Raw genomic sequence first — 44,915 nt, forward strand, 5'->3', positions numbered from 1 at the left:
GCTCGAGCACTTTCTTCGCCCGGGGCGTGAAGGGGATGTGGCCGCTCGGAGACTGCTGGCCGTGGCCGATGATCTCTTCGACCTTCTGCCGGACCGCCTCGAGGGAAATGCCGAGGGACTCCAAAGCCTTGGCGGCGACACCCTCGCCCTCGTGGATCAGACCCAGCAGGATGTGTTCGGTGCCGATGTAGTTGTGGTTGAGCATACGAGCTTCTTCTTGTGCCAGCACCACGACACGACGGGCTCGGTCGGTGAAACGCTCGAACATGGTGATCGCTCCTCGCCTGCGACGCGGTCCTCCGCCCTTGTGCGGGGGCCGACGCCGTCGCTGCTCACTGTAGTAGGCCGTCTTGCGCTCAACCCGAGATCGAGTCAAGCACGTCTGCCTTGCCGACACACAACATCGGCCGACGGGGTGGACAACGTGGGTCGACAGCGGGAGATTCCGCCTGAGCGGGTCACGTTCGAGCCCTGCGGAGCGCGGAGCGCGAGTTTTCGTTCGCCCAGAGCGCAACCCAGGAAGCGCCTCTGCGGTCAGCCGTGGGCTTGCTCGAACGCCTCCCGCACGTCGGCGGAGACCCGGCCGCGGCTGCTCACCTCGTGGCCGTTGGCCAGCGCCCAGGCCCGGATCTCGCTGGTGCTGGACGTGCCGGCCGGCTTGGCCGGGACGCCCCGCTTGCGTCGGCCGCCGGTCTTGCGGGCGTGCCCGATCCAGGGAGCCAGCTCGTCGCGGAGCTTGGCGGCATTGTCGCCGGAGAGGTCGATCTCGTACTCGGCGCCATCCAGAGCGAAAGTGACCGTTTCGTCGGCACTTCCACCGTCGTAGTCGTCTTCGAGAATGATCTGCACCCGCTGAGCCATTTGTCCTCCACCTCGTTGCCGTATCTAAGCGTCCGAAATCACGCTACTCCACGTCGGCCGATTTGCCGAGGAACTCGCAGGCGATATCCAGAATTGGTGCCGAGTGGGTGATCGCCCCGACCGCGACGTAATCGACGCCGGTCGCGGCAACGCTAACGGCGTCGGCGAGCGTCAGGCCGCCACTCGCCTCGAAAGTCGCGCGCCCTTTCAGCTCGGTCACCACCGCGGTCATCTGTGCCGGGTCCATGTTGTCCAACAACACGTCTCGCGCGCCGGCGTCGACCACCGCGCGCGCCTGTTCGGCTGAGGTGACCTCGACCTGCACCCATACCTCGGGAAACGCCGCCCGAACCGCTTCGAACGCCGCCACCACCCCGCCCGCGGCGACGACGTGGTTGTCCTTGATCAACGCGGCGTCGACCAGCGACATCCGGTGGTTGACGCCTCCGGCCACCCGGACCGCGTACTTCTGCAGCACCCTCAGCCCGGGCACGGTCTTGCGCGAGTCCCGGACCCGGGTGCCGCTGCCGGCGAGGGCGTCGACCCAGGTCCGGGTGGCGGTCGCCACCCCTGACATCAAGGTGAGCAGGTTGAGGGCCACCCGTTCGGCTCTCAGCAGCGCCCGCGCGTTGGCCCGGACGGTCAGCACGACATCGCCGGCCTCGACCCGGTCGCCGTCGCGGCGGGTCAGCTCGACGTCCACCGGCCCCGCGGGCTCGCAGACCTTGACCAGGGCGTACGCCGCGACCGACAGCCCGGCAGGAGTCCCGGGCCGGCGGACCACGAAGTCTGCCCGCGCCTCGGCAGCCGCCTCGACGGTGGCGACGGAGGTCACGTCCACCCCTGCGCCAGTCCCGGGCGGCAGCACGCCCCGGCCACCGAGGTCCTCGCCGAGGGCTTCCTCGACGATCAGGTCGACGGCCGCCAGGTCCAGGCCGTCCGCGACGACCAGGGCCTGTGCGTCGGCCAGGGTCGTCATGTCGCCACCGGCTCGGGCTCGGCCGCGGCGGCGAGCGAGACGAACGTGTGGGCCAGACCGGCGGCCGGGTCGGCCTGCACCAGCAGGTGACCGTGCCAGCGAACCTGGCGACCTTCGACGTCGTCGCGCCAGTGCGCGCCGCGCGACTCCTCGCGCAGCAAGGCCGAGCTGGCCACGGCGGTGGCCACGGTCAGCAGGTTCGTGGCCTCCCACGCCCCGAGGGCCGCCTGGTCGCTGTCGACCTCGGCCAGCCGGCTGAGCTCGGTCAGGCAGGCCACCAGCCCGGTGGCGTCCCGCAGTCCGCCGGCGTACCGGCTCATCGTGGCCTGCAGCGCTGGCACGACCGCGGCGTCGACCAGGCCCGGGGCGCGGTCGTCGGTGGCCGGCCGGCGCCGTGGTGGCGGGTCGGTCCGCAGCCGCTCCGCGATCCGACGGGCGAACACCAGACCCTCCAGCAGCGAGTTGGAGGCCAGCCGGTTGGCGCCGTGCACGCCTGAGGAGGCCACCTCGCCGCAGGCGTACAGCCCGTCGAGGGTGGTGGCGCCGTCGAGATCGGTCTGGACGCCGCCGCAGAAGTAGTGGCAGGCGGGCGCGACCGGGATCAGGTCGCGGGCCGGGTCGATGCCGAGCTGCGCGCAGCTGTGCAGGATGGTCGGGAAGCGGACCCGCCAGGTCTCCTCGCCGAGCGCGCGACCGTCGACGTAGACGTGGTCGCTGCCCTCACGCGCCATCTCTTTCATGATCGCCTTGGCCACCACGTCGCGGGGGGCTAGCTCGGCGAGCTCGTGCTGGCCGCGCATGAAGCGCTCGCCGGAACCGTTCACCAGCAGACCACCCTCACCGCGGACTGCTTCACTGACCAGAGGCAGCTGCCCACGCGCGCCCTGGCCCATCCACAGCACGGTCGGGTGGAACTGGATGAACTCGATGTCCCGCGCCACCGCGCCGGCTCGGAGGGCGGCCGCGAGCCCGTCCCCGGTGGAGACCGGCGGGTTGGTGGTGACGGCGTAGATCTGGCCGATGCCGCCCGTGGCCAGCACGACCGCGCGGGCGTGCACCGCGCCGACACCGCCGCGGGTGCCCTCCCCCATCACGTGCAGGGTGACCCCGGCGACCGCCGGCGCCTCACCGGGAGCGACCTCGGCCGGGATCAGGTCGAGCACCAGGGCGTGCTCGACGATCTCGATCGCGGGGTCGGCCACGACGCGGGAGACGAGCGCACGCTCGATCTCGGCCCCGGTCGCGTCCCCGCCCGCGTGGGCGATCCGGTTGCGGTGGTGGCCGCCCTCGCGGGTCAGCTCGAGGGCGCCGGCGGCGTCCCGGTCGAACTCGGCGCCGCGGGCCATCAGCGTGGCAACCTCCTCCGGTCCCTCGCTGACCAGCACCCGGACGGCCTCCTCGACGCAGAGTCCCGCCCCGGCGACCAGGGTGTCCTGGACGTGCTGGTCGACGGTGTCGCCCTCGGCCTGGACCGAGGCGATCCCGCCCTGGGCCCACCGGGTCGAGCCGGCCGCCACCACGTCCTTGGTGACCACCAGCACCCGGCCGAGGTCGCGGCACTCCAACGCCGCGGTGAGACCGGCGATGCCCGAACCGATCACGACCACGTCCACCTCCTGCACCCAGCCCGGGGGTTCGCAGGCGAGCCGGGCCGGCAGGTGGGGCAGTGGCGGGAGACTCGGCAGGGTCGCGAGCAGGGGCGAGGGCGGGGACACGACGTCGGGCACCATGACCCCCATGGTCCCTCATCCCGCGCTGTGGTTCGACGCCTGGATCGAGGCGGCCACCGGAGCCGACGGCTTCTGGGCGGGGTCGCGTCCGGCTGAGCACTTCGCCACCGCCGTGGCGGTCGGGCCCGAGCTCGCCGAGGCGGTGCGGGTGCTGCTGCGTTCCTTCCCCGACATCGTCGCGGTGGTCGACGTCGGCGCCGGCGACGGCGCGCTGCTGAGCGCGCTGGCGGCGACGCGCCCGCCGTACGAGCTGGTGGGGGTCGACGTACGGCCGCGGCCTGCCGGGCTGCCCGACGAGGTGGGCTGGCTGACCGACTGTTGGGACGTACGGGCGGACCGCTGGATCAACGGGGCCGTACCGGAGCTGCTCGGCGGCCTGTGCGGCCCCGCCCTGCTGGTGGCCACCGAGTGGCTGGACGACCTGCCGTGCCGGGTCGCGGTCGGCAGACCCGGCGGCCTTCGTGAGCTCACGGCAGACGGGACCGCCGGTCCACCGCTCGCGGCCGAGGACCAGGCGTGGGTGGACGAGTGGTGGCCCGAGGGGGACTCGGTCGAGACAGGCTTGGTGGAAGTCGGAGCCACCCGGGACCGTGCCTGGGCCACGCTGCTCGCCGCGCTCGCGCCCGTCGGCGGACTGGGGCTCGCCGTCGACTACGGCCACGTCAAGACGGCCCGGCCCGGCCTCGGGTCACTGGCCGGCTTCCGTGCGGGCCGACCGGCCGCGGCGTTCCCCGACCGGCGGGCGAACCTGACCGCGGCCGTCGCCGTCGACGCCCTGATGGCGGCGGGCGAGCGAGCGGGCACGTCCACCCAGTGGTGCCGACGGCAGGCTGACGTCGTCGGCGAGCTGGCAGACCTACCGCACGACGAAGATCCGCTGCAGGAGCTGGCGGCGCGCAGCCGACGCGCGGCCCTGGGCCGGACCGGCGACTGGGGGTCGCACTGGTGGTTGCTGCAGCGGGTCGACCCGCCAACCCTGTGACAACCTGAGGCGGTGCACACGCCGCTCCGGGTCCTGGTGGGCTCGCTCGGCCGCGGGGTGCTGCCCGACGCGGCCGTGGAGCCGCCGGCCGGCACCGTCCTGCTCGACCTGGGTCCGGACCACCCGAGCACGGCGGGCCTGCTCGAGCTGGCGCTGTGGACCGAGGAGGGAGTGGTCAGCGCGGCCAGCATCACCGTGGGCGCGATGCACCGCGGCGCGGAAAAGCTGTTCGAGGTCCGCGACTACCGCCAGATCGGCATGCTCGCCGACCGCCACGACTGGCAGGCGCCCTTTTCCGGCGAGCTCGGGGTAGCGCTGGTCGGCGAACAGCTGCTGGGGCTGGAGGTGCCCGTCCGGGCCCGCTGGCTGCGGACCTTGCTGGCCGAGCACACCCGCATCCTCAGCCACCTCGGCTTCCTCAGCCACCTCGCCACCGGGCCCGCCCGGCTCGCCGAGGTCCGTACGGCGCGGGAGCGGCTGCGCGACCAGACGCTCCGGCTCACCGGGAACCGCATCCACCCGATGGTGGCCCGGATCGGCGGTCTGGCCACCGACGCCGACGACGGCTGGCTCCGGCAGGAGCACGAGGAGATGGGCGCCGTGGCCGCGCTCGGCCGCCGGCTGGCCGCGACGGTCGACGAGACGGCGGGTCTGGCAGGTGTCGCCGTGCTCGGCCGCGAGGTCGCGGCCGGGTACGGGGTGAGCGGAACGGCCGCCCGGGCCAGCGGCCTCGCCCTCGACCTGCGGTCCAGCACCCCCGGCCTGGCGTACGGGGAGCTGGTCGGCCTGATCGCGCCCGCGCCGACCGAGGCCGGGGACGCGGCGGCCCGCTTCGCGACCTTCGCGCACGAGGTCGTGGAGAGCAGCAGCCTCGTGCGGGCTTGCGTCGAACGGCTGACCGGGCTGCCCGGTCCGGTGGCGGTCCCGCTGGGCAAGGTCGTGAGGCTGCCCGAGGGCGAGGGGTACCTGGCGCTGGAGGCTCCGCTGGGCCTGGCTGGCTTCTACGTGGTCTCGCGCGGGGAGAAGACACCGTGGCGGTTCAAGCTGCGGACCCCGTCCTTCAGCAACGTCGCGGCCCTGGAGTCGGTCCTGGTCGGCGTCCCCGTCGCTTCCCTGGAGGTCGCCCTCGCCTCCATCGGCTACGTGGTCGGCGACATCGACCGCTGACTCAGACTCCAGCGAGCGATCCTGCCGCGTAGTCGCGTCAGGATCGATCAGCAGGCCGCCCAGAGGTCGCTTTCGGTGGCTCCGAGGCAGCGGGCGCACCGACTGGGCAGCCCGGACCAACCGTGCCGGATCAGGATGGCCGCCACCTGCGCGGCAACTTCGCACGGACGGTCCAGCACGTCGATCCACCCGTAGCGCAGGGTGATCAGCGCGGCCAGCACGAAGCGGTTGTCGCGGTTCATGTCGCGGAACCGTCCTTCGCCTTCATGACCGAGTCGCCCGTCGAGCTCCACCAGCAGCGCCCAGTCGTCGTACCCGACGTCACTGAGGTAGGGCAGTCCCCTGCGCGAAGCCTGGCGGTGTCCCTCGGGCAGGTGATGAGCGCGCTCGACGTCGCGCAGGTAGGTGAGCTCCAGGGCGGAGTCGATGCCGGTGCCGACGTCGCCGAACAAGTCCTCCAGGAGCTGTCGGTGCGGGTGCCTCGGTCGGTCAGCCAGAGCCGCGGCCAGCCGCGGAGCACGGGTACGTCGATGCTGTACCGCGCGCGTCACCAGGTGCACGATCTCGCGCGTCGTAGCGATCGCGGTGAGGTCAAGCACCGTGTCCTCGACATTGAGGCGAGGAGGCGAGCCCGCCGAGCGGGGCGAACGTACGCCGGGGTTCTCGCGAGTGAACGCCCACGGACCGGCGGTGCGATAGCGACCGCCGGCCGGGACCAGCACGTCGACGACCGGCGGCGGCTCCGGCAGGATGGTGTGCAGGAACCCGGACGACTGGGGGCCGAGCCGGGCCTCTGACCCGCCGAGCAGCACCCCTCCCCAGGCGAGCGCGTCCCACGTCGGCGGGCTGGGCAGCACGTAGTAGAGGCCAGGAGCCAGCGCCTGCCAGAAGCCGCTTGCCTTCAGCCGGGCCAGCACGTGATCAGTGACGCCGTGGCCTCGCACCTGCTCGCGGCTGAGGACTCCCGCCTGCAGCTGAGCGAGTCGGAGGAGCGGCTCGGGGATCTCCTGACGCGGGTGCACCGGCTCAGTCTTGGCAGCCAGACACCGGTTGGACAGGGCCTGGACGTAGCTGGGGACAACCCGGCGCCAGTCTCAAGACCTGTGGACAACTCTTCGCTGATCGATCCTGACGCGACTACGCGTCAGGATCGAGCGCTGGGACGGGCAGACCTCAGGCGAGGCGGCGGTCGACCTCGTAGTTGGGGAGGACGGCGGCGAAGGTGGGCAGGTCGGTCACGTCGGACTGCTCGACCGCGGCGAACTCGGACCGGCTGCGGCGCGGCAGGTGGTGCACGTCGGCACGGGCGTCCGCCGCGGCCTGCAGCTGGGTCCGGAGAGTGTCGATCTCGGCGTCCTGGGAGCGGACGGTGCTGCGCAGCCAGGAGATCACCTTGTCCCGCTGCTGCAGCTGGCCGCGGAGGGTGGTCCGGTCGCCCTCGAGGGCGAAGATCTCGTGCCGGAGTCCGGCGATCCTCACCCGCTGGCCCTCGACCACGCCGGTCACCTCGCGGACGCGGCCGCTGAGGGTGGTCACCACGGAGGCGTTGTGCTCGCGCTCGGTCCGCAGCTGGTCGCCGTGCCGCTGGGTGGCCTGCAGCAGGGTCTGGGCGTGCGACCGCTCGGCGGCGAACAGCTCGCGCCAGGCGAGGACGCAGGCCGTGACCGCAGCCACCACAGCAATGCCGACGCCGATCCGGGTCGCCCAGGTCGGCCCGAAGGCCGCTGCCACGGCGAGCACGGTACCGACGACGAGCACGACCTCGGCCGCTCGGCGCAGCCGTGAGGGCCGGGCCGAACGAGCCGGCGTACGGCGGGACGCACCACGAGCGACTGAAGCAGCGGAGGCGGACACGCGGTCACAGTAGTGCTCGCGGACGGCCGCGCCCGGGAGCGGCGCGCGGGGCGCCCATCCAGAACCCGGGATCGGCGACCCGTCGTGGAGGTCGAGTGGGCGCCTTCAGCGCCGCGGCGGCGTCCGAGGGTCGTCGTCCTCGTCGTCGCTGCCGGGCACCTTGCACGCCCGCTCGAGCCGGAGCCCCACGAGGCACAGGGCGACGCCGGCGACGATGGCCACAGCCGAGTGGACCACCCGCTCGCGCGGGGCCGCCGCGTCGAACCGACCGAGGAAGAGCAGGGCGAAACCGAAGTAGCCGCCGGCGACCAAGGCTCCGGCGAGCGCGGAGGCCTTGCCCAGCACCAGGAAGGCCACCGCCCGAGAAGCCTCCATCCGCTCCCGCCGGACCTGGATCCGCTGGTGGGTGCTGTACGCGAGCACACCGACGAGCGCCGCGAAGACGGCGAGCCCGATCGGCGCCGACCAGGGGATCCGCGGCGGTACCGCGCCGAGGGCGTTGGCCACCACCACGATCAGCCAGCCCGCCAGCCCACCGAAGATCGCCGCAACGACGAGGGCGCGCAGCGGGGTCAGCGTGATCGACCCGCCGGGTTGCTGAGCCAAGTATCAGTCGCTCTCGATGGTGAGGTCCTCGCGCAGCTTGACCCCTGAGGTGTCCACCTCGGCGACCAGGTCGGCCACGGTACCGACGCCCGGCAGCACGCCGCGGCCGTCGATCTCGGCCCAGGGCACCAGGACGAATCCGCGCTCGGCGGCCAGCGGGTGCGGCAGCTTGAGGTCCGGCTGGTCGAGCTGAGCGGTGCCGACGAGGATCAGGTCGACGTCCAGCGTCCGGGGGGCCCAGTGGCCCGCGCTGCGGTCACGGCCGTACGCGTCCTCGATCGCCAGCGCCCGCTCGAGCAGCGTCCGGGGTTCGAGGGTCGTCTCGGCCACGAGCACGATGTTGAGATACTCCGGGCTGTCCTCGCTCCCGCCGACCGGCTCGGTCTCGTACACCGAGGAGACGTCGACCACGATCACGTCCGGGGTGTCCCCCAGCGCGTCCACCGCGCCCTGCAGGTGGCCGAGCCGGTCGCCGAGGTTGGACCCGATCGAGTACACGACCTTGCGCAGCGGCTTCATCCCGCTGAGCGTGTCGGTGTCGATCGCGTGCGGGTTAGGACTGGTCATGCTTGCTCCTTGTCAGGCTGACGGCGACGTCGGCGAAACCGACCGGCATGGGGGCGCCGGGCTTGTGCACGGTGACGTCGACGGTCTCCACGGCGGCGCGGCTGAGGCACGTCCGCGCCACGCGGTCGGCGAGCGCCTCGATCAGCTGCAGCGGGTCACGTTCGATGTCGGCGACGACGTCGGCGGCGAGTGCGCCGTAGTCGACGGTGAGGCTGAGGTCGTCGGCGGAGGCAGCCGGCGCGAGGTCGAGGCCGCAGACGACGTCGACGACGAACTGCTGGCCCTGCTCGCGCTCGATGTCGAAGACCCCGTGGCGGCCGAAGCCGACGAGTCCCCGTAACGCGATTCGATCCCGAGCCATGCCCACCTCCTTGGCGCGCACCTTATCTGACCTGGACGACCATTCCGCACCCGCGAACTCCTCAGCCCGAGGGACGGTCCTGCAGCTGCTGCACCACCGCGACGGCGTCCCGGCTGGCCCGTACCGAGTGCACCCGGACGCCCCACACCCCGCGCCAGGCCAGTAGCGTCGTCAAGGCGGTGGTGGCGTCGTCGCGCTCGTCCGGCGCTCGCGGCCGACCGTCCGGCCCGGCGAGCAGCGAGCCGAGGAACCGCTTGCGCGATACCCCGACCAGCTGCGGCACCCCGAGGACCTCGAGCTCCTCCAGCCGGCGGAGCAGCTCCCAGTTGTGCTCGCCGGTCTTGGCGAAGCCGAAGCCGGCGTCGACCACCAGCTGGTCAGGCTGGACCCCCGCCGAGCGGGCCCGCTCGATCCGGTCCTGCAGCTCCCGCAGCACGTCGGTGACGACGTCGGCGTAGACCGTCCGGTCCTGCATCACGTCGGCGTGCCCCCGCCAGTGCATGCAGACGTACGCAACCCCGAGGTCGGCCACCGTGGCGAGCATCTCGACCTCGGCGAGGCCGCCGGACACGTCGTTGACCAGCCGGGCCCCCGCCGCCACCGCCTCGGCCGCCACCTCGGCCCGCATGGTGTCAACGCTGACCACCGCCCCGGTCGCCGCCAGTGCGCGGACCACCGGCAGCACCCGACGCAGCTCCTCAGCGGTGTCGGGACGCTCCGCACCGGGACGGGTCGACTCGCCGCCCACGTCGATGACGTCCGCACCCTCGGCCAGCAGCGCGAGGCCGTGGCCGATCGCCGCGTCGGGGTCGAACCAGCGACCGCCGTCGGAGAAGGAGTCCGGCGTCACGTTGACCACCCCCATCACCTGGGTGCGGTCGAGCCGGGGCAGTCCCCGCACCGCCCCGAACGGGCCCATCACTCAACCCTTCATCAAGGTCATGGCCTCGGCACGGGTGGCCGCGTTGCGGAGCTGGCCGCGGACCGCACTGGTCACGGTCTTGGAGCCGGGCTTGCGGACGCCCCGCATGGTCATGCAGAGGTGCTCACACTCGAAGACGACGATCACCCCGCGCGGCTGCAGGTAGCGCTCCATCGCGTCAGCCACCTGCTGGGTCAGCCGCTCCTGCACCTGCGGCCGCTTGGCGTAGACGTCGACCAGCCGGGCCAGCTTGCTCAGGCCGGTGATCCGACCGTCGAGGGCCGGGATGTAGCCGAGGTGCGCGACGCCGGTGAACGGCACCAGGTGGTGCTCGCAGCAGCTCCAGACCTCGATGTCCTTGACCAGCACCAGCTCGTCGTGGCCCAGGTCGAAGCGGGTGGCCAGCACGGTCTCCGCGTCCTGGTGCAGTCCCGCGAACATCTCCGCGTACGCCCGGGCAACGCGCTGCGGAGTGTCCTGCAGACCGTCTCGGTCCGGGTCCTCACCGATCCCGACCAGGATCTCGCGGACCGCCGCGGCCACCCGGTCGTGGTCGTAGGGCGGCCGTCCGGCGGCGGGTTCCCCGATCTCGACGTTGAGATCAGGGGTACCGCGGTTCACCGGAAGTCGGGGCCGCGCGGCGGTTGGCCGTCTCCGCTCGGTCCGGGGAGCTGCGGCGGGATACCGGTGTGGCCGGGCGGCAGCGGGGCGCCGCCGGGGGGCAGCTCGTTGCCCGGGCCACTACCGGCGACCGGTACAGGTGCGCCGTGACCGTTCGCTCCAGGAGCCAGCCGGCCGTTCGGGCTGTGCCCGTTGCCGTTGACCGAGGCCGGCGGCATCACCGGCGGCACGTCGGAGGGCACCCGCAGGTCCGAGCCGGTCCAGGCCGGTCGCTTCGGCCAGAGCCGCAGCGGCTGGAAGACCTCGGCCACCTCGGCCCGGTCGAGCGTCTCGCGCTCGAACAAGGCCCGGACCAGGTCGTCGAGGACGTCCCGGTTGGCGGTCAGGATGTCGAACGCCTCCTGGTGGGCGGTGCTGATCAGCTTGGAGACCTCCTCGTCGACCACCGCCGCCACCTCCTCGGAGTACTCGCGGCCGTGGCCCATGTCGCGACCCATGAAGGGCTCAGACTCTCCCGAGCCCAGCTTGATCGCGCCGATCCGGTCGGTCATGCCGTACTGGGTGACCATCGCGCGGGCCACGTTGGTGGCCTTCTCGATGTCGTTGCTGGCGCCGGTAGTAGGGTCGTGGAAGACCAGCTCCTCGGCCGCCCGGCCGCCCATCATGTACGCCAGCTGGTCGAGCAGCTCGGCGCGGGTGTTGGAGTACTTGTCGTTCTCGGGCAGCACCATCGTGTAGCCCAGCGCCCGACCGCGCGGCAGGATCGTCACCTTCTGGACCGGGTCCGTACCCGGCAGGGCCGCCGCGACCAGGGCGTGGCCACCCTCGTGGTAGGCGGTGACGAGCTTTTCCTTCTCGTTCATCAGCCGGCTGCGCTTCTGCGGCCCGGCGATGACGCGGTCGATCGCCTCGTCCATGTACTCGTTGGTGATCACCCGCGCGTTCTGGCGGGCGGTCAGCAGGGCGGCCTCGTTCAAGACGTTCGCCAGGTCGGCACCGGTGAAGCCGGGAGTCCGGCGGGCGACGGCACCGAGGTCGACGTCCGGGGCGACCGGCTTGCCCTGGGAGTGCACCGTGAGGATCGCGAGCCGGCCCTTCATGTCGGGCGCCTCGACCGCGATCTGGCGGTCGAACCGGCCTGGCCGCAGCAGGGCGGGGTCGAGGACGTCGGGCCGGTTGGTCGCGGCGATCAAGATCACGCCGCCGCGGACGTCGAATCCGTCCATCTCGACGAGCAGCTGGTTCAGCGTCTGCTCGCGCTCGTCGTGACCGCCACCCATACCGGCGCCACGGTGCCGGCCGACGGCGTCGATCTCGTCGATGAAGACGATGGCCGGGGCGTTCTCCTTGGCCTGCTCGAACAGGTCGCGGACGCGGCTGGCGCCGACGCCGACGAACATCTCGACGAAGTCGGACCCGGAGATGGAGAAGAAGGGGACGCCGGCCTCACCGGCGACGGCCCTGGCGAGCAGCGTCTTGCCGGTACCGGGCGGGCCGTAGAGCAGGACGCCCTTGGGGATCTTGGCCCCGACCGCCTGGAACTTCGCCGGCTCGGCGAGGAACTCCTTGATCTCCTCCAGCTCCTCGATCGCCTCCTCACAACCCGCGACGTCACCGAAGGTCGTCTTCGGCGTGTCCTTGTTGGCCACCTTGGCCTTGGACTTGCCGAACTGCATCACCCGGCTGCCGCCGCCCTGCACCGAGTTGAGCAGGAAGAAGAAGAGGACACCGATGATGATGAACGGGATCAGGGTGCCGAGGAGCGAGGAGAAGAACCCGGGCGTCGGGTTGGTGCCCTGCCAGCTCTCCAGCGACTTGTCGGTCACGCGCTGGTTGAGCCGGTCGACGAGCGCGTCGCTCTGGTTGCCCACCCAGCCGGCCTTCAGCTTGGTCCCGTCGGCCCGGGTGAGGCGGATCTCCTGCTCACCGTCGATCAGCTCGACCTCCTTGAGCGGGTCGTTGCCGTTGATGACCGACACGACCTGGGAGGTGGGCACGTCTTGGTAGCCGCCGCTCAGCGATCCGCTGGCGTTGATCAGCCCACCGATCGCGATCACGGCGAGCACGATGTAGAGGAGCGGGCTACGCAGCACGCGTTTGAAGTTCATGACCTGCCTAGGAGTCGGGGGCACATGTCGGCCCTCTAGCGGTCAAGGCTAGCGGTGATCGGCAAGAATGATCTGGTCGCAACCCGCCTACGCTCTCAGCAGAAGCCGGTTCCCGCAGCGCCAGATGGGCGGACGCGAGCTCAACTCCGCGGACCCGAGTGGCGCCTCTCCGTCGAGCGTCGTTAGGCCGGCCCGATGCTGTCTGGACGACGAGAGAGGGCCGACACGCTTTTCGTCGGCCCGAGTGAGGAGGAAGGCAGCATCTTCAGGGCCGGCCGAGCGCGAGCGGAGCTCAGAAAATCAGCTGTAGACGTGAGGTGCGAGGGTGCCGACGGAGGTGAGGTTGCGGTAGTGGCCGTTGTAGTCCAGGCCGTAGCCGACGACGAACTCGTTCGGGATGTCGAAGCCCACGTAGGCGACCTCGACGGCGTTCTGCTGGGCCTCGGGCTTGCGGAAGGCGGTCATGATCTTGAGGCTGGCGGGGCTGCGGGAGAGCAGGTTGCTGACCAGGTAGGACAGGGTCAGGCCGGTGTCGATGATGTCCTCGACCACGAGCACGTGCACCCCGGTGATGTCGGTGCTGAGGTCCTTGAGGATGCGGACGACGCCGGAGGACTGGGTGCCGGAGCCGTAGGAGGAGACCGCCATCCAGTCCATCCGGCAGTGGATGCTCAGGGCGCGGGACAGGTCGGCCATCACCATCACCGCACCGTTGAGGACGCCGACGAGCAGCAGGTCCTGGCCGGCGTAGTCCTTGTCGATCTCCAGCGCCAGCTCCCGGATCCGCTCCCCCACCTCGTCCTTCGTGTAGAGCACGCGGGTGAGGTCGTCGGACAGCTGGGTGTCATCCACGGCCGACAGCCTGCCACAGCAGCCGTCCGTCGCGGCGTGTCACCGTCCCCCTCGGGACGGCCACGGCCCGCTGGCCGTGCCACTGCCGCACGAGCGACTCGACGGCCACGACGTGGTCGAGCTGCAGGTCGTCCGACCCCGCACGGGTCAGCCAGCGGCGCAGCACCCGCCGGCGCAGAGCGGTCGGAAGTGCGTCGAGGTGGACGCAGTCAAGGGCGTCGGTGCCCGGGTCAGCCGCCTCGGCGAGGGAGTCGAGCAGGTCGGCGTCGTCGCGGGCGAGCGCCGCCGTCCGAGCCAGGGCGGCGGCGACCCCCGGTCCGAGCTCGGCCTCGAGCACGGGCAGCACCCGGTGCCGGACCCGGACCCGCGCGTACGCCGGGTCGTCGTTGTGCGGGTCGGACCAGGGCTCCAGCCCCAGCTCGACGCAGGCGCGGACGGTCACCGCCCGGGTGAGGCCGAGCAGCGGCCGCCGATAGTGGCCGGTGCGTGGCGCCATCCCCGCCAACGAACGGCTGCCGGAGCCCCGCGCCAGACCCAGGAGCACCGTCTCGGCCTGGTCGTCGCGGGTGTGGCCCAGGAACACCGTGGCCGCCCGACCGGCCACCCCGACGACGGCCGCCGCGTCGAGAGCGGCGTACCGGGCCTGGCGGGCGGCCGCCTCAGGACCGGAGCCCGCGTCGGGGTCGACCACGACCGCCACCTGCCGGACGTCGATCACCCCGAGGCCGCTCGACGCCGCTGCCGCCCGGGCGGCGACGCCAGCCGAACCCGGCTGCAGCTGGTGGTCGACGACGACGGCGGCGTGCGGCAACCCGAGCCGGACGGCGGCGTACTGGACGGCGAAGGCCAGGGCCAGCGAGTCGGGGCCACCCGAGCAGGCCGTCAGCAGCGCCTGGTCGTCGGGCTCGAGCGCGGCGGCGACCGCCTGCACGACCTGCAGCGAGGCCGGGCCCAGCGCGCGACGGGCCACCGGAGCTCCTCAGGCGGGGACGCGGGCGAGCCAGCGCTCGGGCCGGGCGATCTCGTCCCTGGTGGGCAGGGTCTCCGGCGCGGTCCACACCTGGTTGAGCCCGGTCATCCCCACCTCGTCGATCACGGCCCGGCAGAAGCGGGCTCCGTCGCGGTACTGGCGCATCTTGGCGTCCAGTCCGAGCAGGACGCGGACCACCTTGTCGAGCCCTTGACCTTGGCGGCGGACGGTGAAGCGGCGCCGGATCTCGGCCACCGACGGCACGACGGACGGGCCGACGCTGTCCATCACCACGTCGGCGTGGCCCTCGAGCAGCGACATCACCGCCGTGATCTTGTCGATGGTCTCCCGCTGCTGCGGGGTCTGGACCAGGTCGACGATGGAGACTTCCTCGCCGGTCCGCAGCGCCTGCACCAGCCGTCTGGCCCCGTCGGCGAGCAGCTGCACCATCGCAGCCGAGTCCAGCTCGGCGGCGTTGACCACCGAGGCGATCTGGGTGTTCAGGTGCTCCCGCAGCCAGGGCACAGCGGTGAACTGCACGCGGTGGGTCTCCTCGTGCAGGCAGACCCAGAGCCGGAAGTCGGCCGGGTCGACCTTGAGCTCGCGCTCGGCCGCGACGATGTTCGGGGCCATCAGCAGCAGCCGACCACCGGGAGCGCCCACCTCGCCGGGATAGAAGGGGTCGAACTGGCCGAGCACCTTCGGCGCGAGATAGCTGAGCAGCACCCCGACCTCGACCCCGGTCGCCCGGGCGCCGAGCGCGCTGACGGTCGTACCGGGACGCAGCTTGTCCGCGGCCTTCTCCTCCAGCGGCGCGAGCACCGTACGGAAGGCGTCCAGGTTGGCCGAGATCCAGCCCGGCCGGTCCACCACCAGGACCGGAGCGGTGGCGCTGGGTACCGGCAGTCCCGTGACGTCGACCACGTACGCCTCGGCGCGCTCGGCGCTCGCCCGCAGGGCGGCCACCGCTTCGGCGGCACCCGCGCGGGAGATCTGCGGGCCGGGCTTGACCAGCCGGATAGCGGTGCTGCGCGCGACCTCCCAGTCCACCATCGCGGGTCCGCTGCGGCCGGAGCCGTCAGCTCGGCTGCGGACCAGATCGGCAGCTGTGCTGGGGGTCGAGTCCGACGACGTCATGCTGTGACTGTATGCCGCAGCCAGGCAGGGAGTGGGCGCGCGTTCAGCAGCCGCAGCGGCTGAGGGCCGCCCCGACCCGGTCGAGCCACACCTGGGCGGCGTAGTCGTCGTCGGCGTCGTTGACCACGAACGCGAAGGCGACCTGGCTGCCGTCGGCGGTCCGCAGGTAGCCGGCGAGCGCGTGCACCTTCGACAGGGTGCCCGTCTTCGCCCGCACGACGCCCCGGCCCACCCGGGTCTGCGTGTCGTCGTAGCGGGCTCGCAGGCTGCCCTCGACGCCGGCGACCGGCAGCCCGGTCAGCACCCCTCGCAGCTCGGGGTGCTTGGGACTGGCTGCGACCCGCAGCACGTCGACGAGCAGGTCGGCGGGCACCGTGGTCTGCCGGGCCAGGCCGCTGCCGTCGTTGATCCGCGCGTTCGCGTCCCACACTCCGAGCTTGGTCAACCGGGCGCGGACCGCGCGGACGCCGTCGGCGGAGGACCCGGAACGACCCGAGGCGAGCGCGACCTGGCGTAACAGCACTTCCGCGGCGTCGTTGTCGCTGGTGAGCAGCAGCTGCTGGACGATCTGCTCCAACGGCGCCGAGCGGACCTGCGCGACCTTCTTCACCCCCTTGGTCGCCCGGCCGGCCTTGACGGAGCTGACCGTGATGCCCTGCTTCGTGAGCGCGGCCGCGAAGGTGTCGGCGGCGTCCGCGGCCGGGTCGGTGACCCGCGGCCCCGGTGACCCGCCGGCCGTCCGACCCTCGTCCACCCAGAGGGCCGAGACCGGCGTGACCTGGTCGGCGTAGGTGTCGGGCCAACGGGGGTTCCACGCCGGACCGGAGAAGAGGGAGGCGTCGTAGCGCAGCGAGACCGTGCTGCCCCCGGTCCGCTTCAGGTTCGCGGCGGTGCTCGCGGCGAGCTCCTTGATCGACGCCCGCTCGGGGTGGTTGCGGTCGGGCTTGCTGCTCAGGTACGGATCGCCACCTCCGACGAGCACGATCTGGCGCTTGGCGGGGCGAACCACCGTGGTCGCGAACTCGTGCTCGGGTCCGAGCAGCGACAGCGCGGAGGTGCCGGTCAGCAGCTTCATCGTGGAGGCGGGGATGTACGGGGTGGACGCCTTGTGGGCGAACAGCACCTTGCCGGTGGTCAGGTCGGCGACCTCACCGGTGTAGGAGCCACCCATGTCGCCGTCGTCGACGGCTCTGATCCGCGCGGCGACCTTCGCGGCCGAGGGCACCGGTCCGGCGGCGGCCGCAGCGAGCACCGGGGAAGGGAGGTTCTTGGCCGTCGGGCTCGGGGAGGGCGACGCACGTCGGGTCGGCGAGGGCGGCTCGTCGAGCGTGCCGGGGCTGATCGTCGAGGCACCGCCGTCAGTCCACAGTCCGGAGGCGTAGAGGCCGCGCTCGGCGACCGAGCCGAAGAAACCGGTGGCCGTACCGGTCACGACACCGGCGACCACCAGCATGGCCACGAGAGCGAGGACGAACCTCCGCGGACCGGACAGACCGCTCCACTCCCCTCACGCTAGGGTGTCTCTGGCTCGCCGGGTACGGCTCGGCCGAGCCTATCTCCAGGAGGTTCCGTGACCGCACCCAGCAAAGAGCACGACGCGACGCCGTTCAGTGGGATGACGTTCGACGTGACGGTGGAGATCCCGAAGGGTCACAAGAACAAGTACGAGGTCGACCACGAGACCGGTCGGATCCGCTTGGACCGGACCCTCTTCACCTCCACCGCCTATCCGGCCGACTACGGCTTCATCGAGGGCACGCTCGGTCAGGACGGCGACCCGCTGGACGCCCTGGTGCTGGTGTCGGAGCCCACGTTCCCCGGCTGCCTCATCAAGTGCCGCGCTGTCGCGATGTTCAAGATGACCGACGAGGCCGGCGGCGACGACAAGGTGCTGTGCGTGCCAGCCTCGGACCACCGCCGCAACCACCTGCGCAGCAAGAAGGACATCCGCGACTACCTGTTGCTCGAGATCGAGCACTTCTTCACCGTCTACAAGGACCTCGAGCCCGGCAAGTCGGTCGAAGGCGCCACCTGGGCCGACGTGGACGAGGCCGAGGCCGAGGTCGTCGCCAGCTTCGAGCGGGCCAAGGCCCACGGCCACTGAGCCCCGTCGATCATCGGGTGGACATGAGCCAGGTAGTCCCGGCTCACGTCCTCCCCATGAGTGAGCGCCGCCTGATCTCGGCGCCGAGGACGGCAAACCGGTCCACCGTGGTCCACTCGCCGCGGAAGAAGTCGGCTTCCACCTCGTGCGCCTCGTGTCGCATCCCCACCCGGCGCAGCAGGGCCGCCGACGCGGTGTTGCGGGCGTCGCACGAGGCGATGACCCGGTGGGCGCCGGCGTCCACGACGAGGTGGGTCAGCACGCAGCCGACGGCTTCGCTCGCGATCCCTTGGCCCTGCGACGACCGGGCCAGGGTGCACCCGATCTCGAACGTGTCCGGCTGGTCCTCCCGCCGCTGGACGGCGACGTCGCCGAGCAGTCCCGCTCCTGACAGCGGTCGGACGGCCAGCTGCAGCCACTCCCCCGGCGGCGGCAGGGACCAGCCGGACTGGACCAGCACCAGGGCACGCGCCTGCTGCTCGCCGTAGTCGAGGCCCCAGCCCTGCCATCGGGCGACCTCCGGATCTCGGCGGTAGCTCACGAAGGCCGCCACGTCGTGCTCGGCGAGCGGTTCGATCCGGAGTCGTCGGCTGGTGAGGAACAGAGCCACCCGGGCGAGGATAGCGGTGGGGCAGTCTCCTCGGCAGCCGACCGCGGGACACGCCGGTGGACCGCCCGGACAACCACTACCATCCCGGCATGGACACGAGGGAATCCCGACCCGACGCGATCGTCATCGGCGCGCCCAAGGCCGGTACCAGCGCCCTGCACGCCGCCCTGGCCGGCCACCCTCAGGTGTTCGCCTCGCCGGTCAAGGAACCGAAGTACTACCTGTGCACGGACGCTCCGCCGCCGGCCTACCGCGGTCCGGGTGACGCGCACAGCCAGCAGGAGTGGATCTGGCGCCGGCACGACTACGAGGCGCTGTTCGCGCCGGCGCCGACCGACGCCCTGCGGCTGGAGAGCACACCCTTCTACCTGTACCAGCGCAGCGCCCGGCAGCGGATCGCCGAGGAGCTGCCGGACGTACGGCTGGTGGTCGTGGTGCGCGACCCGATCGACCGCGCCTACTCGAACTGGATGCACCTGTGGGTCGACGGGCTCGAGCCAGAGGCCGACTTCGTCAACGCCTGGCGGGCCGAGGACGAGCGGATCGACGCCGGCTGGGCACCGTTTTGGCACTACCGCCGGATGGGCCGCTACGGCGAGCAGCTGGCCGACCTGTTCACCCGGGTCGACCGGGAGCGTGTCCTGGTGCTGCGTTACTGGCAGCTGGTGTCCAAGCCGGCCGAGACCCTGGACCGGGTGTCGACCTTCCTCGGCATCGCGCCGGGCCAGGTGGGGGTCGTGCCGCCGGACAACTCCCGCCCGTTCGTGGCCCCCGGGTTGCGGACCCGGGTGCTGGCACCGGTGATCCGGGCCGGGGCCCGGGCGGGGGCCTACGCGCCGCCCCGGGTGTGGCGACAGGCGGGCCGGCCGCTGCTCGCCGCCCTGCAGTCCGGCGGGGCGGCGCAACGGCCCCGGCTGACCACCGAGCAGCGGACCGCTCTGCTGCAGGACTGCCACGACGACATCGCCCACCTCGAGGAGGTGCTCGGCGAGTCGTTCCAGGACTGGCGCTCCCCGCAGGGCCGCGGCTCGTTCGCGGAACGGAGTGCGAAGTCGGCGTGATCGGGGTTGGTGTGGGGAGACCCGCGCGTACGCAGGTCTCACCGGAGGGCTTGGTCGGCGTCAGCGCCGGCTGAGCGAGCTCATCAGGTCGTGCGACCCGTCGGCGCGGGCGGCCTCGAAGTAGAAACGCCGGCTGCCCTCAGGCAGGTCGACGACGCTGACGTAGCGCAGCGCCTGGTCGCTGTCGGGCGACCAGGCGACCGGACCGTCGCCCAGGGGCTCCAGCTGCCCGTCGCGCTCGACGGCGATCCCGGTCCGCTCGAACCAGTTCGCAGCGGCACTGTCACGGCCGTCGTAGAGGACGGTCAGCGGTGACGCGGACAGCACCGCGGTCACGCGGGCACCACGGGAGTCCCAGCTGCCGGGGGTGCCGGCCAGGACCGATCCGTGGTCGGTCCAGCGCAGCCCGTCCTGGCTGGTCAGATAGCGCGTCACCATCCGGTCCTCGGCACCGACCTCGGTGAGCGGGTGGCAGCAGAGCCACATCCGCCAGCCGTCGTCGCCCGCCACGACCACCGGGTCCTTGACCGCCCAGCGGGCGTCGCCGGGCAGCACCAGCTGCCGCTGACCGGTGGCCAGGTCCTCGGGGTGGTCCGCGTCCAGGGCCTCGATCCACCAGTGCTTCGAGCCGGGCGTGGCACAGCTGAGGTAGAGCCGCCAGCCGCCGTCGGGCCGTCGCAGCACCACCGGACGCTCGAGCGAGGCCGCCCCGAAGGTGTCGCGGTGGATCTCCGCGACGGTGGTGAAGGTCAGCCCGTCCTCGGACCGGGCCACCACGACGCTGACACCGCGACCCTCGTCCAGCGGCCGACGTACCCGGTAGGCCAACCAGACGACGCCCTCGACCAGCGTCGCGCTGGCGGCGCCGGCCCAGTTGCCCGGACCGGTCGCGGGCGCAGGCACCACCACCACCGCGTCGTCGTAGTGTGGCAGTCCGAGGTCGACCAGCGTGCTCATGCGCAGACTGTAGGCGAGGCTCGGCGAGCTCACCGGGTCATCTCAGCGGATTGGTAGGGAATGCGCCCCCTCCGCCGGGCAAGGACGTCAGCTGGCGTGCGCGTACAGGTGGTCGACGACCAGCTCGGCGAGCTCCACCGGCCGCTCCTCGGGCACCCAGTGCGAGACGCCCTCGAGCACGACGAACCGGTACGGGGCGCGGACGAAGCGCTCGGTGGCTTCGGCTCCCTGCCGGCCGAGGGCGGTGTCGCCGTCGCTCCAGACGTACAGCGTCGGCACCCGGGTGAGCCCGGCCGCGACCGACGAGGGCAGCCGCAGCGCGCGGTACCAGTTGAGGGCGGCCGTCGCCGCACGCGGGTCGGCGAAGAGCCGTACCGCCGGTTCGGGGTCAGGCGCCCCGCTGCCGGTCAGGAACCGGCGCAGCGCGCGCCCGCCGCTCGCCCGCAACACCGTCTCGGGCAGCCACGGCAGCTGGAAGACCCCCATGTACCAGGAGCGCAGCAGCTGCGGTCCCGCGAAGGAGCGGACGAACGCGGCCGGGTGCGGCACCGAGACCGTGCTCAGCGTCTGGACCCGGTCGGGCCGCGAGCCCGCGAGGGTCCAGGCGACGATGGCGCCCCAGTCGTGGCCGAGCAGCGAGAACTGCTCGGCGCCGGCCGCGTCGGCCAGAGCCAGCACGTCCGTGCACAGGTGCTCGAGGGTGTAGGCGGAGACGGCCTGCGGCCGGGCGCGTGGTGAGTAGCCCCGTTGGTCGGGCGCGAGAACGCGGAAACCCGCGTCGACCAGTACGGGAGTCACCCCGTTCCAGACCGCCGACGTCTGCGGGAAGCCGTGCAGCGCGATCACCACCGGACCGTCCAACGGACCGGTGTCGACGACGTCGAAGACCAGACCCTCGGAGGTGAACTCGCTCAACCGTTCGCTCATGGCCCCAGTCCTATCAGCCCGGTCGGGTCGGATCAGCCGACGAGGGCCAGCCCGACCCCGAGACCGAGCGCAGCGAGCCCGACCCCCGCCACCAACATGCCGAGCCCGTGAGCCCAGGCGGCCGGCCACCGCCGGTCGTCGGCGAGCCGTACCGTCTCGACCGCGGCGGTGCTGAAGGTGGTGTAGCCGCCCAGGAAGCCGGTGCCCAGCACCAGTCGGGCCGCCTCGGGCAGCAGGGCTCCGGTCAGCCCGACCACCAGTCCCAGCAGCAGCGAACCGCTCAGGTTGATCACCACCGTGCCGACCGGGTAGCGGCCGGAGGCCCGGGACCTGAGCACACCGTCGAGGACGAGCCGGGCCACGGCTCCGACGCCGCCCGCCAACGCGATAAAGAGCACCATCATCGGGGGCCGCCCGAACGCCGGCCCGCGCACCAGATCCCGGCCAGGGCTGCGAGCAGGCCGAGCACCAACGTGCCGACCGCGTAGCCGAGGGCTGACGCGGGATGTCCGTCGGCCAGCAGGGTGGCGGTGTCGGTGGCGAGTGCGCTGTAGGTGGTGAACCCGCCCAACAGTCCCGTGCCGATGCCCAACCGGACGTCGCGTCGCCAGCCGTCGTCGGATCCGCTCCGGGCCAGGCGCTCGAGCAGCCACCCCAGCACGAAGGCGCCGACCACGTTGATTCCCACGGTGGCCACCGGTACCGGCCCGACGGGATCGACCAGCTGGCTCACCCCGACCCGAGCCGCGGTACCGAGCGCGCCGCCGACGAAGACCAGTCCGACGCTGCGCCCGCGCAGGTGCACGGGTCGGGCGGCCTCGGTCACGCCTCACCGTAACGCCCGATCCCGCCTGGCCCCGGGTCCACTCACTACAGTGAGCCGGTGCCGACCTGCCTGCGACCCCACCGCCGACGTGGCTGACCACCTCGTGCTGCTCGCGCCCTCGAGCAACCGCGTGTACGCCGGGGCAGCCGAGGTGCTGATGACCGCCGAGCTGGCGATCATGCTCGGCGGCGAGGCGGCCGTGGAACGGATCAGCCTGGCGGGCATCGGCTATCTGGCCCTGGCCATCGACGTGCTCGATGAGGCCACCGCCGCCGCGCTCGGCCGGCTGTCCGGGGCGTACGCGGTGTTCCGGCGGGAGGGTGATCACCTGAGACCGCTGCCGCTGGCCAGGCCGGACCGCTTCGACGACGACCTGGTGACCATCCCGAAGTACCCGGGCAAGACGAACGAGCAGTTCACCCGGCTGCTGGTCAACGTCACCCTGGCCTCGTTGACCCGGGTCACTGACGGACCGCTCACGGTGCTCGACCCGATGTGCGGTCGCGGCACGACGCTCAGCACCGCGCTCGTGCTGGGCCACGACGCTGCCGGGGTCGAGTCCGACCTCAAGGCCGTCGAGGCCTACGCCGCCTTCCTCAAGACCTACCTGCGCCGGCACCGGCTCAAGCACAGCGCCGACCTGACCCCCGTACGCCGGGAGGGTCGTAGCCTCGGCCGCCGGCTCGACGTGGTGGTGACCCCCGAGGGCGGCGGCCGCCAGCAGGGCCTGACCGTCTTTTCCGGCGACACCCGGCAGTCCGCCGCCCTGCACGGACGGCGCCGCTTCGACGCCGTCGTGGTGGACGCCCCGTACGGGATCGTGCACGGCAGCCAGGCCACGGCGACCAAGCGCGACCGCTCGGCCGCCGGGCTGCTCTCGGAAGCGCTGGGCGTCTGGGCCGGACAGCTCAAGACCGGCGGCGCGCTCGGCCTGTCCTGGAACACGTACGGCCTGAGCCGGGAGCGGCTCACCAGCCTCGCCGAGCAGGCCGGGCTACGGCCGCTGGACTCCACGCCCTACCTGTCTTTCGGCCACCGGGTCGACTCCTCGATCCACCGCGACGTGCTCGTCGCGGTGAAGGCCTGACCCTCCCCCGTCAGCCCTTGCTGGCGCCCAGGGTCAGGCCCGCCACGAAGTGGCGCTGCAGGGCCAGGTAGATGATCAGCGTCGGGATGATGGTGAAGGTCGCCCCGGCGGCGATCAGGTTGTAGTCGGAGAAGAACTGCCCCTGCAGGTTCTTGATGCCCGTGGTCACGGGCAGCCGGTCGCCGCTCTGGATGAACAGCAACGGCCAGAAGAAGTCGTTGTAGATGAAGATCGTCTCCAGGGTGGCCAGAGCGGCGAGGGCCGGCCGGCAGAGCGGCAGGATGATGCTCGTGTACTGCCGGAACACCGAGGCACCGTCCACCAGGGCCGCCTCCGTCAGCTCGACGGGCAGCGCCTTCATGTAGTTCGAGAGCACGAAGGTGCAGAAGCCGATCTGGAACGCGGTGTTGACCATGATCACCGAGTAGTAGGTGTTCAGCAGGTTTCCCGAGTCGCTGATCGACAGCGGCAGCGGGAAGAACTTGAACATGCTGAACAGCGGGGCCGCCAGCACCTGCGGCGGCAGCAGGTTCCCGGCGGTGAACATGATCAGTAGCGTCACGTTGAACCGCCACGTGAACCGGCTGACCGCGAAGGCCATCATCGAGGCGAAGACCAGGGTCAGCAGCACGGTCGGCACGGTGATGATCACCGAGTTGACGAAGTACTTCGCCAGACCGGCCTGCACCCAGGCGTTGCTGAAGTTGTCGAAGTTGAAGGCGCCACCGAAGCTGAAGTAGCCGTACTTGTCGGTGTCGGCCTTCGGCCGCATCGCCGTGAACAGTGTCCAGACCAGCGGGAGGAGCCACATCGCGGCCATCACCAGCAGGAACAGGTGGGTGCCGTAGTGCGGCTTGTTCAGGTTGCCGGTCCGCGACGGGGGCAGCGGGTCGTCCACGCGGGACGGGGGGGTCAGGGTCGCGGTCATCAGGCGTCCTTCGAGAAGGTCCGGGACAGGTAGATGGTGATGGGCACCAACGAGACGACCAGCAGCATCACCGCGAGCGCGGAGCCGACGCCGATCACCTGACCCTCACCGACGAGGTTCTGCACCACCAGGGCCGAGATCAGCTCGAGGCCGTTCGTCCCGCGGTTGATGATGTAGACGATGTCGAACGCACGCAGCGCCTCGATGATCGTGATCACCACGACGACGATGTTGATCGGTTTCATCGACGGGAAGACCACCTGGAAGAAGGTCTTCGTCGCGTTGGCCCCGTCGATGGACGCCGCCTCCTTGAGCGCCGGGTCCACGCCCTTGAGCCCGGCCAGGTAGAGCACCATCACGTAGCCCGAATGCCGCCAGGTGGCCGCGATGAGCGCCGCCCACAGGTTGACGTTGGAGTCACCGAACCAGTCGACCGCGCCCGCCGTGCCGGCGGTGCCCAGCAGGTTGTTGATGAAGCCCTCGTTGCGGGCGTACATCAGCTGCCAGATGATGCCGATCAACGGCAGCGACAGCATGACCGGGACGAAGAAGATGCTCTGATAGATCCGGCTGCCGCGGATGTTCTGGTCGAGCAGCACGGCCAGCAGCAGACCGAGCGGGGTACCGAGGACCGCCAGGAACAGCAGCCAGATGATGTTGTGCTGGACGGCCGGCCAAAAGGGCGGGTAGTCCTTGAGCACGAAGTCGTAGTTGGCCAGCCCCGCCGGGCGAATGTTGCTCAGCGCGAGGGCGTTCCAGCGGGTGAAGGACAGCCCGATGGACAGCAGCATCGGGATCCAGATCAGCACCGCCTGGATCAGCGTGGGGATGCCGACCATGACCGCGAGGACGCCCTTGTCCCCCCGGGTGAGCTTGCTGCCCCTCCCCGACCTCCGCCGCGCCGGAGCGGCGGTGGAGGTCGGGGAGGGGGCTGCGACCGACGTCGAAGTGGCCATGGTGACTACTGCGAGGCGTAGAGCGCTTTGGCCTGGCTCTCCAGGTTCGCGGTGTCGATCTCACCGTTCTTGATGAAGCCCTGCAGCGCCGGGATGATGACGTTGTTGGCCATGGCCGGCAGCGCGTCGCGGTCCAGGAACTGGCTGATCGACTTGGCGTTGGCGATGACCTCGGCGCACTTCTTGTTGAGCGGGGTCAGCTTGGACAGGTCCGCACCCTTGACCACCGGCAGGTTCGAGGGGTCGACGGCCTGGTAGGCGTTCGAGCCCTCAGCCGTGCCGAGGAAGGCCAGCAGGTCCTTGGCCGCCTGGTTGTCGCCGCCCTTCTTGCTGAGCATCCAGCCGTCGATCGGCGCCTCGACGGCCTCGCGCCCCTCCGTCGCCATCTCCGGGAAGGGGAAGAAGTCGATGTCGGCCAGCGTCTCCTTGTCGCTGAACTGCTGGGTCACGAACGAGCCGAGCAGGTACATGCCCGATTTCTTCTTGGCCAGGGTCTGCGCCGCCTCTTGCCACGTCGCGCCCAGGGCAGCCGGGTCCTGGAAGGGCAGCAGCGCCTTCCAGCTGTCGAACACGCTCTTGACCTCGGGTGAGTCCCAGCTCGTCTTGTGCGCACAGAGATCCACGTGGAACTGGTAGCCGTTGAGACGCATGTTGAGGTAGTCGAACGTGCCCATCGCCGGCCAGCCGTCCTTGTCGCCGAAGGCGATGGGGATCAGGCCGTCCGCCTTCATCTTCGCGCAGAGCGTCTTCAGCTCGTCGAAGGTCGCGGGCTCGGTGTAGCCCTTGGCCTCCCAGACGCTCTTGCGGTAGAAGAAGCCCCAGGGGTAGTTCAGCAGCGGAACCAGGTACTTCTTGCCGTCGTCGCCGGTCGAGGCCTTGGTGACGGCCTCGCCCATGTCCGCGCCGATCGTCGACCAGACGTCGTCGATCGGGGCCACCAGGCCCTTGGCCGCGTAGTAGCGCATCCGGTAGCCGGCGAACCAGGTGAACGCGTCGTCCGGGCTGCCTTGGAGGTAGCTGTTGATGTTGTTCTGGAAGTCGTTGTGCGGGACGGTGTTGATCTTGACCGTGTCCCCGGACTTCGTCTGGAAGGCCGTGACCAGAGCCTGGACCGCCTTCTTCGGTACCGCGTCCGACGCGCCCGACCCGAGCGTCGTGGTCTTGGAAGCTGAGGCGGAGGCGCCCGGCGTGGGCTGCTTGGCGCCGGTGCAGGCGCTGAGCACGGATCCGCCGCCGAGGGCCAGCGCGCTGACGGCGAGGCCCTTCAGCAACGTGCGCCGTTCGAGCGGCAGCGTGGAGGGCAAGAGGTCAGCGGTCATGGTTCTCCTTCAGAGGCGACATTGCAGCGAGGACCACCATAGTCACCTACGTCACACTTGAGGCCAGAAGCGAAGAATGCCGCCGTGTCAGCGCCGAGCAGTCCGCGGACGGGGCGGCGCGAACAGTGACGCGAACCAGTCGAGCTGGGCGTCGAGCTGGTAGTGGGCGCCGCCCTCGTGCTCGTTGTGCGGGTAGACCGCGATGTCGGCGGGGGCCGGGGAGCCGGTCCGGCCTCCCCAGTGGTTGAAGGCCGCGAAGACCGTGGAAGGCGGGCAGACCGGGTCCATCAGGCCCACCGAGAACAGGGCGGGCGCCTCCGCCCGGCGCGCCAGGTTCACCCCGTCGATGTAGGAGAGGGTGCGGTACGCCGCGGCGGCGTGGTGCCGCCAGCCGGCCAGGTACTCCACGATCTCGGCGTACGGACGGCTGGCCGACAGCTCGAGGGCTCGGGTGAAGTGGCAGAGGAAGGGCACGTCCGGTGCGGCCCCCAGCAGCCGGATGCCGGCCGCCGGGGCCAGGCCGGCCGCCGCGATGGCCAGCCCCCCGCCCTGGCTGGCGCCGGTGACGACCAGCCGGTCCGGGTCGACGACGTCGAGGGACTGGGCGACCTCGAGCAGCCGGACGGCGTCGACGTAGACCCGGCGGTAGTAGTAGGTGTCCGGGTCGGTGATGCCGGCGGTCATGAACCCGGGGGTGTGGCTCGCCCCCGCGTCGGTGCTGGCGTCGGCCGTCACGCTGTCCCCGCCGACCGCCCACCCCTGGCCGCGGGTGTCGAGGACCAGGTGGGCGTACCCGGCCTGAGCCCACAGGGTGCTGGAGTGCGGGAAGCCGCGACCCCAGGAGTAGCCGTGGTACTGCACCACGGTGGGCAGCGGCGTCCGCGTCCCGGCGGGGACGTGCAGCCAGGCGCGCACGGGCGTCCCGCCGTAGCCGGCGAAGCTGAGGTCAAAGGTGTCGATCAGGGCCAGCTTGTTGGCCACGGGCACCAAGCGCACGTCCAGGTCGTTGCGCCGGGCCTCGGCGATGCTCCTGGCCCAGAAGGCGTCGAAGTCCTCCGGTTCGTCGACGTCGGGGCGGTACGCCCGGAGCTCGGTCAGCGACAGATCGGTCAGCGGCACGTCGGCGACTGTAGTGTTCGCCGCCACCCTCCTAGACCGGTGGCACCCGGTCGACAGCGGGGGCCGGGACCGTTAGCGTGCACCAATGCCGTCGGCCGTGACCCTGCTCGTGCTGCGGCACGCCACCGCGGCCAGTGGTCGGCCGGGCGGTCAGGACTCCGAACGCCGGCTCACCGCCCACGGCCGCTCCGAGGCGAGCGGGGTCGGTGACTTCCTCCGCACCTCGGGCCTGGTCGTCGACCACGTGCTGTGCTCTTCCGCCGTGCGCACCCGGGAGACCCTCGAGCAGCTGGCGCTTGACCAGCCGGGCGCGGCGCCGACCGTCGAGCTCGTCCCGCGGCTCTACCAGGCGAGTGCGGACGAGCTGATCGAGCTCGTCGACCAGGTGGCCGCCGGCACGGTGCTCGTGGTGGGCCACAACCCGACGGTGGCGGTCGCGGTCAACGTGCTCACGGACCCGGCGATCTCGTCCGCGGCAGCCCTGGTCGCCGTCGCCCACCGCTTCCCGCCAGCCACCCTGGCCAGGCTGTCGCTCGGGGCGGCCGGGCCGAATCCAGCCTCGGCCGCCCTTGTCGGGATCAGGATCGCCGACGGCCGAGACGGAAAATATGTCAAATGAGTACCGATAGGGCTACGACAATGCATCGTCCCCAGCGGTCTAGCCTTTTTCGAGCAGCGTCGAACACAGATGTGAGCGATTCGCAATCGATGCGGAACAATTCGACCGCCCGTTCGGTGCCTAGACTGTGCCACTCAATTGCGTACGACCGAAAGTCACTGATGTCTCTGCCTCCCCCACCTCACCGCCGGCCCCGGGTGTCGCGGCGCGCGCTGTTGGGCGGGGCGCTCGCGGGAGCGGCGGCGTTGTCGGGCTGCCGCTCCGGCGGTTCGGGGACCCGCTCAGCGACGCCGCCGCCGACGGTGGCCGCCCTGGTCGCCCGTGACCCCTTCTACGTCGCGCACCGCGGCGGTGGTGGGGACTGGCCCGAGATGACCGCCTACGCCTACCAGCAGGCGAGCCTCCTGCCGGGCCTGCAGGCGGTCGAGGTGTCGGTCTGCCTGAGCGCCGACGGGGTGCTGGTCTGCAGCCACGACCCCACCACCACCAGGGTCACCGGGGTGCCCTACACGATCGCTCAGCAGCCCTGGTCGACCCTGTCCACGCTGCAGGTCTCCGCGGCCCAGACCACCGACCCGGCTCAGCCCGCTCGGCCGCTGACCAGGTTCGATGAGGTCGTCGAGGCCCACGCCGACCGCTTCGTGATGTTCGTCGAGGCGAAGGTGCCGACCGCGGTGGCCCCGCTGATGGCCGCGATGTCCGGCCTCAACCACCCCGAACGGGTGGTCTGGAAGCAGTACGTCAACGGCTCCACCTTCGTCGAGGCGAAGGAGCGCGGCTTCACGACCTGGGGCTACGTGCTGGACGAACCGGCCCACCTCGGGGACAACCTGACCCGGTACGCGGCGTCGCCCTCGATCGACCTGTTGGGCGCTCCGATCGGGGAGTCCGACGGTTTCGTCACCGACGTCGTGACGGCTGCGACCACCAACGGCAAGCCGACGGTGATCTGGCCGATCGCCTCCGCGACCCAGCGCGACCGAGCCCTGGAGCTCGGCGGCCGGGGCCTGATGACGTCGACGATCGCCGAGCTCCTGGGAGCAACCAGGGCACCGGGATGAGCCGTCGAGCTTCTCCACACTCCTAAATCGCGCCCGAACGGCACCGGAGGTGTGGTGCGAGTCATGTCACGATTTCATATCGGAAAGAGGTCCTGCCTGACTATGGTTGATAGTCTCCAGGCTCCTGGTTGTTCACAGTGTGTTGGGAAACAGTTCCGTTACGCGACTCCCGAAGGGGAAGCGCATCACGCGAAACGTCTCCTTACATCGTGACTGTGGTTGGCAGCGAGTTCGTGAGCTTGTCGGGGGGCGACAAGACATACGGGGAAGTACTGACACATGGCATCACCTGAGTTTTTCACCGCGCCGACCGGCGCCGAGCAGGAGCGAGCGCGCGTCCACGACGGTTCTCCGTCCGAGGAGCGCGACAGCTCCGTCGAGCGGCGTGCTCCTGACGCCTCGACCGCGTCGGACCACCGTGACGCCCAGCTCGAGCGGCAGACGCACGGCTCGAACGACCTCAGCCCGGACACCCGGTCGCTGGACCGGACGCTGCGCCGCCCGGCCGACACGGCCGGTGAGTCCACCAGCCGTGAGCGGGCGACCGAGGTCGTCGCCCCGCCCGTACCGCCCCGCGTCCCGGGACTCGCTGCCTGGTCGCGCCGCTACACCACCTCGGTCGCCGTCTGGGACGTCGCCGTCGGCATGCTCGCCGTCCTGATCGCGGTCCCGCTCTCCAACATCCCCTTTGACCAGCACAAGATGGTGGCGCTGGTGCTCGGCGCCGGCGCGGCCTGGCCCGTGGCGATCGCGATCAGCCGCGGCTACGAGCGCAACAGCATCGGGGTCGGCGACGACGAGCTGCGCGCCGTGATGCGGGCGGTCGTCTTCGCCGTCGCGGTCGGGGCCTTCCCCGCCGCGATCACCCACAGCCTCGGCGTCGTCGCCACCTCGGTGATCGCCGTGCCGGTGGCCGGCTTCGGCAGCATGGTCGTGCGCTTCGTCGCCCGCCGCGCCCTGCACCGCCGGCAACGGGCCGGTCGCAACGTCCGCCGCGTGATCGTGGTCGGCAGCGCGTACGCCGCCCTCGACCTGACCACCGTCCTGACCCGCGAGCAGAACGCCGGCATCCAGGTCATCGGGGTCTGCGTGCCCCACGCCGACGTGGCCCGGGCCCGCGACGCCGGCCTGGCCGTGATCGGCGACCTCGACCAGGTCCCCGACCTGATCCGCAGCTACGGCGCCGACTCGATCGCCGTCACCGGCAGTGACGCGACCCGCCACAACTACCTGCGCGAGCTCTCCTGGGCGCTCGAGGGCGCCGGCGTCGAGCTGCTCGTGCACCCCGGCCTGGTCGAGGTGGCCGGCCCGCGGATGCACATCCGCCCGTACGTCGGCCTGCCCCTGCTGCACGTCGAGCAGCCGCACTTCACCGGCTGGCGCCGCTTCGTCAAGCGGGCCACCGACCTCATCCTCACCGGGCTTGGCCTGCTGGTCATCTCGCCGGTGCTGGCGGGCCTCGCCGTGGCGGTCAAGCTGCAGGACGGCGGTCCGGTGATCTTCCGCCAGACCCGCGTCGGCCTGGACGGCTCGACCTTCACCATGTTCAAGTTCCGCTCGATGCACACCGACGCCGAGGCGCGGCTGGCCGAGCTGCGGGCCGCGAACCCGACCATGGGCACGATGTTCAAGATGGAGGACGACCCCCGGGTCACCCGGGTCGGACGCTTCCTGCGTCGCTTCTCCCTCGACGAGCTGCCGCAGCTGTTCAACGTGCTCGCCGGATCGATGTCGCTGGTCGGCCCTCGGCCGCCGCTGCAGTCGGAGGTGGACGGCTACGAGGACCACGCCCGGCGCCGGCTGCTGGTGACCCCCGGGCTCACCGGCCTGTGGCAGGTGAGCGGTCGCTCGCTGCTCAGCTGGGAGGAGACCGTCCGGCTCGACCTGCGTTACGTCGAGAACTGGACGCTCACCCTCGACCTGCTGATCCTGTGGAAGACCTTCTTCGCGGTGGTCGCTCGTCGCGGAGCCTTCTGAGCCTGACCAGCACCGCTTCCACCACCGGGTCACGCCCCGATCACGCACGTCAGAACGGACAACCGACCGCGCTCGGACGGCGTACCGTGGGCGGCCACCAGGCAGAACAGGACGAGAATGAGAGCTCATGGTCGGACCGGGTCCCGGTCCCCTGAACTCGGGGAGACAGCACTCGGGGAAACAGCACTCGGGGTAGCAGCACGCGGGGTAGCAGCACTGGTCAGCTCGGCATCCGCCGTTACGGCGCGTCGGTCGTGACGACGGAGCCGGTCACGCCCGTCGCGCCCGTTCCGCCGCCCGGCGAACCTGACGTCGGCGGGGACCGCATCGACCAGGGCAAGTCCGACCAGCGCAGCTCGCTCGGCCGCCAGGCGGCCCGGGGCGCGATGGTCACCGTCGCCGCCCAAGGCGTCAAAATCATGCTGCAGGTCGTCGGCGTGGTCATCCTGGCGCGGTTGCTCAGCCCCGGCGACTACGGGCTGGTGGCGATGGTGACCGCGATCATCGGGGTCGCGGAGATCTTCCGTGACTTCGGGCTGTCGACGGCCGCCATCCAGGCCAAGACCCTCTCCCGCGCCCAACGCGACAACCTGTTCTGGATCAACACCGGCGCCGGTGCCGCCTTCACGCTGCTGACCTTCTTCACGGCTCCGCTGATCGCCGTGCTCTACGGTCGGCCCGAGCTGATCGGCCTGACCCACGTCCTCGCCTTCGTGTTCGTGCTCAACGGGATGGGGACCCAGTACCGGGCCGACCTCACCCGGCGGCTGAAGTTCACCAAGCTGGCTACGGTCGAGATCGTCGGTCCGGCCGTCGCCCTCGCGGTGGCGATCGTGTCGGCCCTGAACGGCGCCGGCTACTGGGCCCTGGCCGTGCAGCAGCTGACGCTGTCGCTCGTCCTGCTGATCGGTAACGGCAGCTCGGCCCGCTGGATCCCTCGGCTGCCCCGGCGGGCGCCGATGAAAGAGCTCTTCACGTTCGGCTGGCAGCTGGCGGGGTCGCTGTTCGTCGGCTACTTGGCCAACAACGTCGACTCGCTCACCATCGGCACCCGGTTCGGGGCCAACTCGCTGGGTCTGTACAACCGGGCGTTCCAGCTGCTGATGACGCCGCTGGGCCAGCTGCGAGCGCCCACGACCAAGGTGGCGCTGCCCGTGCTCTCGCGGCTGCGCTCCGACCACGAGGGGTCGAACACCTACATCCAGCGCGGTCAGGCCGCCCTCGGGCTCACCCTGGTCGCCAGTCTCGGCGTGGTGATCGGCGCCGCCGAGCCCATCACGTCGATCTTCCTCGGTCGCCAGTGGCTCTCGGTCGAGCCGATCCTGCGGCTGATGGCCGCCGCGGGCACGTTCCAGAGCCTCGCCTACGTCGGGATGTGGATCTACCTCGCGCACGGCCTGACCAAGGAGCTGTTGCAGTACACGCTGATCTCAGTCTCGATCAAGGTCGCCTGCATCCTGATCGGCAGCCACTGGGGCGTGATCGGGGTGGCCTGGGGCTACGCGCTGGCCCCGGCGCTCGCCTGGCCGCTGTCCTTCTGGTGGCTGTCGCGCAAGACCTTCGTCAACGTCCGGCCGCTGTTCGCCGGCGCGGGCCGGATCAGCGTGCTCACCGCCCTGCTCGCGGTCGGGTCGTACGCCGGCTCGGAGCTGGCCGAACCCTGGGGCCGTTGGGCCCAGCTGCCCGCCGGCGTGCTGGCGGCCGCAGTGGTCTACGTGCTGGCCTACCTGGTCATCCCGGTCTACCGTCGCGAGGTCAACGGCGTGCTCGAGATCGTCCGCAAGGGTCTGCAGCGGAAGCGCGCATGACGTCGCAACCGGGGGCGTCGCCGGTCGGGGAGCCGAGCTCGGCCGACCTGCCCCGGTGCGCGGTGGTCGTGGTCAACTACGGCTCGGTCGCGCTGCTGCGGACCAACCTGGGCGCGGTGGCGGAGCAGACGCCCGACCTCTCGGTGGTCGTGGTCGACAACTTCACCACCGACGCCGAGCTGACGGCGGTCCGGGAGCTCGCCGCCCAGCAGGGCTGGCTGCTCGTCCCCTCGCCGACCAACGTCGGCTTCGGTGTCGGGATGAACCTCGGCGTCGAGGCCGCCCTGGCGGCGGGTGCTGAGCAGCTGCTGCTGCTGAACCCCGACGCCCGGATCGACAGAGCGAGCCTGCGCCGGCTGCGGGAGGTCGTCGCCGCCGACCCGATGGTGCTGGCGGCCCCGGTCGTCACCGCTACCGACGGCCGGATCTGGTCCGACGGCACCGACCTGTACCTCGGTTCCGGCCGGATGCGGGCGACCCGCAAGCGGGCGACCGAGGCGGCACCCCGGGTCGAGATGTGGCTGAGCGGCGCCTGCCTGCTGGTCAGCCGTGGGCTCTGGGAGGCGATCGGCGGCTTCGACGACCGGTACTTCCTCTACTGGGAGGACGTCGACCTGTCGTGGCGAGCGCGGGAAGCCGGGGCCACGCTGCTGGTCGTGCGCGAGGCCACCGCGGTGCACGACGAGGGCGGCACCCAGGGTGAGGGCGGCAGCCGTGCCCGGTCGGCCACGTACTACTACTACAACATCCGCAACCGGCTGCTGTTCGCCGCGCACCACCTTGAGCCGGCGGACCGCCGCCGGTGGGTGCGCACGGCCCTGCCGGAGGCGTACGACATCGTGCTCCGCGGCGGCCGGCGCCAGCTGTTGTCCTCCTTCGCCCCCTGGCGGGCCATGGTCACCGGCACCGTCGACGGCCTACGGCTGATGCGTCAGGTCCGCCGGTCGGCCGGCGACGAGCTCCGGGAACGGTCGGCCGGGCCGGCGCGTCCGGTCCGGGTGCTGCAGTCGTTCCCGGACCCACGACCGACGACGAACCCCTACATCTGGATGCTGCGGCAGGCGCTGGACACCCACCCAGACGTCACGTTGGATACGTTCAGCTGGCGGCGGGCGCTGACGGGCGACTACGACGTCTTCCACGCGCACTGGCCGGAGATCCTGGTCGACGGGGCGACGCCGGTGAAGAAGGTGCTGCGCCAGCTGATGTTCGTGCTGTTCCTGCTGCGGCTGCAGCTGCGGGGCACGGCGATCGTCCGGACGCTGCACAACCTCGAGCTGCCCTCGGGCATCAGCCGGCGCGAGGTCGTGCTGCTGCGCTGGTTCCAGCGCCGGACCACGCTGCTGATCCGGATCAACACCAGCGGCGCGCGGCTCGACCGCCCGTACGAGACCATCGTGCACGGGCACTACCGCGACTGGTTCGCCGACTTCCCCCGCCCCGAGCAGGTGCCCGGCCGGGTCGCCTACTTCGGCCTGATCCGCCGCTACAAGGCGGTCGACACCTTGATCTCGGCCTTCCGCGCCACCGCCGACCCCAGCCTGAGCCTCTTCGTCGGCGGAAAGCCCTCGACGGCCGAGCTGCGGGCCGAGCTGACCGCGCTGGCCGAGCCCGACCCGCGGGTCGCTACGCACCTGGAGTTCCTGACCGACGCCGAGCTGGTGGCTGCGGCATCGGCCGCTCAGCTCGTCGTGCTGCCCTACCGCGAGATGCACAACTCGGGCGGGGTGCTCGCCGCGCTCTCCCTCGACCGGCCCGTCCTGGTGCCCGAGAACGAGGTGAACGCCCAGCTCGCCGCGGAGGTCGGCCCCGGCTGGGTGCACACCTACGCTTCGGCGCTGGACGCAGCCGCCCTGACGAGCACGTTGGCGACGGTCGCCGCAGCGGCCCCGGGTCGTCCGGACCTGTCGGCCCGGGACTGGACGACCGCCGCCGAGCTGCACCTGCAGGCGTACCGCCGCGCCGTCGACCTGCTCAGCCACCGCCGAAGCGTCTAGAGTGAGCCGAGCTCGCGCCGCTGCGGGCTCGATTCCCAGCCACCCGAATCGCTGCTCCGAGAAGGAGGCCCGCGGCATGGTGCCCCCCTCGCTGCCTGACGCCGCCGGGAACGGGCCTGTGCTGAGCGCCGGAGGATGCCGGTGAGCGCCGCGACGCTCAGCACCGGGCTGCAGGCGGTCGCCGCGCTGCTCGTCCTGCTGATCGTGTTCGCCGGTCTGCGCCGCTCCCCCAAGGTGGCCGTCTTCGTCTGGCTCTTCGTCATCTGCTTCGTACCGATCTGGATCGGTCAGACCGTGGTGGCCTACTTCCCCGCGTTCGTCATCGTCAGCCTGCTCGCTGCGATCAGCCTGCTGCCGACGGTCTCGCGGGTACGCTGGTCGGTGGCGGACGGGATCTTCGTCGCGGTCGCCATAGTCGTCGTCGCCGAGTACGCCGTTGGCCTGACCACCCGCAGCGGCACCTTCGACCTCGTCGTGAACTGGGGCAGCGCGTTCCTCCTCGGTCGGATCGTCACCGCGGTCCTTGATCCGCGTTGGATCTACTCCGCGATCGCCGTCTTCTTCTCGGTCGTCGCGGCGCTCGCCTTGGCTGAGTTCGCGCTCGGGACCAACCCGTTCACCACGCTGCTCGCCAACAACACCGCCAGCTACGCGCTGTGGGGCGGTCTGCAGCCGCGCGGGACGATCCTGCGCGCCGAGGGGGCCTTCGGGCACTCGATCGCGCTCGGCAGCTCGCTGGGGGTGGCCGCGGCGATGACGATGGGCAGCCGCTTCCGGCCGTGGCTGAGGACAGCGATGCTGGGCCTGATCGTCGGCGGCGCCGTCGTCAGCTTCAGCCGCACCGGCATGATCACCGCCGGCCTCGGGATCGTGCTGGCGTGCCTGTTCCTCCGCGAGCCGCTGAGCCGCCGCTATCGCACCACGATGCTGATCGCCGCCCTGGCCGCCGCCGCCGCTGTCTTCATCACCATCCAGGACGTCTTCCTCGCCTCTGGGGACGAGGCCGAGGGCAGCGCGCTCTACCGCTCGGAGCTGTTGCAGCTGATCGGCTACATCCGCCCGCTCGGGCTCGCGGCCAACTTCACCGTCTCGACCAACGCCCAGGTCTCCATCGGCGAGTTCGGCTCGGTGGACAACGCCCTGCTGCTCTTCGGCCTGACCTTCGGCTGGATCCCGTCGGTGCTGGTGCTGCTGATGCTGGTCGTCGCGGCCGGCTACCTGCTCCGGCGCCGGGCAACGCCCGCAGTGATCGCCGTGCTGGCGCAGTCGCCCGCGCTGGTGACCGTGGCTTTCATTACCCAGTACGCAGCCGTCTTCTGGTTCGCAGCCGGTCTGGCCGTCAGCACCCAGGTGCTGGCGAACACCACCGCCGGCCGCCGCTCGACCCCGAAGCCACTTCCGGTCGGCGCCGCCCTCGTCAGCTCCGCCGCCTGACCAACGCACCCCGAGCCCGTTGAGAGGGAGATGCGAGCCCAGCAACGCGCCCCGAGCACGTTGAGACGAAGATGCGAACCCAGCAACGCGCCCCGAGCTTGTCGAGGGCCCCGAAGGGGTTGCGCCTTCTGATCCACACGCATGGATTGGGCCAGCAGAAACAGGACGCGCAACCCCTTCGGGGCCCTCGACAAGCTCAGGACGCGTTGTCTGGCTCTCCGCCTGGGGACAGGCTCGTCGTGTCACAGCAGTTCTGACCTCAGTAGAACTTCTTCGCAACGCGGCGGCTCCTCGAAAGTCCGGGCAGGTCGGCGAACCGGCCCTCGATCAGAGCGAGCTTCTTGGCTCTGGCCCAGCCTTTGATCTTCACCTCGAGCGCCCATGCCTCATCGACCCGATCGCTCTCGTGGGCCCACACGAGCGTCACCGGTCGTCGTGAGCTCGTGCAAGCACCCGCAGACCCCTGGTGATGTTGGGCCATCCGTTCGTCGAGGTCGCGCGTACTGCCGACGTAAAGCGAGCCGTCAACGCAGATGAGCATGTAGGTGAAGGGCACACCAGGATCTTCCGGATGTCGTCCCTGTTCGTGCTGCTCGGATGACAAGCTGTGGACGACGAGGCGGCCTGTGGACAAGACCCAGCGCAACCCTTTCGGTGCCCTCGACAAGCTCGGGACGCGTTCCCACTCCTCAGTCGGGGGCGCTGCCCCAGTCGGAGACGGCGCCGATGGGCTCGGCCGGGTTGCCGGCGACGATGGTGTCCGGGGCGACGTCACGCCGGACGACCGAGCCGGCGCCGACCACGGCCCCCCGTCCGATGGTGACGCCCTTCAGCACCAGCGACCGGGTGCCCACGAGCACCTTCGGCTCGATCACGATCGGCGCCTTGTGCGGCCGGACCCGGCCTGACGGTGACGCCGTCCAGTGAAAGTCGGTGTCGAGCAGCTGCACCTCCCAGGAGATGCGGACGTCGTGGCCGATCGTCATCCCGGCCCCGACGTTGACCTTGGTCTTGGGACCGATCTTGGCGCCCTTGGCCACCGAGAGCGTCGCGCCCTCGCCCACCCAGATCTGGGCGCCGCGAGAGATCGTGCAGCCACGCTGCAGATCAAAGTGGCCGGGCCCGCTGAGCCGGACGCTGCGCTCGATCCGCGCGCCGGGGTGCCCGCGAAGGACTCCGCGGAGATAGCTCCAGAAATGCCGCCGCAGCGAACGAACACGAGACACAGGGGGGAACTCCTTGCTCGAAACAGAAGCCAGGTCGTCGATAGAGCCCGAAGTCTAATGCTCGAAGGCGTCCGCGACAGGCGCACTGGCGGTTACGCTATGCACTCCCAACCTCACCGGTGAGTGTTCTCCCGTCGGCGATCGAAGGTCGAGCTGTGTCCATCCGCGATGTGTTTGCCGGCTCCGACCGGGCCGAGGGACAGATATCCGGAGCTGCGCGAGAAACCGCCCGAGACGCGTTTAGCGTGGTTTTCGACCCTCGACAGAATGCGCTGAACGCGCTGCGGCTGCTGTTGGCGATCTCGGTCATCGGGTGGCACTCCTTTCCGATCACCGGCCGCGACATCGCGTTCGACCCGCTGCGCCAGCTGCTCAGCCACGTCGGCGTCGACGGCTTCTTCACGATCTCGGGCTTCCTGATCGTCTCGAGCTGGGTACGGGCACCGCGGACGGTCACCTTCCTGCGGGCGCGGGCGCTGCGGATCTTTCCGGGCTTCTGGGCCTCCCTGCTGGTCACGGCCGTGGTGATCGCTCCGCTGGCCCTGCTGCTCTCCGGGGACGGGCTGGGTGCGCGCTACTGGCGCGACTCGGTGTCCTACGTCGGCCGCAACGCCGGGCTCTGGGTCGCGCAGTACGACATCGCCGGCACCCCGGCCGACGTGCCGTTCCCCGGGGTCTGGAACGGCTCCATGTGGACGCTGTTCTGGGAGTTCCTCTGCTATCTCGCGGTGCTGGCGCTGGGCCTGACCCGGCTGCTGGAGCGTCGGTTCACCATCCCGGTCGCGTTCGTCGCGCTCACGCTGACCACCCTGGCCACGGCCTACGGCCCGGTCGACAACTACTGGCTGACCCTCGGCTCCCGCTTCGGGCTGCCGTTCGTCGCCGGCGCGGTGGTCTACCACTACCGCGACCGGCTCCCCGTCCGCGGCCCGCTCCTCGCCCTTGCGGCCGTGCTCGTGCTGGCGGCGTGCCTGCTGCCCGACTACCGGGTGGTCGCCGCGCTGCCGCTCGCCTACTTCCTGCTGAGCGTGGGCGCCCTCGGTCGGCACCCCCGGCTCCGCTTCCGTCAAGACCTCTCCTACGGCACCTACATCTACGCCTTCCCGCTGCAGCAGGCCTTGGCGCTCGTGGGCGCAGCCAGCCTCGGGGTGTTCCTCTTCGCCGTCGCCTCGCTCGCCCTGACCCTGCCGTTCGCGGCCGCGAGCTGGTTCGGGATCGAGAAGCCCGCACTGCGCCTGAAGGGACGTACGGCCAAGCCGGTCGACCGCGCGAGCGTGGCCACCGGCTGAGGATCGGTCGGCCCTGGGGGCCCGCGACGCTATAGTTGCCTGCGCGACGGACCGCCCGGAAAGGGCGGACCAGCGTATTCGCAGGCTGCGCACCGGGGCGCGCGTCGCTCACCGAAAGAGCACCGAGGAGCCGCAGTGACGGTCAAGCAGAAGGTCGGCCAGCTGGTCCCCCAGCCGGTACTTCGAGCCCGTGTCCGAGCGCTGCGCATGCAGCACACGCTCCGCGAGCTCGTGCCCGCGTTCGCCTACGACTTCCGCCGTTATCTCGAGCATTCCTCCTCGAACGGCCCCTTTGGTTCCCAGGCAAACCTGCGTTCGAAGATCACCGCGACCTACCACAACCTCGAAAAGGGACTGTCGCTGTCGAGCCCGCGGCCGGGCTTCGGCGAAAAGCCGGTGGGGACCCTGGTCAGCCTGCTGCGGACCTACGTCGCGGCGTACGGCTACGACGCCTGGGTCACCACGCCTCTGCTCGTGCTGCGCTCCTACGCCGACTTCAACACCGCCGCCGGGGCGGAGACCCCGCACGGGGCCGCGATCGCCGAGCTGCTCCTGCAGGCGGAGCAGCACCTGGCCACCCAGTCCGGCGTGGCCGGCGTCCGCCAGGTGCAGCGGTCAGAGATCGAGCAGGCGGTGAGCGCGATCGGGCTGGACTTCTTCAGCTCCCGATCCTCGGTCCGCCAGTACAGCGAGGCCCCGGTCGACGTCGCCGACATCGAGTTTGCTGCCGCAGCCGCCCAACGCGCCCCGGCGGTCTGCAACCGTCAGTACAACCGGATCTACGTCTACACCGACAAGGACGAGATCGCGAAGATCCTCGAGATCCAGGGTGGGGCACGCGGCTTCGGCAGCGAGCTGGGCGGACTGGCCATCATCACGAGCGACCTGCGGAACTTCTGGGCCGCCGGGGAACGCAACCAGGCCTGGACCGACGGCGGCCTGTTCGCGATGAGCTTCCTGCTCGGGCTGCACGCCCGCGGCCTGGGCACCGTCTGCCTCAACTGGAGCAAGCCGCCCGAGATCGACCGTCGGCTCCGCACGGTCGCCCAGCTCCCGTCGGAGTCGGTGGTGATCATGCTGATCGGCTTCGGCGTGCTGAAGGACAGCTACACCGTCGCCACCTCCAACCGGCTGCCGCTCAACGAGGTGCTCGAGCTTCGCTAGTCTCCGGCGCGCAGAGCCCAGCAACGCGCCCCGAGCCCGTCGAGGGCCCCGAAGGGGTTGCGGCAACTCATTCCTACAGCCAGCGCAACCTCTTCGAGGCCTTCGACAAGCTCAGGGCGCGTTCTCGGTTCCGCCCGCTCTCACAACACCAGGGCGCGTTTCTACTGCCCGCTCCCACAGAACAGCGACAGGCCCAGGGACAGCGTCCCTGGGCCTGTCGTCGAACTACGAACTAGCGCCAGGCGCCCAGGTGCTTGGCTCCGGTGGTCTTGCCGATCTTCGTGGCGACCCCCGAGGGCAGGGCCTGAGCCACCGTGGAATCGCGACTCGAGATCGCTGACACCGGCTGGAAGGCGCTGTTCACCGCGGCGGCGGCGACGTGGGAGTAGCTGGAGCCGTCCCGGCCCGTTCCCTTCTGGTAGTCGGCGAGCGTGCCGTAGGTCGTTGCGTACGCCCCGGCGTTGCCCCAGACGGCCGCGTACTTCGGTGTCCCGGTCGCGACCCGGCTGAAGACGTTGCCGTTGGAGTAGGTCACCATCTGTTCACCGGAGTAGACGCGGTCGTAGCCCTCGACGTGGAAGATGCTCGACTTGTCCGCCGTACCGCCGGAGAGGATGTTGTTCCCGACGGAGATGTTCCTGCTGATCCAGGGCATCGACCGGTCGGGCTGAGCACGCCGGTTGTCGTGTCCGGCCACGTTCAGCTGCGTGATCCGGCGGCTGTCCTGCACCACCGCGATCGCGGCCCGGCCGTTGCTGACGATCGTGTTGTTCCAGACCTGGACGTTGTCGGTGTCGGAGATGATCAGGCCGTCGTAGGCGTTCCCGCTGATCACGTTGTTGGCGATGGTGGCGGTGGAGGAGATCTCCAGCACCACGCCCCAGCGGCTACCGCCGGTGATCGTGTTGTTCAGCAGGTTGACCCCGTACATCGACTGGTCGGCCCAGAACTGGTTGCCGAACGTTCCGCTGATCTCGCTGTTCTGCAGCGTGAAGCCGCGGGTGGTGGTCACCTTCAGCCCACCGGCGCTGGGGGCTGCGTTGAAGTGCTGGTCGTTGCTGTTGCGGATCGCGACGTTGTCGACCACGAGGTTGTCGGCCTTGTTGGCTTGCAGGCCGATCTGACCGCTGCCGCTGATCGTGACGTTCTTCAGCGTGCTGCCGGTGTCGAAGATCCCGATGCCGGCCGTGGCGCTGTCCCGCACCTCGACGTTCTCCAGGTGCTGGTTGGGGTAGTAGGTCGTGATCACCCCCTGCTGCGGCACCGAGTCGGCGTAGCGGCGGAAGCCGATGCCCCGGATCGTCGTCCCCGGAGCGCGCAGCGAGACCGCCTGGCTGAGGGTGCTGGCCGCCACGGACCTGCCCGAGGGGTTCGTGCCGAGGTAGAGCCGCTTGCCGCTGGTGTCGACGTAGAAGGTGCCGGCCTTGACCTGGCTGAGGGCGCCGACCTGCTTCTGCTCGGCGCCGTCGATCCAGACCGCGTCGGGGTGGGCGGCCATCGGGTAGGCCGGGTCGAGGAACGACCAGCCGACCGCGGTACCGTCCGGTGCGCCCTTGGTGTACGTGGGGCTCGCGTCGAAGAGACTGGTCCAGTTGTTGAGGCGCCAAGCGCTGCCCGAGGCCTGGAAGCCGCTCACCGTGCTCGCACCGTCAAACCAGACGGCCTCACCCGGATAGCTCTGGATGGTGATGTTCTTCCCCGGCGGCACGATGAAGTACTCGTGGTAGCTGCCGCCGCGGATCACGACGGTGCCGCCGCCGGCCGTCTTGGAGATCGCCCTGGTGACGGTCTTGACCGGGGCTGCCTTGGAGCCCGCCGAGCTGTCGCTGCCTGAGGCGGACACGAAGACGGCGTTGCTCGGCACCGCGTAGCCCGTGGTGCCGATCGTCGCGGCGCCGTGGCTCGTGGTCGCCGGGGCGGAGGTCGGGGCAGGCGTCGGGGTGGCGGGGGTGGCCGGGGTCGTCGGCGCGGCGGCTGCGCCACCCGCGGTCGCCACCAGGGAGGTGGTCGAGAACTTCTGGGCGCTGTTGCCCGGTCCGACGTAGCCGGAGACCGCGATCGAGCCGGCGGCGGAGATGCGGCTGCTCGAGGTGTCGGTGGCGTTGGCCTGCCAGTCCGGGGCGAGCGTGCCGCTGACGTAGGCCTTGCCGCGGACGGAGACCCTCGAGCTGCCCGAGACCGACAGCTCGACGCTGACGACCTGGCCGGCCGACACCGTCGACAGCAGCTTCTGCGCCAGGATCGTGGCGGTACCGCCGGAGTAGCGAACGACCTCGACGTGCAGCTTGCGGTTGCCGTCGATCCGGGCCCGGCTGCCGTAGGAGGTGTCGTTGGTCTGCCGGCGCGCCTCGGAGGCGTAGTAGACCTGCTTCCCGGTCGGCACCACGAAGGTGGCGCGGGTGGTGACGTCAGCCACCTTGGTCGACTTCAGGACGGCGCGGAACGAGTGGGTGGCGGTGACGCCGGAGACGATGCCGATCCCGCCGCTCACCGAGGGCTTACCGCCCCGGACCGCCCAGCTGCCGCCGGTCGGCGCGGCGCCCCAGCCGGTCGTGACGCCACGGTCGAAGCCGTCGGTGACGACGGTGGTGGCCGCTGATGCGGCCGTCGGGGCAGCGGCGAGGGCGATAGAGGCGAGGAGGGTCGACGCCAGTGCGGCGACCGGCCCCGCCCAGCGTGGACGCGCGCCAAGAAAGAACGATGGCATGGTGGGGCACTCCTGCAGTCGGGGGCAATGGCTGTGGATTGTTGTGCAATCGTTGCCGACGAAGCATGGCACAAGCTGACCTCAGGAAAAAATCACGGAATCATCACAATCCGGCCACCGAACGATCACGGAGAACCGCTGTTGGTCAGGGGTTACGGGCCAGCCGGACGCCCTGGACGAGGCATCAGGGCTCGCCTCAACGTGCTGTACGCCACAGAACCGTTACGTCGGCGGGGCGTGATCTTGGTCATACCGCGCTCGATCTCAGCGGTGCCGGCCGTCCTGCGCAGCGGTCCTCAGGACGCGGCGCGACCGCGGAAGACCACGACGGGGCCTGCGGACGTGACCGTGACCTCCACGGTGACGGGGTCACGGCGGCCCTCGGCGAGAGTGAAGACGTATACCCCCGAGGCCGTCGCCCCGGGCTCGACCGAGCCCTTCAAGGGGCGGGCGGGCTTCCCCGTCATCGCGGCGGCAGGGGTGTCGTCCGAGGCGGTGGCGTTGACCACCGCCGAGCCGAGATCGACCGGCTGACTGGTGCCGTTCTTGACGGCGACGGTCACGGCCAGGCCAGGCCCCGACACCTCGCCGGGTCCGACCGCTTTCGCCGTGATCGCCGCGACCTTGGTCAACGTGACCGTGACGTCGTCGGCGGCCGTCCCGCGGCCGTCGAGCGTGACGGCCTTGCGCTTGGTGATCTTCTGGCTGGGCACACTGGCCTCGGTCGACCCTGGGGTGGGGGCCTGGACCGGCGTGGACACCGGGGTTGCGGTGACCGGTGGGGGACTGCTCGACGTAGCCGCGGACGTGGACGTGGGCGCAGGCGTGTCGCTGCTGGTGCAGCCGGTCAGGAGCAGTCCGCCGACCAACAGAGCGGCTAGCGAGACCGCCGCCGAACGTGCGGACCAAGAGCTGCCCGACCGGCCGTCGGCCATCGGTCGATCCGTCTCGAGCTCGCGTGCTCCGCGTCCCATTACTGGCCTCTCCTGTCGTGCCCCCCGAGGTCAGAACCTGATCCTCCCACCCGGCGGCGTGCTGTGGGGCACGGCCCGCCGGGTGGGAGGACAAGGGCGAGGCTCAGTTGCGGGTCACGACCAGGTTGTCGAACGACAGGGTGACCGGGATGCTCGTCGAGCTGGCACTCAGGTAGCCCTGGACCGCGACCGCACCCGCGGACTGCAGACCGGCTGCGGTGTTGGTCGCCGTGGCCTGAGCCGTGACCGGCTCGCTGGCCGAGGCCTTCCAGATCTTGCCCTGCAGTCTGGTCGTCCCGGTACCGCTCACGTCGAAGCGGATCTTGAACACCTGACCGGCCGTGTAGGTCAGTCCCGTCGCCGACTCCCCCAGCGACGTCTCGGTGCCGTTCACCAGCACCGAGGTACCCAGCCGGACCGTGCCGTCGGAGAGCAGCCGCGCCTTGAGCCGGTACTCCGAGGTGCCCTGCTTGCGCGAGGACAGGATCACGTAGAGACCGGAGCCGTTGGCGACCTTGTCGACCGAGAACTCCGCCGTCGTGGTCGAGTCCAGCGCCGACACCGAGCTCAAGGTGGCGATCGGACCGCTGCCGGCCTTGGTCACCGCCAGCAGACCCTTGCCGCCACTGGTCGAGAAGTACGTCGCCCCAGAGTCGGTCCACGCCCCACCCTTGTCAGCCGTCCCCCACTTCGAACCGGTCCGACCGAAGCCGTCCGACGCCACCACCGTGCTCACCGGCGCCGGAGCCGTCACGGTCACCGACCTGGTCACCGAGTCCGTCGCCCCCGCGTCGTCGGTCACCGTCAGCTTCACGTCATAGGTACCGGCCGCCGCGAAGGTGTGGGAGGCGGTCTTCCCCGTCCCCGTGCCGCCGTCACCGTAGGTCCAGTCGTAGGAGGCCACGGTGCCATCCGAGTCAGCCGAGGTGGACCCGTCGACACTGACCTTCAGGTCAGCCGCCGTCGAGGTGAACGCCGCCGTCGGCTTCACGTTCACCGGCGCCGGAGCCGTCACGGTCACCGACCTGGTCACCGAGTCCGTCGCCCC

At 70.9% G+C, this 44,915-nt stretch carries 43 protein-coding genes and 1 pseudogene (1 of these 44 only partly in view); 13 read left to right on the top strand and 31 right to left on the bottom strand.

The genetic code is table 11. The features are described from left to right. The 4 genes from ACFE76_RS03235 to ACFE76_RS03250 all read right to left on the bottom strand — a co-directional run. Positions 1-268 carry the beginning of an ATP-dependent Clp protease ATP-binding subunit gene (locus ACFE76_RS03235; RefSeq protein WP_375430296.1) on the bottom strand. 2,270 nt of this gene lie to the left of the window's left edge, so only the first 268 of its 2,538 coding nucleotides appear in the window; the start codon lies at positions 266-268; the stop codon falls past the left edge of the window. 266 nt (positions 269-534) lie between these two features. Continuing rightward, a complete protein-coding gene (locus ACFE76_RS03240) occupies positions 535-861 on the bottom strand; it encodes an Lsr2 family protein (RefSeq protein ID WP_375430297.1) in 327 nt (108 codons plus the stop codon). Positions 862-904: 43 nt separating this feature from the next. Next, positions 905-1,840 carry a carboxylating nicotinate-nucleotide diphosphorylase gene (nadC, locus tag ACFE76_RS03245; RefSeq protein WP_375430298.1) on the bottom strand — a complete coding sequence of 312 codons (936 nt, stop codon included), beginning with the start codon at positions 1,838-1,840 and terminating at the stop codon, positions 905-907. Further along, positions 1,837-3,579 (bottom strand): L-aspartate oxidase, encoded by a 1,743-nt coding sequence (locus ACFE76_RS03250; RefSeq protein ID WP_375430299.1) that lies wholly within the window; start codon positions 3,577-3,579, stop codon positions 1,837-1,839. The genes nadC and ACFE76_RS03250 overlap by 4 nt, the downstream gene beginning before the upstream one ends. On the opposite strand from ACFE76_RS03250, the gene ACFE76_RS03255 reads away from it, so the two are divergent. Both ACFE76_RS03255 and ACFE76_RS03260 read left to right on the top strand, forming a co-directional pair. Then, on the top strand, positions 3,578-4,552 hold the full coding sequence (locus tag ACFE76_RS03255; protein WP_375430300.1) for a hypothetical protein: 975 nt from the start codon (positions 3,578-3,580) through the stop codon (positions 4,550-4,552). The two genes, ACFE76_RS03250 and ACFE76_RS03255, sit on opposite strands and share 2 nt — an antisense overlap. 12 nt (positions 4,553-4,564) lie before the next feature. After that, on the top strand, positions 4,565-5,719 hold the full coding sequence (locus ACFE76_RS03260; RefSeq protein WP_375430301.1) for an NADH-quinone oxidoreductase subunit D: 1,155 nt from the start codon (positions 4,565-4,567) through the stop codon (positions 5,717-5,719). A gap of 47 nt (positions 5,720-5,766) precedes the next feature. On the opposite strand, the gene ACFE76_RS03265 is transcribed toward ACFE76_RS03260, so the two are convergent. The 13 genes and pseudogenes from ACFE76_RS03265 to ACFE76_RS03325 all read right to left on the bottom strand — a co-directional run. Continuing rightward, positions 5,767-6,741 (bottom strand): hypothetical protein, encoded by a 975-nt coding sequence (locus tag ACFE76_RS03265; RefSeq protein WP_375430302.1) that lies wholly within the window; start codon positions 6,739-6,741, stop codon positions 5,767-5,769. 151 nt (positions 6,742-6,892) lie between these two features. Beyond that, positions 6,893-7,573, bottom strand: coding sequence for a hypothetical protein (locus ACFE76_RS03270; RefSeq protein ID WP_375430303.1), 681 nt, complete (start codon positions 7,571-7,573; stop codon positions 6,893-6,895). A gap of 105 nt (positions 7,574-7,678) precedes the next feature. Beyond that, entirely contained in the window at positions 7,679-8,179 is a 501-nt protein-coding gene (locus tag ACFE76_RS03275; protein ID WP_375430304.1) for a DUF3180 domain-containing protein, read from the bottom strand. A gap of 3 nt (positions 8,180-8,182) precedes the next feature. Next, a complete protein-coding gene (gene folK, locus ACFE76_RS03280) occupies positions 8,183-8,746 on the bottom strand; it encodes a 2-amino-4-hydroxy-6-hydroxymethyldihydropteridine diphosphokinase (RefSeq protein WP_375430305.1) in 564 nt (187 codons plus the stop codon). Continuing rightward, positions 8,733-9,107 carry a dihydroneopterin aldolase gene (gene folB, locus ACFE76_RS03285; protein WP_375430306.1) on the bottom strand — a complete coding sequence of 125 codons (375 nt, stop codon included), beginning with the start codon at positions 9,105-9,107 and terminating at the stop codon, positions 8,733-8,735. The genes folK and folB overlap by 14 nt, the downstream gene beginning before the upstream one ends. 61 nt (positions 9,108-9,168) lie before the next feature. Then, positions 9,169-10,026: a dihydropteroate synthase gene (gene folP, locus ACFE76_RS03290; RefSeq protein ID WP_375430307.1), complete on the bottom strand. Its 858-nt coding sequence runs from the start codon at positions 10,024-10,026 to the stop codon at positions 9,169-9,171. A 3-nt stretch (positions 10,027-10,029) separates the two neighbouring features. Then, positions 10,030-10,617 carry a GTP cyclohydrolase I FolE gene (gene folE / locus ACFE76_RS03295; RefSeq protein WP_375430345.1) on the bottom strand — a complete coding sequence of 196 codons (588 nt, stop codon included), beginning with the start codon at positions 10,615-10,617 and terminating at the stop codon, positions 10,030-10,032. Between the two features lie 29 nt (positions 10,618-10,646). Continuing rightward, entirely contained in the window at positions 10,647-12,758 is a 2,112-nt protein-coding gene (gene ftsH / locus ACFE76_RS03300; RefSeq protein WP_375430308.1) for an ATP-dependent zinc metalloprotease FtsH, read from the bottom strand. Positions 12,759-13,058: 300 nt separating this feature from the next. Then, positions 13,059-13,610 carry a hypoxanthine phosphoribosyltransferase gene (hpt, locus tag ACFE76_RS03305; RefSeq protein ID WP_375430309.1) on the bottom strand — a complete coding sequence of 184 codons (552 nt, stop codon included), beginning with the start codon at positions 13,608-13,610 and terminating at the stop codon, positions 13,059-13,061. Beyond that, positions 13,603-14,580, bottom strand: coding sequence for a tRNA lysidine(34) synthetase TilS (gene tilS / locus ACFE76_RS03310; protein WP_375430310.1), 978 nt, complete (start codon positions 14,578-14,580; stop codon positions 13,603-13,605). The genes hpt and tilS overlap by 8 nt, the downstream gene beginning before the upstream one ends. A 9-nt stretch (positions 14,581-14,589) precedes the next feature. Then, on the bottom strand, positions 14,590-15,717 hold the full coding sequence (locus ACFE76_RS03315) for a zinc-dependent metalloprotease (protein ID WP_375430311.1): 1,128 nt from the start codon (positions 15,715-15,717) through the stop codon (positions 14,590-14,592). A gap of 43 nt (positions 15,718-15,760) precedes the next feature. Beyond that, positions 15,761-16,471: a D-alanyl-D-alanine carboxypeptidase/D-alanyl-D-alanine-endopeptidase gene (gene dacB / locus ACFE76_RS03320; protein ID WP_375430346.1), complete on the bottom strand. Its 711-nt coding sequence runs from the start codon at positions 16,469-16,471 to the stop codon at positions 15,761-15,763. After that, positions 16,466-17,170 (bottom strand): annotated as a pseudogene (locus ACFE76_RS03325) (D-alanyl-D-alanine carboxypeptidase); the annotation flags it as partial. The pseudogene ACFE76_RS03325 and the gene dacB, both read right to left, overlap by 6 nt. 162 nt (positions 17,171-17,332) lie before the next feature. On the opposite strand from ACFE76_RS03325, the gene ACFE76_RS03330 reads away from it, so the two are divergent. Continuing rightward, positions 17,333-17,821: an inorganic diphosphatase gene (locus ACFE76_RS03330; protein WP_375430347.1), complete on the top strand. Its 489-nt coding sequence runs from the start codon at positions 17,333-17,335 to the stop codon at positions 17,819-17,821. A gap of 43 nt (positions 17,822-17,864) precedes the next feature. Here ACFE76_RS03330 and ACFE76_RS03335 read toward each other — a convergent pair whose 3' ends face one another. Then, positions 17,865-18,431, bottom strand: coding sequence for a GNAT family N-acetyltransferase (locus ACFE76_RS03335; protein WP_375430312.1), 567 nt, complete (start codon positions 18,429-18,431; stop codon positions 17,865-17,867). An 89-nt stretch (positions 18,432-18,520) separates the two neighbouring features. On the opposite strand from ACFE76_RS03335, the gene ACFE76_RS03340 reads away from it, so the two are divergent. Next, positions 18,521-19,492 carry a sulfotransferase gene (locus ACFE76_RS03340; protein ID WP_375430313.1) on the top strand — a complete coding sequence of 324 codons (972 nt, stop codon included), beginning with the start codon at positions 18,521-18,523 and terminating at the stop codon, positions 19,490-19,492. Between the two features lie 60 nt (positions 19,493-19,552). Here ACFE76_RS03340 and ACFE76_RS03345 read toward each other — a convergent pair whose 3' ends face one another. From ACFE76_RS03345 to ACFE76_RS03360, 4 genes are all read right to left on the bottom strand, one after another. After that, positions 19,553-20,449, bottom strand: coding sequence for a hypothetical protein (locus ACFE76_RS03345; protein ID WP_375430314.1), 897 nt, complete (start codon positions 20,447-20,449; stop codon positions 19,553-19,555). An 87-nt stretch (positions 20,450-20,536) separates the two neighbouring features. Then, the gene (locus ACFE76_RS03350) at positions 20,537-21,376 is read right to left on the bottom strand and encodes an alpha/beta fold hydrolase (protein ID WP_375430315.1); all 840 of its coding nucleotides are present in this window, start codon (positions 21,374-21,376) and stop codon (positions 20,537-20,539) included. Positions 21,377-21,408: 32 nt separating this feature from the next. Then, a complete protein-coding gene (locus ACFE76_RS03355; protein ID WP_375430316.1) occupies positions 21,409-21,780 on the bottom strand; it encodes a fluoride efflux transporter FluC in 372 nt (123 codons plus the stop codon). Then, positions 21,777-22,202: a fluoride efflux transporter FluC gene (locus tag ACFE76_RS03360; protein WP_375430317.1), complete on the bottom strand. Its 426-nt coding sequence runs from the start codon at positions 22,200-22,202 to the stop codon at positions 21,777-21,779. Before ACFE76_RS03360 ends, ACFE76_RS03355 begins: the two co-directional genes overlap by 4 nt. An 88-nt stretch (positions 22,203-22,290) precedes the next feature. Between ACFE76_RS03360 and ACFE76_RS03365 the strand changes: the two genes are divergently transcribed. Next, complete coding sequence (locus tag ACFE76_RS03365; RefSeq protein ID WP_375430318.1) at positions 22,291-23,289, top strand: TRM11 family SAM-dependent methyltransferase; 999 nt, start codon at positions 22,291-22,293, stop codon at positions 23,287-23,289. Positions 23,290-23,299: 10 nt separating this feature from the next. On the opposite strand, the gene ACFE76_RS03370 is transcribed toward ACFE76_RS03365, so the two are convergent. The 4 genes from ACFE76_RS03370 to ACFE76_RS03385 all read right to left on the bottom strand — a co-directional run bounded on the left by ACFE76_RS03370 (position 23,300) and on the right by ACFE76_RS03385 (position 27,611). Further along, positions 23,300-24,217, bottom strand: a complete 918-nt coding sequence (locus ACFE76_RS03370) for a carbohydrate ABC transporter permease (RefSeq protein WP_375430319.1) — start codon at positions 24,215-24,217, stop codon at positions 23,300-23,302. Continuing rightward, the gene (locus ACFE76_RS03375; protein WP_375430320.1) at positions 24,217-25,173 is read right to left on the bottom strand and encodes a carbohydrate ABC transporter permease; all 957 of its coding nucleotides are present in this window, start codon (positions 25,171-25,173) and stop codon (positions 24,217-24,219) included. Before ACFE76_RS03375 ends, ACFE76_RS03370 begins: the two co-directional genes overlap by 1 nt. A 5-nt stretch (positions 25,174-25,178) precedes the next feature. Then, positions 25,179-26,492: an ABC transporter substrate-binding protein gene (locus ACFE76_RS03380; RefSeq protein ID WP_375430321.1), complete on the bottom strand. Its 1,314-nt coding sequence runs from the start codon at positions 26,490-26,492 to the stop codon at positions 25,179-25,181. Between the two features lie 87 nt (positions 26,493-26,579). Further along, on the bottom strand, positions 26,580-27,611 hold the full coding sequence (locus ACFE76_RS03385) for an acetylxylan esterase (RefSeq protein WP_375430322.1): 1,032 nt from the start codon (positions 27,609-27,611) through the stop codon (positions 26,580-26,582). Between the two features lie 85 nt (positions 27,612-27,696). Here ACFE76_RS03385 and ACFE76_RS03390 point away from each other — a divergent pair, with 85 nt between their 5' ends. The 6 genes from ACFE76_RS03390 (at position 27,697) to ACFE76_RS03415 (ending at position 36,507) form a co-directional block, all read left to right on the top strand. Beyond that, positions 27,697-28,230 (top strand): histidine phosphatase family protein, encoded by a 534-nt coding sequence (locus tag ACFE76_RS03390; RefSeq protein WP_375430323.1) that lies wholly within the window; start codon positions 27,697-27,699, stop codon positions 28,228-28,230. 161 nt (positions 28,231-28,391) lie between these two features. Next, complete coding sequence (locus ACFE76_RS03395) at positions 28,392-29,291, top strand: glycerophosphodiester phosphodiesterase (RefSeq protein ID WP_375430324.1); 900 nt, start codon at positions 28,392-28,394, stop codon at positions 29,289-29,291. 279 nt (positions 29,292-29,570) lie between these two features. Beyond that, a complete protein-coding gene (locus ACFE76_RS03400; protein ID WP_375430325.1) occupies positions 29,571-31,268 on the top strand; it encodes a sugar transferase in 1,698 nt (565 codons plus the stop codon). 254 nt (positions 31,269-31,522) lie between these two features. After that, positions 31,523-33,076, top strand: a complete 1,554-nt coding sequence (locus tag ACFE76_RS03405) for a lipopolysaccharide biosynthesis protein (protein ID WP_375430326.1) — start codon at positions 31,523-31,525, stop codon at positions 33,074-33,076. After that, positions 33,073-35,073: a glycosyltransferase gene (locus tag ACFE76_RS03410; protein WP_375430327.1), complete on the top strand. Its 2,001-nt coding sequence runs from the start codon at positions 33,073-33,075 to the stop codon at positions 35,071-35,073. Before ACFE76_RS03405 ends, ACFE76_RS03410 begins: the two co-directional genes overlap by 4 nt. A gap of 141 nt (positions 35,074-35,214) precedes the next feature. Further along, positions 35,215-36,507, top strand: a complete 1,293-nt coding sequence (locus ACFE76_RS03415; protein WP_375430328.1) for a hypothetical protein — start codon at positions 35,215-35,217, stop codon at positions 36,505-36,507. Between the two features lie 259 nt (positions 36,508-36,766). On the opposite strand, the gene ACFE76_RS03420 is transcribed toward ACFE76_RS03415, so the two are convergent. Together ACFE76_RS03420 and ACFE76_RS03425 are read right to left on the bottom strand one after the other, a co-directional pair. Further along, positions 36,767-37,063, bottom strand: coding sequence for a GIY-YIG nuclease family protein (locus ACFE76_RS03420; RefSeq protein ID WP_375430329.1), 297 nt, complete (start codon positions 37,061-37,063; stop codon positions 36,767-36,769). A 133-nt stretch (positions 37,064-37,196) separates the two neighbouring features. Further along, positions 37,197-37,733 carry an acyltransferase gene (locus ACFE76_RS03425; RefSeq protein WP_375430330.1) on the bottom strand — a complete coding sequence of 179 codons (537 nt, stop codon included), beginning with the start codon at positions 37,731-37,733 and terminating at the stop codon, positions 37,197-37,199. A 245-nt stretch (positions 37,734-37,978) separates the two neighbouring features. Between ACFE76_RS03425 and ACFE76_RS03430 the strand changes: the two genes are divergently transcribed. Beyond that, positions 37,979-39,022: an acyltransferase family protein gene (locus ACFE76_RS03430; RefSeq protein ID WP_375430331.1), complete on the top strand. Its 1,044-nt coding sequence runs from the start codon at positions 37,979-37,981 to the stop codon at positions 39,020-39,022. Positions 39,023-39,157: 135 nt separating this feature from the next. Then, positions 39,158-40,186, top strand: a complete 1,029-nt coding sequence (locus tag ACFE76_RS03435; RefSeq protein ID WP_375430332.1) for a nitroreductase family protein — start codon at positions 39,158-39,160, stop codon at positions 40,184-40,186. Positions 40,187-40,418: 232 nt separating this feature from the next. Here ACFE76_RS03435 and ACFE76_RS03440 read toward each other — a convergent pair whose 3' ends face one another. The 3 genes from ACFE76_RS03440 to ACFE76_RS03450 form a co-directional block, all read right to left on the bottom strand. Further along, complete coding sequence (locus tag ACFE76_RS03440) at positions 40,419-42,893, bottom strand: right-handed parallel beta-helix repeat-containing protein (RefSeq protein ID WP_375430333.1); 2,475 nt, start codon at positions 42,891-42,893, stop codon at positions 40,419-40,421. 296 nt (positions 42,894-43,189) lie between these two features. Then, on the bottom strand, positions 43,190-43,654 hold the full coding sequence (locus tag ACFE76_RS03445) for a hypothetical protein (protein ID WP_375430334.1): 465 nt from the start codon (positions 43,652-43,654) through the stop codon (positions 43,190-43,192). Between the two features lie 316 nt (positions 43,655-43,970). Continuing rightward, a complete protein-coding gene (locus ACFE76_RS03450; RefSeq protein WP_375430348.1) occupies positions 43,971-44,900 on the bottom strand; it encodes a PKD domain-containing protein in 930 nt (309 codons plus the stop codon). Between the last annotated feature and the right edge of the window lie 15 nt (positions 44,901-44,915).

The sequence above is a fragment of the uncultured Friedmanniella sp. genome (genome assembly GCF_964244005.1).
Classification (GTDB): domain Bacteria; phylum Actinomycetota; class Actinomycetes; order Propionibacteriales; family Propionibacteriaceae; genus Microlunatus.

Bases quoted from the DNA above. Each gene is read 5' to 3' on its own strand.
- ACFE76_RS03240 (WP_375430297.1), bottom strand. From the start codon at position 861: ATGGCTCAGCGGGTGCAGATCATTCTCGAAGACGACTACGACGGTGGA.
- nadC (WP_375430298.1), bottom strand. From the start codon at position 1,840: ATGACGACCCTGGCCGACGCACAGGCCCTGGTCGTCGCGGACGGCCTG.
- ACFE76_RS03255 (WP_375430300.1), top strand. From the start codon at position 3,578: ATGGTCCCTCATCCCGCGCTGTGGTTCGACGCCTGGATCGAGGCGGCC.
- ACFE76_RS03250 (WP_375430299.1), bottom strand. From the start codon at position 3,579: ATGGGGGTCATGGTGCCCGACGTCGTGTCCCCGCCCTCGCCCCTGCTC.
- folK (WP_375430305.1), bottom strand. From the start codon at position 8,746: ATGACCAGTCCTAACCCGCACGCGATCGACACCGACACGCTCAGCGGG.
- folB (WP_375430306.1), bottom strand. From the start codon at position 9,107: ATGGCTCGGGATCGAATCGCGTTACGGGGACTCGTCGGCTTCGGCCGC.
- folP (WP_375430307.1), bottom strand. From the start codon at position 10,026: ATGGGCCCGTTCGGGGCGGTGCGGGGACTGCCCCGGCTCGACCGCACC.
- ftsH (WP_375430308.1), bottom strand. From the start codon at position 12,758: ATGAACTTCAAACGCGTGCTGCGTAGCCCGCTCCTCTACATCGTGCTC.
- ACFE76_RS03315 (WP_375430311.1), bottom strand. From the start codon at position 15,717: ATGACGTCGTCGGACTCGACCCCCAGCACAGCTGCCGATCTGGTCCGC.
- ACFE76_RS03330 (WP_375430347.1), top strand. From the start codon at position 17,333: ATGACGTTCGACGTGACGGTGGAGATCCCGAAGGGTCACAAGAACAAG.
- ACFE76_RS03340 (WP_375430313.1), top strand. From the start codon at position 18,521: ATGGACACGAGGGAATCCCGACCCGACGCGATCGTCATCGGCGCGCCC.
- ACFE76_RS03345 (WP_375430314.1), bottom strand. From the start codon at position 20,449: ATGAGCACGCTGGTCGACCTCGGACTGCCACACTACGACGACGCGGTG.
- ACFE76_RS03350 (WP_375430315.1), bottom strand. From the start codon at position 21,376: ATGAGCGAACGGTTGAGCGAGTTCACCTCCGAGGGTCTGGTCTTCGAC.
- ACFE76_RS03355 (WP_375430316.1), bottom strand. From the start codon at position 21,780: ATGATGGTGCTCTTTATCGCGTTGGCGGGCGGCGTCGGAGCCGTGGCC.
- ACFE76_RS03370 (WP_375430319.1), bottom strand. From the start codon at position 24,217: ATGACCGCGACCCTGACCCCCCCGTCCCGCGTGGACGACCCGCTGCCC.
- ACFE76_RS03375 (WP_375430320.1), bottom strand. From the start codon at position 25,173: ATGGCCACTTCGACGTCGGTCGCAGCCCCCTCCCCGACCTCCACCGCC.
- ACFE76_RS03380 (WP_375430321.1), bottom strand. From the start codon at position 26,492: ATGACCGCTGACCTCTTGCCCTCCACGCTGCCGCTCGAACGGCGCACG.
- ACFE76_RS03390 (WP_375430323.1), top strand. From the start codon at position 27,697: ATGCCGTCGGCCGTGACCCTGCTCGTGCTGCGGCACGCCACCGCGGCC.
- ACFE76_RS03395 (WP_375430324.1), top strand. From the start codon at position 28,392: ATGTCTCTGCCTCCCCCACCTCACCGCCGGCCCCGGGTGTCGCGGCGC.
- ACFE76_RS03400 (WP_375430325.1), top strand. From the start codon at position 29,571: ATGGCATCACCTGAGTTTTTCACCGCGCCGACCGGCGCCGAGCAGGAG.
- ACFE76_RS03410 (WP_375430327.1), top strand. From the start codon at position 33,073: ATGACGTCGCAACCGGGGGCGTCGCCGGTCGGGGAGCCGAGCTCGGCC.
- ACFE76_RS03440 (WP_375430333.1), bottom strand. From the start codon at position 42,893: ATGCCATCGTTCTTTCTTGGCGCGCGTCCACGCTGGGCGGGGCCGGTC.